Source organism: Actinacidiphila paucisporea (assembly GCF_900142575.1).
Taxonomy (GTDB): domain Bacteria; phylum Actinomycetota; class Actinomycetes; order Streptomycetales; family Streptomycetaceae; genus Actinacidiphila; species Actinacidiphila paucisporea.
On sequence record NZ_FRBI01000006.1, the window covers coordinates 56418 to 113210 of the forward strand.

Annotated in this window: 48 protein-coding genes and 2 pseudogenes (1 of these 50 cut by a window edge); 27 read left to right on the forward strand and 23 right to left on the reverse strand. The window is 74.1% G+C overall.

Annotation, left to right across the window (positions count from 1 at the left end; genetic code table 11):
• The 11 genes from cobN to cobC all read left to right on the forward strand — a co-directional run.
• Positions 1–3111 (forward strand): cobaltochelatase subunit CobN (gene cobN, locus BUE44_RS11735; protein WP_073497010.1); only part of this gene is annotated, 3111 nt, incomplete at its 5' end.
• A 133-nt stretch (positions 3112–3244) separates the two neighbouring features.
• On the forward strand, positions 3245–5302 hold the full coding sequence (locus BUE44_RS11740) for a putative cobaltochelatase (RefSeq protein WP_073497012.1): 2058 nt from the start codon (positions 3245–3247) through the stop codon (positions 5300–5302).
• Positions 5302–5898 carry a cob(I)yrinic acid a,c-diamide adenosyltransferase gene (gene cobO / locus BUE44_RS11745; protein WP_073497014.1) on the forward strand — a complete coding sequence of 199 codons (597 nt, stop codon included), beginning with the start codon at positions 5302–5304 and terminating at the stop codon, positions 5896–5898. Before BUE44_RS11740 ends, cobO begins: the two co-directional genes overlap by 1 nt.
• Positions 5892–7307, forward strand: a complete 1416-nt coding sequence (locus BUE44_RS11750; protein ID WP_073497016.1) for a cobyrinate a,c-diamide synthase — start codon at positions 5892–5894, stop codon at positions 7305–7307. Before cobO ends, BUE44_RS11750 begins: the two co-directional genes overlap by 7 nt.
• Positions 7292–8020, forward strand: coding sequence for a precorrin-2 C(20)-methyltransferase (gene cobI, locus BUE44_RS11755; RefSeq protein WP_073497018.1), 729 nt, complete (start codon positions 7292–7294; stop codon positions 8018–8020). Before BUE44_RS11750 ends, cobI begins: the two co-directional genes overlap by 16 nt.
• Positions 8017–8832, forward strand: coding sequence for a precorrin-4 C(11)-methyltransferase (cobM, locus tag BUE44_RS11760; protein WP_073497020.1), 816 nt, complete (start codon positions 8017–8019; stop codon positions 8830–8832). The genes cobI and cobM overlap by 4 nt, the downstream gene beginning before the upstream one ends.
• A 4-nt stretch (positions 8833–8836) precedes the next feature.
• Positions 8837–10075: a bifunctional cobalt-precorrin-7 (C(5))-methyltransferase/cobalt-precorrin-6B (C(15))-methyltransferase gene (locus tag BUE44_RS11765; protein ID WP_073497514.1), complete on the forward strand. Its 1239-nt coding sequence runs from the start codon at positions 8837–8839 to the stop codon at positions 10073–10075.
• A complete protein-coding gene (gene cobJ / locus BUE44_RS11770; RefSeq protein ID WP_073497022.1) occupies positions 10072–11769 on the forward strand; it encodes a precorrin-3B C(17)-methyltransferase in 1698 nt (565 codons plus the stop codon). Before BUE44_RS11765 ends, cobJ begins: the two co-directional genes overlap by 4 nt.
• Entirely contained in the window at positions 11766–12365 is a 600-nt protein-coding gene (locus BUE44_RS11775; RefSeq protein WP_073497024.1) for a precorrin-8X methylmutase, read from the forward strand. The genes cobJ and BUE44_RS11775 overlap by 4 nt, the downstream gene beginning before the upstream one ends.
• Positions 12362–13261 carry a sirohydrochlorin chelatase gene (locus BUE44_RS11780; protein WP_073497025.1) on the forward strand — a complete coding sequence of 300 codons (900 nt, stop codon included), beginning with the start codon at positions 12362–12364 and terminating at the stop codon, positions 13259–13261. The genes BUE44_RS11775 and BUE44_RS11780 overlap by 4 nt, the downstream gene beginning before the upstream one ends.
• Positions 13245–14330, forward strand: a complete 1086-nt coding sequence (gene cobC / locus BUE44_RS11785) for an Rv2231c family pyridoxal phosphate-dependent protein CobC (protein WP_073497027.1) — start codon at positions 13245–13247, stop codon at positions 14328–14330. The genes BUE44_RS11780 and cobC overlap by 17 nt, the downstream gene beginning before the upstream one ends.
• Here cobC and BUE44_RS11790 read toward each other — a convergent pair.
• From BUE44_RS11790 to BUE44_RS11805, 4 genes are all read right to left on the reverse strand, one after another.
• The gene (locus BUE44_RS11790; protein WP_073497029.1) at positions 14305–17457 is read right to left on the reverse strand and encodes an ABC transporter substrate-binding protein; all 3153 of its coding nucleotides are present in this window, start codon (positions 17455–17457) and stop codon (positions 14305–14307) included. The genes cobC and BUE44_RS11790 overlap by 26 nt on opposite strands.
• 257 nt (positions 17458–17714) lie before the next feature.
• On the reverse strand, positions 17715–18971 hold the full coding sequence (locus BUE44_RS11795) for an SCO1860 family LAETG-anchored protein (protein ID WP_235002065.1): 1257 nt from the start codon (positions 18969–18971) through the stop codon (positions 17715–17717).
• A gap of 369 nt (positions 18972–19340) precedes the next feature.
• The gene (locus BUE44_RS11800; RefSeq protein WP_073497031.1) at positions 19341–20420 is read right to left on the reverse strand and encodes an amidohydrolase family protein; all 1080 of its coding nucleotides are present in this window, start codon (positions 20418–20420) and stop codon (positions 19341–19343) included.
• A gap of 34 nt (positions 20421–20454) precedes the next feature.
• On the reverse strand, positions 20455–21426 hold the full coding sequence (locus BUE44_RS11805; protein ID WP_073497033.1) for a GlxA family transcriptional regulator: 972 nt from the start codon (positions 21424–21426) through the stop codon (positions 20455–20457).
• 71 nt (positions 21427–21497) lie between these two features.
• On the opposite strand from BUE44_RS11805, the gene BUE44_RS11810 reads away from it, so the two are divergent.
• Positions 21498–22874, forward strand: a complete 1377-nt coding sequence (locus tag BUE44_RS11810) for an MFS transporter (protein ID WP_073497518.1) — start codon at positions 21498–21500, stop codon at positions 22872–22874.
• A 30-nt stretch (positions 22875–22904) separates the two neighbouring features.
• Here the strand turns inward: BUE44_RS11810 and BUE44_RS11815 are convergent, their stop codons facing one another.
• Entirely contained in the window at positions 22905–24419 is a 1515-nt protein-coding gene (locus BUE44_RS11815) for an aldehyde dehydrogenase (NADP(+)) (protein ID WP_073497035.1), read from the reverse strand.
• Between the two features lie 128 nt (positions 24420–24547).
• Here BUE44_RS11815 and BUE44_RS11820 point away from each other — a divergent pair, with 128 nt between their 5' ends.
• The 4 genes and pseudogenes from BUE44_RS11820 (at position 24548) to BUE44_RS11835 (ending at position 27901) form a co-directional block, all read left to right on the forward strand.
• Positions 24548–25318 (forward strand): IclR family transcriptional regulator, encoded by a 771-nt coding sequence (locus BUE44_RS11820; RefSeq protein WP_073497037.1) that lies wholly within the window; start codon positions 24548–24550, stop codon positions 25316–25318.
• A 43-nt stretch (positions 25319–25361) separates the two neighbouring features.
• Positions 25362–26156 (forward strand): class I SAM-dependent methyltransferase, encoded by a 795-nt coding sequence (locus BUE44_RS11825; RefSeq protein ID WP_073497039.1) that lies wholly within the window; start codon positions 25362–25364, stop codon positions 26154–26156.
• Positions 26157–26303: 147 nt separating this feature from the next.
• Positions 26304–26807: pseudogene (locus tag BUE44_RS11830) on the forward strand (SigE family RNA polymerase sigma factor); the annotation flags it as partial.
• A gap of 203 nt (positions 26808–27010) precedes the next feature.
• Positions 27011–27901: a hypothetical protein gene (locus BUE44_RS11835; protein WP_073497041.1), complete on the forward strand. Its 891-nt coding sequence runs from the start codon at positions 27011–27013 to the stop codon at positions 27899–27901.
• Between the two features lie 203 nt (positions 27902–28104).
• Here BUE44_RS11835 and BUE44_RS11840 read toward each other — a convergent pair whose 3' ends face one another.
• Positions 28105–29298 carry a hypothetical protein gene (locus BUE44_RS11840; RefSeq protein WP_073497043.1) on the reverse strand — a complete coding sequence of 398 codons (1194 nt, stop codon included), beginning with the start codon at positions 29296–29298 and terminating at the stop codon, positions 28105–28107.
• Between the two features lies 1 nt (position 29299).
• Complete coding sequence (locus BUE44_RS11845; RefSeq protein WP_073497045.1) at positions 29300–30232, reverse strand: 5-dehydro-4-deoxyglucarate dehydratase; 933 nt, start codon at positions 30230–30232, stop codon at positions 29300–29302.
• 271 nt (positions 30233–30503) lie between these two features.
• Here BUE44_RS11845 and BUE44_RS11850 point away from each other — a divergent pair, with 271 nt between their 5' ends.
• From BUE44_RS11850 to BUE44_RS11865, 4 genes are all read left to right on the forward strand, one after another.
• The gene (locus tag BUE44_RS11850; RefSeq protein WP_073497048.1) at positions 30504–31313 is read left to right on the forward strand and encodes an NAD-dependent epimerase/dehydratase family protein; all 810 of its coding nucleotides are present in this window, start codon (positions 30504–30506) and stop codon (positions 31311–31313) included.
• A 38-nt stretch (positions 31314–31351) separates the two neighbouring features.
• Positions 31352–32041, forward strand: a complete 690-nt coding sequence (locus BUE44_RS11855; protein ID WP_235002067.1) for an alpha/beta fold hydrolase — start codon at positions 31352–31354, stop codon at positions 32039–32041.
• 35 nt (positions 32042–32076) lie between these two features.
• The gene (locus BUE44_RS11860) at positions 32077–33294 is read left to right on the forward strand and encodes a TerD family protein (RefSeq protein WP_073497050.1); all 1218 of its coding nucleotides are present in this window, start codon (positions 32077–32079) and stop codon (positions 33292–33294) included.
• A gap of 245 nt (positions 33295–33539) precedes the next feature.
• Positions 33540–34184 (forward strand): HNH endonuclease family protein, encoded by a 645-nt coding sequence (locus BUE44_RS11865; RefSeq protein ID WP_073497052.1) that lies wholly within the window; start codon positions 33540–33542, stop codon positions 34182–34184.
• A gap of 70 nt (positions 34185–34254) precedes the next feature.
• Here the strand turns inward: BUE44_RS11865 and BUE44_RS11870 are convergent, their stop codons facing one another.
• Both BUE44_RS11870 and BUE44_RS11875 read right to left on the reverse strand, forming a co-directional pair.
• Complete coding sequence (locus tag BUE44_RS11870) at positions 34255–35754, reverse strand: alkaline phosphatase PhoX (RefSeq protein ID WP_073497054.1); 1500 nt, start codon at positions 35752–35754, stop codon at positions 34255–34257.
• A gap of 189 nt (positions 35755–35943) precedes the next feature.
• Positions 35944–37419, reverse strand: a complete 1476-nt coding sequence (locus BUE44_RS11875) for a hypothetical protein (protein WP_073497056.1) — start codon at positions 37417–37419, stop codon at positions 35944–35946.
• Positions 37420–37581: 162 nt separating this feature from the next.
• On the opposite strand from BUE44_RS11875, the gene BUE44_RS11880 reads away from it, so the two are divergent.
• Entirely contained in the window at positions 37582–38880 is a 1299-nt protein-coding gene (locus BUE44_RS11880) for a hypothetical protein (protein WP_235002068.1), read from the forward strand.
• 103 nt (positions 38881–38983) lie between these two features.
• The gene (locus BUE44_RS11885) at positions 38984–39601 is read left to right on the forward strand and encodes a pyridoxamine 5'-phosphate oxidase family protein (protein WP_073497058.1); all 618 of its coding nucleotides are present in this window, start codon (positions 38984–38986) and stop codon (positions 39599–39601) included.
• A 23-nt stretch (positions 39602–39624) separates the two neighbouring features.
• On the opposite strand, the gene dapD is transcribed toward BUE44_RS11885, so the two are convergent.
• Together dapD and BUE44_RS39760 are read right to left on the reverse strand one after the other, a co-directional pair.
• Entirely contained in the window at positions 39625–40605 is a 981-nt protein-coding gene (gene dapD / locus BUE44_RS11890; RefSeq protein ID WP_073497060.1) for a 2,3,4,5-tetrahydropyridine-2,6-dicarboxylate N-succinyltransferase, read from the reverse strand.
• Positions 40606–40739: 134 nt separating this feature from the next.
• Positions 40740–41131: pseudogene (locus tag BUE44_RS39760) on the reverse strand (alpha/beta fold hydrolase); the annotation flags it as partial.
• 137 nt (positions 41132–41268) lie between these two features.
• Here BUE44_RS39760 and BUE44_RS11900 point away from each other — a divergent pair.
• Positions 41269–41664: a cupin domain-containing protein gene (locus BUE44_RS11900; RefSeq protein WP_073497062.1), complete on the forward strand. Its 396-nt coding sequence runs from the start codon at positions 41269–41271 to the stop codon at positions 41662–41664.
• Positions 41665–41669: 5 nt separating this feature from the next.
• On the opposite strand, the gene BUE44_RS11905 is transcribed toward BUE44_RS11900, so the two are convergent.
• The 9 genes from BUE44_RS11905 to BUE44_RS11945 form a co-directional block, all read right to left on the reverse strand.
• Positions 41670–43475, reverse strand: a complete 1806-nt coding sequence (locus BUE44_RS11905) for a DUF2264 domain-containing protein (RefSeq protein ID WP_073497064.1) — start codon at positions 43473–43475, stop codon at positions 41670–41672.
• 205 nt (positions 43476–43680) lie between these two features.
• Entirely contained in the window at positions 43681–44019 is a 339-nt protein-coding gene (locus tag BUE44_RS11910) for a metal-sulfur cluster assembly factor (RefSeq protein WP_073497066.1), read from the reverse strand.
• A complete protein-coding gene (sufU, locus tag BUE44_RS11915) occupies positions 44016–44480 on the reverse strand; it encodes a Fe-S cluster assembly sulfur transfer protein SufU (RefSeq protein ID WP_073497068.1) in 465 nt (154 codons plus the stop codon). The genes BUE44_RS11910 and sufU overlap by 4 nt, the downstream gene beginning before the upstream one ends.
• Positions 44481–44496: 16 nt before the next feature.
• Positions 44497–45747 (reverse strand): cysteine desulfurase, encoded by a 1251-nt coding sequence (locus BUE44_RS11920; protein ID WP_107415688.1) that lies wholly within the window; start codon positions 45745–45747, stop codon positions 44497–44499.
• Positions 45748–45761: 14 nt separating this feature from the next.
• Positions 45762–46526 (reverse strand): Fe-S cluster assembly ATPase SufC, encoded by a 765-nt coding sequence (gene sufC / locus BUE44_RS11925; protein WP_073497072.1) that lies wholly within the window; start codon positions 46524–46526, stop codon positions 45762–45764.
• 7 nt (positions 46527–46533) lie between these two features.
• Positions 46534–46863: a non-heme iron oxygenase ferredoxin subunit gene (locus BUE44_RS11930; protein ID WP_073497074.1), complete on the reverse strand. Its 330-nt coding sequence runs from the start codon at positions 46861–46863 to the stop codon at positions 46534–46536.
• Positions 46860–48029, reverse strand: a complete 1170-nt coding sequence (gene sufD / locus BUE44_RS11935; protein ID WP_073497076.1) for a Fe-S cluster assembly protein SufD — start codon at positions 48027–48029, stop codon at positions 46860–46862. Before sufD ends, BUE44_RS11930 begins: the two co-directional genes overlap by 4 nt.
• A gap of 70 nt (positions 48030–48099) precedes the next feature.
• A complete protein-coding gene (gene sufB, locus BUE44_RS11940) occupies positions 48100–49521 on the reverse strand; it encodes a Fe-S cluster assembly protein SufB (protein ID WP_073497078.1) in 1422 nt (473 codons plus the stop codon).
• The gene (locus tag BUE44_RS11945; RefSeq protein ID WP_235002071.1) at positions 49518–50318 is read right to left on the reverse strand and encodes a helix-turn-helix transcriptional regulator; all 801 of its coding nucleotides are present in this window, start codon (positions 50316–50318) and stop codon (positions 49518–49520) included. The genes sufB and BUE44_RS11945 overlap by 4 nt, the downstream gene beginning before the upstream one ends.
• Before the next feature lie 134 nt (positions 50319–50452).
• Here BUE44_RS11945 and BUE44_RS11950 point away from each other — a divergent pair, with 134 nt between their 5' ends.
• From BUE44_RS11950 to BUE44_RS11960, 3 genes are all read left to right on the forward strand, one after another.
• On the forward strand, positions 50453–51379 hold the full coding sequence (locus BUE44_RS11950) for an ABC transporter ATP-binding protein (RefSeq protein WP_073497083.1): 927 nt from the start codon (positions 50453–50455) through the stop codon (positions 51377–51379).
• Positions 51376–52179, forward strand: coding sequence for an ABC transporter permease (locus BUE44_RS11955; protein WP_073497085.1), 804 nt, complete (start codon positions 51376–51378; stop codon positions 52177–52179). Before BUE44_RS11950 ends, BUE44_RS11955 begins: the two co-directional genes overlap by 4 nt.
• Positions 52180–52256: 77 nt before the next feature.
• Positions 52257–53342, forward strand: a complete 1086-nt coding sequence (locus BUE44_RS11960) for a COX15/CtaA family protein (RefSeq protein ID WP_073497087.1) — start codon at positions 52257–52259, stop codon at positions 53340–53342.
• On the opposite strand, the gene BUE44_RS11965 is transcribed toward BUE44_RS11960, so the two are convergent.
• From BUE44_RS11965 to BUE44_RS11975, 3 genes are all read right to left on the reverse strand, one after another.
• Positions 53238–54302 carry an amidohydrolase gene (locus BUE44_RS11965; protein ID WP_073497089.1) on the reverse strand — a complete coding sequence of 355 codons (1065 nt, stop codon included), beginning with the start codon at positions 54300–54302 and terminating at the stop codon, positions 53238–53240. The two genes, BUE44_RS11960 and BUE44_RS11965, sit on opposite strands and share 105 nt — an antisense overlap.
• Positions 54303–54369: 67 nt before the next feature.
• Positions 54370–54687: a hypothetical protein gene (locus BUE44_RS11970; protein WP_073497525.1), complete on the reverse strand. Its 318-nt coding sequence runs from the start codon at positions 54685–54687 to the stop codon at positions 54370–54372.
• Positions 54688–55143: 456 nt separating this feature from the next.
• Positions 55144–56088, reverse strand: a complete 945-nt coding sequence (locus BUE44_RS11975; protein ID WP_073497527.1) for a heme o synthase — start codon at positions 56086–56088, stop codon at positions 55144–55146.
• A gap of 316 nt (positions 56089–56404) precedes the next feature.
• Between BUE44_RS11975 and tkt the strand changes: the two genes are divergently transcribed.
• Positions 56405–56793 carry the start of a transketolase gene (gene tkt / locus BUE44_RS11980; protein WP_073497091.1) on the forward strand. It continues 1699 nt past the right edge of the window, so 389 of the gene's 2088 nt are visible here — the first part of the coding sequence; it begins with the start codon at positions 56405–56407; the stop codon falls past the right edge of the window.

Sequence of the window (56793 nt, forward strand, 5' to 3'; positions counted from 1 at the left end):
CAGCGGAGTCGAGGCGAAGCGCGCACGACACAGGACGGCGCAGCCGATGAGGGCCTGTACGACCTGTTGGGACGCGCCGACGTGATCGTGGCGACGGTGCTGGCCTCCGGTGGCACCGTCGCGGCCGACGCGTCGGCGGGCGGTGCGGACGAGGCGTGGGATGTGGGCGCGCTCGCCGAACTCGACGTGCCCGTACTGCAGGGGCTGTGCCTGACGTCGTCGCGCAAGGCGTGGTCGGAGTCCGACGCGGCGCTGTCGCCGATGGACGCGGCGATGCAGGTGGCGATCCCCGAGTTCGACGGACGGCTGATCACCGTGCCGTTCTCGTTCAAGGAGACCGGTGAGGGTGATGTGCCGGTCTATGTCGCGGACCCGGAGCGGGCCGCCCGTATCGCGGGCATCGCGGTCCGGCACGCGGCCCTGCGCCACAAGCCGCCCGCCGATACGCGCCTGGCGCTGGTCTTCACCGCCTACCCGACCAAGCACTCGCGGGTCGGCAACGCGGTGGGCCTGGACACGCCCGCCTCGGCCGTACGGCTGCTGGAAGCGCTGCGGGACGCGGGCTACGAGACGGGTGAACACCCGGCCGGGGGCGACGAGTTGATCCACCGGCTGATCGCGGCGGGCGGCCACGACGTGGAGTGGCTGACCGAGGAGCAGCTCGCCGCGGCCCCGGCGCGGGTGCCGCTGGCCGACTACCAGGAGTGGTTCGCCTCCCTGGACGAGGACCTGCGGGCCGGGATGGTGCGGCACTGGGGCGAGCCGCCGGGCTCGCTGTACGTGGACGGCGACGACATCGTGCTGGCGTCGCTGCGGTTCGGCAACGTGGTCGTGCTCATCCAGCCGCCGCGCGGCTTCGGCGAGAATCCGATCGCCATCTACCACGACCCCGACATGCCGCCCTCCCACCACTACCTGGCCGCCTACCGCTGGCTGGAACACACCTTCGGCGCCGACGCGATCGTGCACATGGGCAAGCACGGCACGATGGAGTGGCTGCCGGGCAAGGGCCTCGGGCTGTCCGCGGGCTGCGCGCCCGACGCCGTGCTCGGCGAACTGCCCCTGGTCTACCCCTTCATCGTCAACGACCCCGGCGAGGGCACCCAGGCCAAGCGGCGCGGCCACGCCACCGTCGTGGACCACCTGGTGCCGCCGATGGCCCGCGCCGACTCCTACGGCGACCTCGCCAAACTCGAGCAACTCCTGGACGAGTACGCCCTGGTCAACGATCTCGACCCGGCGAAGGCCCCCGCGATCCGCAGCCGGATATGGGAACTGGTGCGGACCGCGGAGCTGCACCACGACCTGCACGTCGACGAGCAGCCGGACGACGGGGACTTCAACGACTTCGTGCTGCACGTGGACGGCTGGCTGTGCGAGATCAAGGACGTCCAGATCCGCGACGGCCTGCACATCCTGGGCGGCGGCCCGGTCGGCGAGGCGCGGGTCAACCTGGTGCTGGCGGTGCTGCGTTCCGCGCAGATCTGGGGCGGCGCCGGTGACGCGCTGCCCGGCCTGCGGGCGGCCCTGGCCGAGCATTTCGGCCTGGTCGAGAAGGAGTTGCTGGCAGTCCCCGGAGCGCCCGCCGCCGTGCCTGCCGCGCTGACCGCTCTGGCGGACGGCCCGGCACGCACCGCCTCCGACGCCGTCGACCTGCTGGAGCAACTGGCCAGGCGGCTCGCCGAGACCATGGAGCTGCGCGACTGGGCGCCGGACGCGGCCGCCGAGGCCGTACGGGACGTGCTCGGCGGCGCCGAAGTGGCCGAGGCCGTACGGGTGCTGGACTTCGCCGCGACCGAGGTCGTCCCCCGGCTGGCCCGCACCACCGACGAGATCGACAACATCCTGCACGCTCTGCGCGGCGGTTACGTCCCCGCCGGGCCCTCCGGGTCCCCCACCCGCGGCCTGGTCAACGTGCTCCCCACCGGCCGCAACTTCTACTCCGTCGACCCCAAGGCCATCCCGTCCCGGCTGTCCTGGGACGTCGGCACCGCGCTCGCCGACTCCCTGCTCGCCCGGCACCTCGCCGACAACGGCGGCTACCCGGCGTCGGTCGGCCTGACCGTGTGGGGCACCTCCTGCATGCGCACCCAGGGCGACGACATCGCCGAGATCCTCTGGCTGCTGGGCTGCCGCCCGACGTGGGACGACGCCTCCCGCCGGGTCACCGGCTTCGAGATCGTCCCCGCCGCCGAACTGGGCCGCCCCCGCATCGACGTCACGGTCCGCATCTCCGGCTTCTTCCGCGACGCCTTCCCGCACGTCGTCGCCCTCGTGGACGACGCGGTGCGGGCGGTCGCCGAACTCGACGAGCCCGCGGACGCCAACTACGTCCGCGCGCACGCCGACCAGGACACCGCCCTGCACGGCGACCGCCGCCGGGCCACCGCCCGTATCTTCGGCTCCAAGCCGGGCGCCTACGGTGCCGGCCTGCTGCCGCTGATCGACGCCCGCAACTGGCGCTCCGACGCCGACCTCGCCGAGGTCTACGCGGTGTGGGGCGGTTACGCGTACGGCCGCGGCCTCGACGGCCGCCCCGCGCGCGGCGACATGGAAGCCGCCTTCCGCCGCATCCAGGTGGCGGCCAAGAACGTCGACACCCGGGAGCACGATCTCGTCGACGCGGACGACTACTTCCAATACCACGGGGGCATGGTGGCGATGGTCCGCCATCTCACCGGCTCCTCCCCGTCCGCATATGTCGGCGACAGCGCCCTGACCGACCAGGTGCGGACCCGCACGCTGGGCGAGGAGACCCACCGGGTCTTCAGGGCGCGGGTCGTCAACCCGCGCTGGATGGCGGCGATGCGGCGGCACGGCTACAAGGGGGCCTTCGAGATGGCCGCCACCGTGGACTACCTCTTCGGTTACGACGCCACGGCCGGAGTCGTGGACGACTGGATGTACGAGCGGCTGGCCTCGGAGTACGTCTTCGACGCGGAGAACTCGGAATTCATGCGGAAGTCCAATCCCTGGGCTTTGCGGGGGATTTCCGAGCGGCTGCTCGAAGCGGCGGATCGGGGCCTGTGGGCGGCGCCCGATCCGGCGACGCTCGCTCGTCTGCGCGAGACCTATCTCGCCCTGGAGGGCGACCTGGAGGGCGAGTCATGACCCGACCCCTGCCGTCCTGGGGCTCCGCCCCGGACCCCGGTCCTCGATCGCCGGACGGGCTTGGACACGCACCCCTCGACGCCGGGCAGAACCAGCCCGTCCGGCGGTTGAGGACCGGGACAGAGGAGGACTCGTGAGCACGCCGTACCCGTTCAGTGCCCTGGTGGGGCAGGAGGACCTGCGGCTCGCGTTGGTGCTCAACGCCGTGTCCCCGGCCGTGGGGGGCGTTCTGGTGCGGGGTGAGAAGGGCACCGCCAAGTCGACCGCCGTGCGGGCGGTGGCCGCGCTGCTGCCCGGCGTGCGGGTGGTGCCCGGGTGCAGGTTCTCGTGCGAGCCCGGGGCCGCCGACCCGGAGTGCCCGGACGGCCCGCACTCGGAGGAAGGCGGCGCGGAGCGCCCCGCCAGGCTGGTGGAGCTGCCGGTCGGCGCCTCCGAAGACCGCCTGGTCGGAGCCCTCGACATCGAGCGCGCCCTCGCGGAGGGCATCAAGTCCTTCGAGCCGGGCCTGCTCGCGGCGGCGCACCGCGGCGTGCTGTACGTGGACGAGGTGAACCTCCTGCACGACCACCTGGTCGACCTGCTGCTGGACGCGGCGGCGATGGGAGCCAGTTACGTCGAGCGCGAAGGCGTCTCCGTACGGCACGCGGCCCGCTTCCTGCTGGTCGGCACGATGAACCCCGAAGAGGGCGAGCTGCGACCGCAGTTGCTCGACCGCTTCGGGCTGACCGTCGAGGTCGCGGCGTCCCGCGAGACGGACGAGCGCGTCGAGGTGGTGCGGCGGCGGCTGGCCTACGACGCCGACCCGGCCGGCTTCGCGGGCCGTTGGGCGCCGCAGGAGGAGCAGGTGCGGGCGCGTATCGCCGCCGCCCGCGCGCTGCTGCCCGAGGTGCGGCTCGGCGACGCCGCCCTGCGGCAGATCGCGGCGACCTGCGCGGCCTTCGAGGTCGACGGTATGCGGGCCGACATCGTGATGGCCCGCACCGCGACGGCGCTGGCCGCGTGGGCGGGCCGCACGGTGGTGCTGGCCGAGGACGTACGGCAGGCGGCGCTGCTGGCGCTGCCGCACCGGCGGCGCCGCAATCCCTTCGACGCGCCGGGACTCGACGAGGACAAGCTCGACGAGACGCTGGCGCGGGCCAAGGCGGAGGCCGGTGACGACGACCCGGACCCCGGGCCGGACGGCGGGCCCGGCGGAGGGCCGGACGGGGGCGGCGAGCAGCCGCCGCAGCCGCAGGACGGGGCGGGGGACGGCTCCGCGCCGCCCACGGCTCCGCAGGCTGAGCCGGAGGAAGGCCCGGCGGGGGCGGACGGCCCGGCACCTTCCGCCGCCGCGGACGCTCCCGCCGGCGGCCCGCCGCGGGAGCAGCCCGCGGCGCCCGCCGAAGAACCGTTCAGGGCGCGGACGTTGACCGTGCCGGGGCTCGGCGAAGGCGCGGCGGGGCGGCGTTCGCGGGCGCGGACCGCGCAGGGGCGTACGACCGGGGCCCGGCGGCCCGCCGGTGGCACCCTCGGGAAGCTGCATCTGGCGGCGACGGTGCGGGCGGCGGCGCCGTATCAGCGGGCAAGGGGCCGCAGCGGGCCGGGACTCGTGCTGCGCAGGGACGACCTGCGGTCGGCGGTGCGGGAGGGCCGCGAGGGCAACCTGGTCCTCTTCGTGGTCGACGCGTCCGGCTCGATGGCGGCCAGGCAGCGGATGTCGGCGGTGAAGGGCGCGGTGCTTTCGCTGCTGCTCGACGCCTACCAGCGGCGCGACAAGGTCGGCCTGGTCACTTTCCGCGGCACCGGCGCGGAGTTGGCGCTGCCGCCGACGTCGTCGGTGGACGCGGGCGCGGCGCGGCTGGAGACGCTGCCGACCGGGGGCCGTACGCCATTGGCCGCGGGCCTGCTCAAGGCGCACGAGGTGCTGCGGATCGAGCGGTTGCGCGACCCGTCGCGGCGCCCGCTGCTGGTGGTGGTGACCGACGGGCGGGCCACCGGCGGCCCGGAACCGGTGGCGCTGGGCGCCCGCGCGGCCCGGCTGCTGGCCGCCTCGGGCACGGCGGCGGTGGTCGTGGACTGCGAGTCGGGCCCGGTACGCCTGGGTCTGGCCGGCGCACTCGCCGCCGACCTCGCCGGGGTGGCCGTCACGCTCGGCGAACTGCGGGCCGACACGGTCTCCGCGCTGGTCAAGGACATCAGGAGGGCCGCGTAATGCCGCAGGGACAGCCGGAAGTGGTGCCGGACGACGGTCTGACGACCCGGCAGCGCCGCAACCGCCCGCTGACGATCGTGCACACCGGCATCGGCAAGGGGAAGTCGACGGCCGCCTTCGGCCTCGCGCTGCGCGCGTGGAATCAGGGCTGGCCGGTCGGGGTGTTCCAGTTCGTGAAGTCCGCCAAGTGGAAGGTCGGCGAGGAGCGGGCGCTGCGGGTGCTGGGCGCCTCCGGCGAGGGCGGCACGGTGGCCTGGCACAAGATGGGCGAGGGCTGGTCGTGGGTGCAGCGCTCGCCGGAGAGCAGCGAGGAGGCCGCCGTCGAGGGCTGGCAGCAGGTCAAGCGCGACCTGGCCGCGGAGACCTACCGGCTGTACGTGCTCGACGAGTTCGCCTACCCGATGCACTGGGGGTGGGTCGACACCGAGGAGGTCGTGTCGGTGCTGCGGGACCGCCCCGGCACCCAGCACGTCGTGATCACCGGCCGCAACGCGCCGCCGGCGCTGGTCGGTGCCGCCGACCTGGTCACCGAGATGTCGAAGGTCAAGCACCCCATGGACAGCGGCCAGAAGGGGCAGAGGGGCATCGAGTGGTAGACCGGACGGCAGCCCGCCTCGTCATCGCCGCGCCCGCCTCCGGCAGCGGCAAGACCACCGTCGCGACCGGCCTGATGGCCGCCTTCACCGGCGCCGGCCTCGCGGTGTCCCCGCACAAGGTCGGCCCCGACTACATCGACCCCGGCTACCACGCGCTCGCCACCGGACGCCCCGGCCGCAACCTCGACCCGTACCTGTGCGGCCCGCAGCGGGTCGCCCCGCTCTTCCTGCACGGTGCCGCGGGCTGCGACCTCGCCGTCGTGGAAGGCGTGATGGGCCTCTTCGACGGCGCCACCGGCCACGGTGAACTCGCCTCCACCGCCCAGGTCGCCACGATCCTGCGGGCGCCGGTGGTGCTGGTGGTCGACGCGTCCGCCCAGGCACGGTCGGTGGCCGCGCTCGTCCACGGCTTCGCGTCCTTCGACCCGCGGCTGCGGCTGGGGGCGGTCGTCCTGAACAAGGTCGCTTCCGCGCGGCACGAACGCATCCTGCGCGACGCGCTCGAAGAGGTGGGCGTCCCCTGCCTGGGCGCGCTCGGGCGCGAGGACGACCTGGTGGTGCCGTCGCGGCACCTCGGCCTGGTGCCCGCCGCCGAACGCGACGCCGCCGCACGCCTGTTCGTCCGTTCCGCCGCCGCCCGCGTCCGCGAGTCCTGCGACCTCCCGGCCCTGCTGGCCCTGGCCCGCACGGCCCCGCCCCTCCCGGGGGACGCCTGGGACCCGGACGCGGAGGTGGACGCGGCGGCCGAGCAGGTCCGGCCCGTCCGGCGTTCGAGGACGGGGGTCCGGGGCGGAGCCCCGGCTTCGCGCCCCGTCGTGGCCGTCGCCACCGGCCCGGCCTTCACCTTCCGCTACGCCGAGCAGGCGGAACTGCTCACCGCCGCGGGAGCGGTGGTCGCCGCCTTCGACCCGCTCACCGACGAAGCCCTCCCCCCGGGCACTCGGGGGGCCGTTCTGGGCGGCGGCTTCCCCGAGCTCCATGCGGAGCAGCTCTCCGCCAACAATTCCCTCCGCCAGGAGATCGCCGCCCTCCGGGCTCCGGTGGCAGCCGAATGCGCGGGCCTGCTCTACCTCTCCCGCACCCTCGACGGCCACCCGATGTGCGGCCGGCTGCCGGTCGAGGCGAGGATGACCGGCCGCCTCACCCTGGGCTACCGCGAGGCCGTCGCGCTGGCGGACAGCCCGCTGGCGGCGCAGGGCACCCGCATGCGCGGGCACGAATTCCACCGTACGGCGGTCGACCCCCCGCAGGGCGCCGCCGCCGCGTGGGGCTTCACGCAGCCGGAACGTAAGACCGAGGGCTTCGTGGACGCGAACGTGCACGCCTCGTATCTGCATCTGCACTGGGCCGCCGAGCCGTCGCTGGCGACCCGTTTCGTCGAGAGGTGTGCCGCATGGACCTGCGACTGACCGGGGTCGGGGTCGGCCCCGGCGATCCCGAGCTGGTGACGGTGAAGGGCGTCAACGCCCTGCGTGCGGCGGGCGCCGTGGTGGTCCCGGTGATGGACACCGGGGAGACCGGGCGGGCCGAGGCGACGGTGCGGCACTACGTGGCCGCGGACCGCGTCGTCCGGGTGGTCTTCGCGCTGAACGAGCGCTCCGACCGCGCCCGCCGTGAGGCCGCGTGGGACGAGGCGGGTGCCCGGGTAGCCGAACTGCTGCGCACGCAGGGGTCGGTGGCCTTCGCGACGATCGGTGACCCGAACGTCTACTCGACGTTCACGTATCTCGCGCACACCGTCGGTGAGTTGCTGCCCGGGGTGGCGGTCGCGACGGTGCCGGGCATCACCGCGATGCAGGATCTGGCGTCCCGCAGCGGGGCCGTACTGGCCGAGGGCACCGAGCCGTTGACCCTGGTGCCGGTGACCGCGGGGGCCGCGGTGCTCAAGGCGGCGCTCGAAGGGCCGGGCACGGTGGTGGCGTACAAATTCGGCCGGCTCGCGGCCGAGGTCGCGGCGGCGCTGGCGGCGACCGGCAGGACCGAGGGCGCGGTGTGGGGCAGCGCGCTGGGCCTGCCCGAGGAGTCGATCCGTCCGGCGGCGCAGCTGCTCGACGGCCCGCTGCCGTATCTGTCGACGCTGATCGCGCCCGCGCGGCGGGACGGCAGAGGAGGAAAACTGTGAACGACCCCGGCAGGACCGCCAAGGTCACCATCGTGGGAGCGGGGCCCGGCGCGGCCGATCTGCTCACCTTCCGGGCGGCGAAGGCCATCGCCGAGGCGGACATCGTCATCTGGGCGGCGAGCCTGGTGCAGGCGGCGGTGCTGGAGCACGCCAGGCCCGACGCGGAGATCCTCGACTCGGCGGCGATGTCGCTGGAGGACGTCGTCGCGGTCTACGAGCGGGCGCGGCGCGACGGCCTGCGGTGCGCGCGGATCCACTCCGGCGACCCGGCGTTGTGGGGCGGTACGCAGGAGCAGGTCGACCGGTGCGCCGAGTTGGGCGTCGAGGTGGAGATCGTGCCGGGGGTGTCGTCGTTCTCGGCGGTCGCGGCGGCGGCCGGGCGGGAGCTGACGATTCCCGAGGTCGCCCAGTCGGTGGTGCTGACCCGGCTGGGCGGCGGGAAGACGCCGATGCCGCCGGGTGAGGAGGTGCGGGAGTTCGCCCGGCACGGGACGACGATGGCGGTCTTCCTGTCCGCCGCCAGGTCCGGGCAGCTCGCCGCCGAGCTGCTGGAGGGCGGCTATCCGACGGACACGCCGGTGATCGTCGCCCACCAGGTGAGCTGGCCCGAGGAGTTGCTGCTGCGCTGCACGATCGCGACGCTGGAGGAGACGGTCAAGGCGCACCGCCTGTGGAAGCACACGCTCTTCCTGGTCGGGCCCGCGCTGTCAGCGTCGGGGACGCGGTCGCACCTCTACCATCCCGGGCACTTCCACGGTTTCCGGCGGGCCGACCCCGTCGCGCGGCGCGCCCTGCGCGAGTCCCGTGGGTGACGCGGTGATCACGGTCCTCGGTACGGGAACGGGCGGGCCGCCGCCGGTGGTCGGCGCCGCCGACCTGGTGGTCGGTGCGGCCCGGCATCTCGCCGCGGCCGAACTGCCCTCCGGGGTACGGCGGTTGGTTCTCGGCCCACTGGCGCCCGCGCTCGACGAGATCGGTGCGTGCGCGGCCGCGGGCGGCCGGGTGGTGGTGCTGGCGTCCGGCGACCCGGGCTTCTTCGGGATCGTCCGTGCGCTGGGCGCGCGGTTCGGCGCGGCGGCGCTCGACATACGCCCGTCGGCGCCGTCCGTCGCGGTCGCCTTCGCCCGTGCCGGGCTGAGCTGGGACGACGCGGTCGTGGTGAGCGCGCACGGGCGGGACCTGCGGGCCGCGGTGAACGTGTGCCGCGCCTTCCCGAAGGCGGCCGTCCTGACCGGCCCCGGCGCCGGTCCCGCGGAATTGGGTGCGGCCCTGGCGCGTACGGGACTGCCCCGCACGCTGGTCGTCGCCGCGGGGCTCGGCTCCCCCGGGGAGACGGTGGTCTCCGTCTCCCCTGAAGAGGCAGCCGGGCGGGACTGGGGGGAGGCGGTCGGCGTCGTGCTGTGCCTGCGGCCGGGCGCCTCGGTGCCCGCCGCCGCCGGTACGGTCGCCGGTCCGCGTCCGGCGCCCGCGGGGTGGGCGCTGCCGGAGGCGGACTTCGCGCACCGGGACTCCATGGTCACGAAGTTCGAGGTGCGGGCCCTGGCGCTGGCGCGGCTCGGCCCGCGTACGGGCGAGCTGGTCTGGGACATCGGGTCCGGGTCCGGGTCGGTGGCCGTGGAGTGCGCGCGGTTCGGGGCGGCCGTCGTCGCCGTGGACAAGTCCGCCGAGGCGGTGGCACGGGTGCGGGCCAACGCGGCGGCCCACGGGGTGGACGTCGAGGCCGTGGTCGGCCGGGCGCCCGAGGTGCTGGGGCAACTGCCCGACCCAGACGCCGTCTTCGTCGGCGGCGGCGGTTCCGACGTGGCGGACGTCGTGGCGGCGTGCGCGCGGCGGGCGCGGCGGGCCGTCGTCGTGACGCTCGCCGCGGTCGACCGGGTCGCCGCCGTCCGCGCCGCCCTCGGGGCGTCCGGGTTCACGGCGGACGGCGTCCTCCTGCAGTCCTCCCGGCTCGCCCCGCTGCCCGGCGGGGTCACCCGGCTCGCCGCGGCCAACCCCGTCTTCGTCCTGTGGGCCGAGCGGCCCGCCACCCCCCGTACCGAAGGAGCACCCGCGTGATCGGCCTCATCTCCACCACGGCTGCGGGCAGGACCGGCTGCGACCGGCTCGCCGCCGCGTGGCCGGACCGCACCCGGGCTTACGACGGCGCCCCCGTCGGCGACCTGCTGCGCGCCGCCTTCGCCGAGTGCGACCAGCTGGTCGTCTTCCTCGCCACCGGCGCCGCCGTCCGCCTGCTCGCCCCGCTGCTGGTGAGCAAGTCCGCCGACCCGGCCGTGGTGACGGTGGACGAGGCCCACCGCCACGCGATCGCCCTCCTCGGCGGCCACGCCGCGGGGGCCAACGCGCTCGCGCAGGAGGTCTCGGCGGTCCTGACGACCACGCCGGTCATCACCACGGCGACCGACGCGACCTCCACCCCCGCCCTGGACACCCTCCCCTACCCCGCCGAGGGCGCCCTTCCCGCCGTCACCCGGGCGCTCCTCGACGGCGCCCCGGTCCACCTGCGGTCCGACACGACCTGGCCCCTCCCCCCGCTCCCCCTCACCACCGCCGAACCGGCGGGACACGAGGCCTACCGCGTGTGGGTGACGGATCGGGTGGTGGAGGGCGGCGAGCGGACCGTGCTGGTGCGGCCGCCGGGGCTGGTCGTGGGGGTCGGGGGGAGCCGCGGGGTGGCCGTGGCGGAAGTGGTGACGCTGGTCAGGGCGGCCCTGGCGGCGGGCGGGGTCGCCGAGGGGAGCGTGTGGCGGATGGCCACCGTGGACGCCAAGGCGCAGGAGGCGGGGATCGTGGCGGCGGCGGAACACCTGGGGGTGCCGCTCGTGACGTTCGGGGCGGCCGCGCTCGCGGAGGTGAGCGTGCCCAATCCGTCGGCGGCGCCGCTGCGCGCGGTCGGTACGCCGTCGGTCGCCGAGGCGGCGGCGCTGCTGGCGGCCGGTCCGGGGGGCGAACTCGTCGTCCAGAAGCAGAAGTCGGCGATGGCCACCGCCGCGGTCGCGCGGCGCAGGCCGCGCGGGCGGCTGGCGGTGGTGGGACTCGGGCCGGGCGCCCGGGACCTGGTGACGCCGCGCGCGGCCGCGGAGTTGCGGCGCGCGTCGGTGGTCGTCGGGCTCGACCAGTACGTGGCGCAGATCCGGGATCTGCTGCCGCCCGGGAGCCGGGTGCTGGAGTCGGGGCTGGGCGCCGAGGAGGAGCGGGCGCGTACCGCGGTGGCCGAGGCCCGCGCGGGGCACGCGGTCGCGCTGATCGGCAGCGGCGACGCCGGGGTGTACGCGATGGCCTCGCCGGCCCTCGCGGAGGCCGCGGACGACATCGACGTGGTCGGCGTCCCGGGCGTGACCGCGGCCCTGGCGGCGGCGGCGCTGCTGGGCGCACCGCTCGGGCACGACCACGTGTCGATCAGCCTGTCGGACCTGCACACCCCGTGGGAGGTGATCGAGCGCCGGGTGCGGGCGGCCGCCGAGGCGGACCTGGTGGTCACCTTCTACAACCCGCGCAGCCGCGGCAGGCACTGGCAACTGCCCAAGGCCCTGGCCCTGCTGGCCGAGCACCGCGGCCCGGGCACACCGGTCGGTGTCGTACGGGCCGCGTCCCGGCCGGACGAGGAGGTCACCGTCACCACGCTCGCCGGCGTGGACCCGTCCACCGTCGACATGGTGTCGGTGGTCACCGTCGGCAACACCGCGTCCCGTGTCGTCGCGGGCCGGATGGTCACCCCGCGCGGCTACCGGTGGCAAGGGGGCGGCGCATGAGCCGCACGGTCCACCCCATCGAGCAGGAGTCCTTTCGCATCCTGCGCTCCCGCCTGGACACCTCGGGACTCCCCCGCCTGCACCGCGCGGTGCTTGAGCGGGTGATCCACTCCAGCGCGGATCTGGCCTACGCCGACGACCTGGTCGCCGACGAGGCCGAACTGATCGCCGCGCACGCCGCGTTGCACGCGGGCGCCCCGGTCGTCGCCGACGTCCGGATGGTCGCGGCGGGCATCACCGGCCGCCGCGCGGTCTGCCGGCTGCACGACGCCGTCGCGGGACCGGGCCTGACCCGCAGCGCGCACGCGGTGCGGCTGGCGTACGAGCAGGTGGGTCCCGGCGCACTGTGGGTGATCGGCTGCGCGCCGACCGCGCTGGAGGAACTGCTCGCGCTGGACGCGGCGCCCGCGCTGGTGATCGGCCTGCCGGTCGGCTTCGTGGGCGCCGCGGAGAGCAAGGCGCGGCTGCGCGCCTCGGGGCTGCCCGCCGTCAGCAACATCTCGGAGAAGGGCGGCTCCGCGGTGGCCGCCGCCGCGCTCAACGCGCTGCTCTACACCCCCGCCGCCGCGCAAGATCCCAAGGAGAACGACCTGTGACGCCTCCCGCACTCCTCCTCGTCGGCCACGGCACCCGCGATACGGCCGGCGCGACCGCCTTCCGTGACTTCGTGGCGCAGCTCGGCGCCGCGCGGCCCGAGTTGACGGTCGGCGGCGGCTTCATCGAGCTGTCGCCGCCGCCGCTGGCGGACGCGGTCGCGGCGATGGCCGGCGCGGGCGTACGGCACTTCGCCGCGGTGCCGCTGGTGCTGGTCTCGGCGGGGCACGCGAAGGGCGACATACCGGCGGCGCTGGCCCGTGAGGAGCGGCGCCACCCGGGTACGTCGTTCGCGTACGGGCGCCCGCTGGGGCCGCATCCGGGGCTGCTCGCGGTGCTGGAGCGGCGGGTGGACGAGGCGCTCGCGGGGGCGGACCGGGCGGCCGCTACGGTGCTGCTGGTAGGGCGCGGTTCGACCGACCCGGACGCCAACGCCGAGGTCTTCAAGGCGGCCAGGCTGCTGTGGGAGGGCCGCGGCTACGCGGGAGTGGAGACGGCCTTCGTGTCGCTGGCCGAGCCGTCGGTCACCGCGGGTCTGGAGCGCTGCCGGCGGCTGGGCGCGCGGACGGTCGTGGTCCTGCCGTACTTCCTCTTCAGCGGGGTCCTGCCGGACCGGGTGCGGGAGCAGGCCGCGGGGTGGGCGGTCGGGCAGGACGGCGTCGAGGTGCGGTGCGCGGAGGTGATCGGCGCGGCGCCGGAGCTGGCGGAGCTGGTCATGGAGCGCTACCGCGAGGCCGTCGGCGGCGATCTGCGGATGAACTGCGACAGCTGCGTCTACCGGGTGCCGATGCCCGGCTTCGAGGACCGGGTCGGCCTGCCCCAGCAGCCGCACCACCACCCGGACGACCCGTCCCACCCGCACGGCGGCCACGGGCACACCCATGCTCACACCGGCTGAAAGCGGCACACCGGCCACCGCGGACGGCTACGACCTGGCGCACCACGGCGACGCGGAGGTCGGCGGCGGACTTGTCGACCTGGCGGTCAACGTGCGCCAGGGCACGCCGCCTTCGTGGCTGGCCGAGCGGATCGCGGCCTCGATGGGCGGGCTCGCCGCCTACCCGGACGGGCGGGCCGCCCGGCGGGCGGTGGCGCTGCGGCACGGCAGGGCCGACGAGCGGGAGGTGCTGCTGACGGCGGGCACGGCGGAGGCCTTCGTCCTGCTGGCCAGGGCGCTGCGGCCGCGGCACGCGGTGGTGGTGCACCCGCAGTTCACCGAGCCGGAGGCGGCGCTGCGGGCCGCGGGCCACGACGTGGACCGGGTGCTGCTGGCGGCGGCGAACGGCTTCCGGCTCGACCCGGCGGCGGTGCCGCGGGACGCCGACCTGGTGGTGTTGGGCAATCCGACCAACCCGACGTCGGTGCTGCATCCTGCTGCGCTGGTACGGGAGTTGGCGCGGCCCGGGCGGACGCTGGTGGTGGACGAGGCCTTCATGGACGCGGTGCCGGGCGAGCCGGAGTCGCTGGCGGCGGCCCGGGACGTCCCGGGGCTGCTGGTGCTGCGCAGCCTCACCAAGACCTGGGGGCTCGCCGGGCTGCGCATCGGCTACGTCCTGGGCGGGCGGGATCGGGTCGCGGCTCTGGAGCGCGCGCAGCCGCTGTGGGCGGTCTCGACACCCGCGCTGGCGGCGGCCCGCGCGTGCGTGGGCGCGGACGCGCTCGCGGAGGCGGCCGCGGCGGCGGTGGAGGTGGCGGCCGACCGGGAGTATCTGCTCTCCCGGCTGCGGGACTTCCCCGCGGTGCGGGTCGCGGGCGACGCGCCCGCCGCGCCCTTCGTGCTGCTGCGGATGCCGGACGCGGCTGACGTCAGGCAGCGGCTGCGGGAGGCGGGTTACGCGGTGCGCAGGGCCGACACCTTCCCCGGTCTCGGCCCCGACTGGCTGCGGGTGGCGGTGCGCGACCGCCGTACGGTCGACGGCTTCGTCGACGCGCTGGCCGGCGCTATGGCCGGACTCCCAGCGCGGTGAGGTCGATCCCGCCCAGCACCTGCTGCTGGTACGCGTTGGTGAGCCGGCTGCCGCGGTAGACCAGGTGGCGGGTGTAGACCAGCGGCACCATCACCGAGTCGCGCATCAAGGTGGCGTCCGCGTCCTTCCACTGGTCGGCGGCCGCGGCCGGGTCGGTGAGGGTGTCGGCCTTGGCGGCGATGGCGTTGAGGTCGGAGTCGTCCAGGCCCGCGTAGTTGCTGGGGCTGCCGGGCTGGATCAGGGTGCGCAGGAACCCGCCGCCGGTGGGCCAGTCGGCCGCCCACACGGTCAGGGCCATGCCCCAGCCGGCCTGCTTGAGCTTGGCGGGCGAGTCCAGGGTGGCGTAGTAGGTGGCCGTGTCCACCTGCACGATCTTGACCTTGATGCCGACGGCGGCCAGCGTGTGCTGGATGACCGTCATGGCCTCCGTCAGGCGGGGGGAGTTGGAGGGTCCCGCGAGGGTGACGTCGAAGCCGCCCGGTTTGCCGCAGTCGGTCAACTGCAGCTTGGCCTGCGTCGGGTAGGCGGCGCCGTCGGTGTAGCCGTAGGGGTGGGCGTTCGGGTCGTAGCCGTCCACGACGGGCGGCAGCATCGTGGTGGCGACGTCGCCGCCCTCGTACTGCCCGCCGAGCACGGCTCGTATCTGCGAGCGGTCGACGGCGTACTGGATGGCCCTACGGCAGGCGTTGTTGGTGAACGGCGCGATGTCCGTCTGCAGGCTCAGGTAGCGGGTGGCACCGGTGTAGGCGAGGTCCGCGTGGTCCTTCAGCGACGCGTCGTTGAGCACCCTGGCCTCGGCGGAGTCGGACAGCGTCTGCCCGTTGAGGTCCAGGTCGACGTCGCCGGACAGCAGCGCGTTCTCGACGCTGTCCTGGCTGGCGTAGATCCGCAGGTCGATCGCGTCGGGAAGGGCGGAGTGGACGAGGTCGGTCGACTGCTTCCAGTCGGGGTTGCGGACCATGTGCAGCGAGCTGTTGGCGACGTAACTGGCGATCTTGTACGGGCCGCTGCTGAGCGGGTGGTTCTGGAAGTCCTTGCCGTCGTTCTTGTCCGCGGTGGGCGGAACGGGTGCGGCCATGGACATCGCCAGCACGTAGCGGAAGTCGGCGAAGGGCTTGGCGAGGGTGAAGACGACGGTGGACGCGTCGGGGGTGGTGATCGAGCGCAGGCCCAGCTTGTGCGGGTCGGAGTCCTTGTACGGGCCCGGGTAGTTCTGGCCCTGGTCGAGCAGGTCCACGAAGTAGCTGGGCCCGGCGGCGAAGACCGACCGGTCGAAGGTCCGCTCGATGCCGTACTTGATGTCCTGTGACGTGATGCGGGCGCCGTTCTCGTAGGTGAGGCCCGGCTTGAGGGTGAAGGTCCAGGTGCGGCCGTCGGAGCTGACGCGGCCGGTGTCGGTGGCGAGGTCGGGCAGCAGCTTGCGCCCGGCGGCCCCGGGCACGGGCGCGTAGTCCACCAGCTTGCGTAGATAGAGGCGTTGCAGATTCCACGACGGCTGGGCGTAGGTGCGCGCCGGGTCGAGCATGCCGTCCTCGGCGGAGGACGCGGCCAGTTGCAACGTGCCGCCCCTGGTGGCCGACGGCTTCACCACCCCGTCGAGGCCGCCGCTGTAGCCGGTGCCCTCCTTGCCGCCGTGCAGCTTCAGCGCGGCTTCCTGGACGGAGGTGCCGGTCGGCCGGTTGCTGCCCGTCGGCGGGGTCGGCGTCGGGTCGCCGCCGCCCCCGCCGATGGGGGCGAAGACGAACGTCACGGTCGCCGCGACGGCGACCACCGCGAGACCGGACACCCCCGCGATCCAACGCCGCCTGGCACGCCGGGCCGGGTCGAACTCCCCCGTGCCGCCGGTGCTGTTGAGCGGCGGCGGGGTGCCGGGGTGGTACGGCGGCGGCAGCGGCACCTGCGGTTTGAGCGCGTACGCCGGGTGCTCGGCCGGCGCGGACGGCGGCGGCGTGGGCTCCGGGGCGGTGCCGAACGGGTTGGCGGTGCGCGGCGGCGGCGACGGGGCGGCAGCCGCGGAAGGGGTCGACGGGGCGGCAGCCGCGGAAGGCGTCGACGGGGCGGGGGGCGTGGACGGCGGCGACGGGGCGGGGGGCGTGGACGGCGGCGTGGCGGGGGCGGGCGGGATCCGCGACCCGGCACCGGACGGGGTCCGGCCGCCGGACGCGGCCGGGAAGGACGGGAGTCCGGCGCCCGCGCCGAAGGTGGCCCTCGGGTCGGCGCCGCCGCCCAGCGGGCGGGTCGCGCTGTCCTCGCCGGGCGGCACCGCGGGCCCGGCCAGCAGCGCCGCGTGCCCGGAGACGGTCAGCCAGGACCGCAGCCGGTCGCGGAAGACCGCGGCGTCGAAATGCCGGTCCGCCGGGTCCTTGGCGAGCGCGGTGAGCACCAGCGCGTCCAGTTCCCGCGGCACCCGCACATTGCGGGCCGACGGGGCCGGCGGCGGGGTGTGGACGTGCCAGTACATCAGGTTGAGCGGGTTGCCGTCGGTGAACGGCGGCCTGCCGGTGAGCAGTTCGGTCAGGACGCAGCCGACCGCGTAGACGTCGCTGCGGGCGTCGACCTCGGCGCCGTTGACCTGCTCGGGCGACATGTAGCTGGGGGTGCCGATCGCGGACCCGGTGGTGGTCAGCCGGGAGTCGGTGTCCAGGACGCGGGCGATGCCGAAGTCGGCGACCTTGATGACGCCTTCCGTGGTGACCATCACGTTCGCGGGCTTCACGTCGCGGTGGACGGTGCCGCGGCTGTGCGCGTGGGCGAGCGCGTCGAGGATGTCGCAGGCGATGCGCGCCGCCCGCTCGGGCGCGAAGTAGACCGCCTGCCGGACGAGTTGGGACAGCGTGCCGCCGCGCACGTACTCCATGACGAGGTAGGGCACCACCTCGTCGCCGTCGCGGACCTCGTCCTGGTCGTGGACGGTGACGATGCCGGGGTGGTTGAGCGCGCCGGCCGCCTGGGCCTCGCGGGCGAAGCGGCGCCGGGCGTCCGGGTCGCCGGCCAGGTCCGGCAGCAGCGTCTTGACCGCGACGGTACGGCCCATCCGGATGTCCCGGGCGCGGTGGACGCGGGCCATGCCTCCGTGGCCGAGCAACTCGGCCAGTTCGTAGCGTCCCGCGAAAAGCCCGTCCGTCATGCCCCGCCCCGCCCGCCTGTGCGCTCAGCGCCCACCATGTCCGTAGCCCCCAGCGCCGGGCTGAGACGGACCTGTGCCAACCCGCCCTGACCGCGGACGGGTTGCCGGTCCTGGGCAAAGCCTAGAGGGCGGCGTCCGTGGTACGACGCCGCCCTGGAGGCTTTCGTTCCCCCCTTGTGACCTTCCCTGTGGCCTTGCCGGCGATCTTCCCCGCGGCCTTGCCTGCGACCTTGCCGCGGAACGGTCGCCGTTTCCCGTCAGTCCAGCGGGTCCGCGGGGGCCGCGGTCCTGCGGCGCCGGGCGGTCAGCAGATACGCCGCCGCTCCGGCGGTCACCAGGCCCGCGGCGCCGATCGCCAGGTAGGGCGTGGCGGAACCGGCCCCGGTCTCCGCGAGGTCGCCGGTGCCGGGGTTGGTCTGGGTGAGCGAGTCGGAGCCGCCGGAGGTGCCGGACGAGGCGCCCGTCGAGCCGCCGGAGACGGTGGCGCCGGTCGAACCGCCGGGTCCGCTGCCGCCCGAGGAGCCGGCGGCGCCGCCGGACGTACCGCCGGTGCCCGAACCGCCGCTCGCGGCACCGCCGTCGGTGGTCCCCTTGGTACTCCCGCCGGCCGTGGAACCGGCCGTGGAACCCGTCGTGGAACCCGTCGTGGAGCCCGTCGTGGAGCCGCCGGTCGAGCCCGACGTCGCACCGCTCGTGCCGCCGCCCGTGGTCGGCCCCGTGCTCGTACCGCCCGACGTGGAGCCGCCCTTGTGCGGGGTCCGGCAGGCGGCCTGCGCCAGCGTCACCGAGCCGCTCACCTCGGCCACGCCCAGGCTCAGCGGGTTGAGGTGCAGGGAGAGCCGCAGCGCGGTCGCGGCCGCGGTGTCCGTGGTGGTCGAGGTCGTGGTGAGGTCCAGGCTCACCCGGCCGACCCCGGGCACCGACAGGTCCGTCGTACCGACCGCGCCGAGCGCGACGCGCCGGCCGAGCACGGTCAGGCCGAGCAACTCGGAGTGCGCGGTGGGCCGGTGGCCGGCCTCGCAGCTGGCCGTGGAGGTGATCGTGTCGACCTTGACCAGGGCCAGCAGCGGCAGCCCCGGCACATGGACCTGGGCGTGCACGACGTTGGCGTAACCCTCGGCCTCGTGCGCGTCGGCGGTGGCCTTCGCGGTGGCCGCGTCGGCCCGCAGCAGGGTGACGCCGTGGCCGTTCTCCACGCCGCCGCCGACCTGCACGGTGAGCGCGGTCCGCCGGGCGTCGGCGGGCGCGTGCACGTCGTCGAGCGAGGCGTCGACCGGGACGTCGACGGCCTTGCCGAGCAGCGAGACGTCCAGGCCGGCGCGCAGCACCGCCGCGCTCGACGTGCCGCCGCCCGCGGCGCCGGCGGGCACCGCCTGCGCTGCGGGGGCAAGGACCGCGGCTCCCGCGGCGAGCGCGGCGGCGGCGCCCACGGCGGCGGAGCGGCGGGCGGAACGGCGGGCGGAACGGCGGGCGGAACGGCGGGCGGAGGGACGGAAGTCGATGGCGCGGTACACGGTGTGGGACCCCCACGGGTGACATCGGAGAAGACGGACCGCCCGGCGGCAGGGTGGTGCCGGGGACAGCCGCCGGGGCGCTAGGGCAGCCATGTTTACGCACGGAGAGTGAATCCGCGGCTACGCGCAGCCAGTTCACCCATAAGAGTGGTTTCCGTGAGCACCTTCGAATTCGGTGGCACGGCCGTTCCCGCGCGTCACCCTCCCGGCAGGAGCACGGCTGCACCCTTGGTGACGTGCGGTCGCGCCGGGCAAGCCCAACGCTCCGCGGGCCCGGGGCGTCACGGGACGGTCAACAGCGCGCCCGCGCACGGCGGCAGCGGCGTACCGTGCCAACTGCCCCGGCAGCCGCGCTCGTCGTGCGGCGGGTCAGCCCACGACCGTGCCGCGCAGCACGATCCGGCGCGGCGCGGCGAGCACCCGTACGTCCTCGCGCGGGTCGGCGTCGTAGACGACCAGGTCGGCCGGCGCGCCCTCGGTCAGGCCCGGGCGGCCGAGCCACCTGCGGGCGCCCCAGGTCGCCGCGGACAGCGCCGCCAGGACCGGCAGGCCCGCGGTGACCAGCTCCTCGACCTCGGCGGCGATCAGCCCGTGCGGCAGGCTGCCGCCCGCGTCCGTCCCGGTGTAGACGGCGATGCCGGCGTCGTAGGCGTTGCGCACGGTCTCGTGGCGGCGGGCGTGCAGCCGGCGCAAGTGGTCGGACCAGCGCGGGAACTTGGCCTCGCCGGAGTCCGCGAGCCGCGGGAAGGTGGCGATGTTGACCAGGGTCGGCACGATGGCGACGCCGTGCGCGGCGAAGAGCGGGATCGTCTCGTCGGTGAGCCCGGTGGCGTGCTCGACGCAGTCGATGCCGGCGGTCACCAGGTCCGCGAGCGAGTCCTCGGCGAAGCAGTGCGCGGTGACCCGGGCGCCCTCCTGGTGGGCGGCGGCGATCGCCTCGGCCAGCGCGTCCTTGGGCCAGCACGGCGCCAGGTCGCCCTTGTCCCGGTCGATCCAGTCGCCGACCAGCTTGACCCAGCCGTCGCCGCGCCTGGCCTCCCGGGTCACGTACGCCGCCAGGTCGCCGGGCTCCACCTCGTGGGCGTAGTTGCGGATGTAGCGGCGGGTGCGGGCGATGTGGCGGCCCGCCCTGATGATCCGCGGCAGGTCCTCGCGCTCGTCGGTCCAGCGGGTGTCGCTGGGCGATCCGGCGTCGCGCAGCAGCAGGGCGCCGGCCTCCCGGTCGGCGAGCGCCTGCTTCTCCGCGGTGTCCCGGTCGACGGCGCCGTGCCGGTCGAGGCCGACGTGGCAGTGCGCGTCGACCAGGCCGGGCAGCGCCCAGCCGCGTACGGTCACCGCTTCCGCGGCGGGCCGCCGGTAACTGATCCGGCCGCCGACCACCCACAACTCGTCGCGTACCTCGTCCGGTCCGGCCAGGATCCGGCCCCTGATGTGCAGCACGTCGCCCATGACCGCACTGTACGAGGTCGGGCCGCCGGGCAGCTCACACGGCGGTCAGCCGGCTGAAGGCGCCGCGGTAGTCGCTGGGGGTCAGGCCGACCCGGCGCAGCAGGTGCTGGCGCAGCGAGTCCGCCGTGCCCAGGCCACTGGCCCTGGCCACCTGGTCGATGGGCAGCGTGGTGGTCTCCAGCAGCTCGCGGGCCCGGTCCACGCGCTGGTGCAGCAGCCACTGCAGCGGGCTGAGCCCGGTCTCGGCGTGGAAGCGCCGGGTGAGGGTGCGCACGCTGACCGCCGCGTGCCGGGCCAGGTCGGTGAGGGTGAGCGGCTGGTCGAGCCGGGTCATCGCCCACGCGCGGGTGTCGGCGAAGGACGTACCCGTCTCCGCGGGCAGCGGCGTCTCGGTGAACTGCGCCTGCCCGCCCGGCCGTACGGGCGCCACCAGGGCATGCCTGGCCACGCCGTTGGCGACGGCGGCGCCGAAGTCGGTGCGGATGATGTGCAGGCACAGGTCGATGCCCGCGGCGTATCCCGACGACGTCACCAGCTGGCCGTCCTGCACGAACAGGACGTCGGGCTGGACGTCGACGGCCGGGTAGCGGTCGGTGAACTCGCTGGTGTAGGTCCAGTACGTGGTCGCCCGGCGGCCGTCGAGCAGGCCCGCCTCGGCCAGCAGGAAGGCCCCGGTGCAGATCGACGCGACGCGCTTGCCGGCCGCCGCGGCGGCCCGCAGCGCCGCGAGCACCCGCGGGTCGGGCTCCTCCTTGGAGCCGGTGCCCGCCACGATCACCGTGTCGGCCCGGTCCACGGCGTCGAGCCCGCTGCGGATCACCACGTCCGCGCCGCCGCTGGTGCGGACCACGCCGGGCTCGGGGGTGCACAACTCCACCTCGTAGCCGGGCTGTCCGTCCACCTCGACCTTGGCGAAGAGCATGTCGGGCACGGCGAGGTTGAACATCGACACCGGCTGGTGCCCGATGACCACGACGCGGTGCGGGCGGCGGGCTGCGACGGCCATGGCCAGAACCTCCGGGTGTTTGGCATTCCGGCCACTACTGTATGCCCCGGGGCGCCGCCAGGCTGGTGGACATGTCACAGGACCTCACCGCACGCACCGGGCAACTCCCCTCCCCCACCCGGGATGCGGCGCCCGCCGGCCGCACCCTGGCCGCCGCGCTGCTCGGCTTCTTCCTCATCACCCTCGACGCCTCCGTGGTCAACGTGGCGCTGCCCGCGATCGGCGGCGACCTGCACGGCGGCCTGTCCGCGCTCCAGTGGGTGGTGGACGGCTACACGCTGGCCTTCGCGGCGCTGATGCTGTCCACCGGCGCGCTGTCCGACCGGATCGGCGCGGGGCGGGCCTTCACCGGCGGCGTCGCGGTCTTCGCCGCCGCCTCGCTGGCCTGCGGTGCGGCGCCCGGGCTCGGCGTGCTGATCAGCGCCAGGGTCGTGCAGGGGGTGGCCGCCGCGGTGGTGCTGCCGTCCTCGCTCGCCCTGGTCAGGCAGGCCTACCCCGACGCCGCCCGGCGGGCCAGGGCGATCTCGCTGTGGGCGGTGGGCGGTTCGTCCGCCGTCGCGCTCGGCCCGGTCGCCGGCGGCGCGCTGACCACGGCGTGGAACTGGCGGGGCATCTTCCTGGTCAACCTCCCCTTCGCGGTGGTCGCCCTGCTGCTCACCTCCCGCACCGGGCCCGCGGAGCGCCGCCGGGCGCCGCTGGACGTCCCGGGCCAGCTCACCGCGGTGCTGGCGCTGGCCGCGCTGACCTTCGCGGTGGTCGAGGGCGGCGGCGCGGGGTGGGCGGCGGCGGGGGTGGCGGTCGTGGCGAGCGCGGCCTTCTTCGCCATCGAGTCCCGGCACCCGCACCCGGTGGTGCCGCTCGGCCTGTTCCGCAACCCCGTCGTCACCGTCTCGATCGCGGCGGGCTCGGCGCTCAGCGTCGGCTTCTTCGGGATGTTCTTCGTCCTGGGCTTGTTCTTCCAGGAGGTGCGCGGGCAGTCCGCGCTCACCGCGGGGCTGATGTTCCTGCCGATGACGGTGCTGATCTCCACGGTCAACGTGATCTCCGGGCGCCTGAGCAACCGCTACGGCCCGCGGCTGCCGATGATCGCCGGCCAGCTCCTGATGGCCGCGGGCCTGCTCCTGCTGCTACCGGTCGGCGCCGGCACGCCGGCCGCGCTGCTGGCCTGCGCGATGATCCCGCTGGGCCTGGGCGGCGCGCTGGCGGTCCCGCCGCTGACCGCCGCGGCGATGGGCGCCGTTCCCGCGGACCGCGCGGGCCTGGCGGCCGGCGTGCTCAACGCGGGCCGCCAGGTCGCGGGCGCCCTGAGCGTGGCCCTCTTCGGCTCGCTGGTCGCCGACAAGGCGCACTTCATGACCGGGATGCGCCTGAGCCTGCTGATCGCGGCCGCCCTCGTCTGCCTGACGGCCCTCGCGACGGCCGTGGCCCTGCGCCCGCAGCGCGCCTGAGGGACGGTGCCCCTCAGGCGGAGAAGCCGTCTAGGACAGCGTGCCGTCGACGCGGCGGGGGACGCCGAGGGGGTTGGCGTCGCGGAGTTCGAGGGGCAGCAGGGCCGGCGGGGTGTCCTGGTAGGCGACCGGGCGCAGCCAGCGTTCGATGGCGGTGGCGCCCACCGAGGTGGAGGTCGAGGTAGTCGCCGGGTAGGGGCCGCCGTGGTGCTGGGCGGGGGCGACCGCGACGCCGGTGGGCCAGCCGTCGACCAGGACGCGGCCGGCCAGCGCGGTGAGGCGGGCCAGCAGTGCCGCCGCGGACCCGCCCTCCTGCGCGGCCTCGGCGGAGCCGAGGTGGGCGGTCGCGGTGAGGTTGCCGGGGAGCCGGTCGAGGACGGCGGCCAGCTCGGCCGCGGACCCGTAGCGTACGACCACGGTCAGCGGCCCGAAGCACTCCTCGAGCAGCGACTCGTCGAGGTCGGGTGCCGCGACGGTGACGAAGCCGGGGCGCACCCCGGTCTCCCCCTCGCCCGCGGGGACGACCGGCGCGGACACGCCGGGCAGCGCGACGCGACTGGCGGCGCCCTTGAGGAAGTTGTCCCGCATGCGGGCGTCGAGCAGCACGCCGGGCGCCGCCTCGCCCGCGGCGGCGGTGAGCGCGGCCACCAGCCGGTCGCCGTCCTGCCCGGCCGGGGCGAGCACCAGGCCGGGCTTGGTGCAGAACTGCCCGACGCCGAGGGTGAAGGACCCGGCGAGCCCGGCGCCGATCTGCTCGGCCCGCTCTGCGGCGGCGTCCGGCGTGACGACGACGGGGTTCAGGCTGCCCAGCTCGCCGTAGAAGGGGATGGGCTGCGGGCGGGCGGCCGCCGCGTCGTAGAGGGCGCGGCCGCCGGGGACGGAGCCGGTGAAGCCCGCGGCGGCGACCAGCGGGTGGCGTACCAGCTCGACGCCGGCCTGGAAGCCGTGCAGGGTCACCACGGTGTCGGCGGGCAGGCCGACGGACACGGCGGCGGCGCGCAGCAGTTCGGTGCACAGCGCGGAGGTGGCCGGGTGGTCGGGGTGCGCCTTGACCACGACCGGGCAGCCGGCGGCCAGCGCGCTGGCGGTGTCGCCGCCGGGGACGGAGAAGGCGAGCGGGAAGTTGCTGGCCGCGTAGACGGCGACGACGCCGAGCGGGATCTTCATCCGGCGCAGGTCGGGCCGCGGGATCGGCTGCGCGGCCGGGTCGGCGTGGTCGATGATCACGTCGAGGAAGGCGCCCTCGTCCACGACCTCGGCGAAAGCCCGCAGCTGGTAGGCGGTACGGGCCAGCTCGCCGGTGAGCCGGGGCACGCCGAGCGCGGTCTCCGCGTCGGCGGCGGCGATGACGGCGGCGGCCGATTCCTCCAGCGCCCCGGCAGCGGCGCGCAGCAGCCGGGAGCGTACGCTGCGGTCGGCGAGGGCGGGGATCGCCCTGGCGGCGGCGCGGACGGCGGCGTCGACCTCGGCCGCCGTGGCCTCGACGGCGACCTGCTCGCGCTGCTTCCCGGTACGGGGGTCGACGCTCCAGACTGGGACTGCCACCGGAATAACCTCCACATTTCCGTACTGCACACCGTCGTCGTTCTCTATACTGAACAACGTCTTCAGATGTGAATCTCCAAGGGAGCCTACGTCCGGGCCTCCCGGCCGAACAAGAGGGGTCGAGCGCAATGGGTGCTGCCGAGGGAGCCGGTTCCCAGGTCAAGTCCGCCGTCCGCACGGTGGAACTGCTGGAGTTCTTCGCCGGCCGGCCCGGTATGCACAGCCTGGCGTCCGTGCAGGAATCCGTCGGCTACCCCAAGTCCAGCCTCTACATGCTGCTGCGCACCCTGGTCGACCTCGGCTGGATCGAGACCGACGCGACCGGCACGCGGTACGGCATCGGCGTGCGCGCGCTGCTCGTCGGCACCTCCTACATCGACGGTGACGAGGTGGTGGCCGCGGCCCGGCCGACGCTGGACCGGATGTCGGACGACACCAGCGAGACCATCCACCTCGCGCGCCTCGACGGGACGAGCGTGGTCTACCTGGCGACCCGGCAGTCGCAGCACTACCTGCGCCCCTTCACCCGGGTCGGCCGGCGGCTGCCCGCCCACTCCACGTCACTGGGCAAGGCACTGCTCGCCACGTATACGGACGAGCAGGTGCGCAAGCTGCTGCCGGAGACGCTGGAGCCGCTCACCGAACACACCCACACCGACCGGGAGAAGCTGATCGCGGAGCTGGCGGTCATCCGCGAGCAGGGCTTCGCGGTGGACCGCGAGGAGAACACCCTGGGGCTGCGCTGCTTCGGCATCGCGGTCCCCTACCGGACGCCCGCGCGCGACGCGGTGAGCTGCTCGGTCCCGGTCGCCCGGCTCACCGGTGCGCACGAGCAGATGATCAAGGACGCGCTCTTCGACGCCCGCGACCGCCTGCTGCTCGCCACCAGGCGCCTGTGACCCCTGCCCCGGCGCCGCCGGGGGCCGCCGTAGGGTCGGCGGCATGAGCACTCACGGGACCGGGTACGACCCGGAGCTGTACGCGAGGCGGGCCGCCTCCTTCGGCGCGGTCGCCGCCGAATACGCCGCCCACCGGCCGGACTACCCGGCCGAGGCCGTCGCCTGGGCGCTGGCCCCCGCCGCCCGGGAGCGGGGCGCGGCCCTGCACGTGCTGGACCTGGCGGCCGGCACCGGCAAGCTGAGCGGCGGCCTGGTCGCGCTCGGGCACCGGGTGACGGCGGTGGAACCGGACCCGGCGATGCTCGACGAGCTGCGCCGCCAGGTGCCCGCGGCCACCGCCCTCGGCGGCTCCGCCGAGAGCATCCCGCTGCCGGACGCGTCGGTGGACGCGGTGCTGGTCGGGCAGGCGATCCACTGGTTCGACCAGGACAGGGCGCTGCCGGAGATCGCCCGGGTGCTGCGGCCGGGCGGCCCGCTGGCGACGCTGTCCAACGCCGAGGACGACCGGGTGGAGTGGGTCGCCGGGCTCGCCGCGGTCTCGCCGACCCAGGTGTCGTACCTGGGCTGGGAGACCAATCCGAGCCGCAGGATCGCGCCGCACCCGGCCTTCTCCGCCGCGGTGGACGAGGACTTCCCGCACAGCATGCCGCGCACGATCGAGTCGCTGACCGCCACGGTGGCGACGCACTCGCACATCCTGGTGATGGCGCCCGACGAGCGGGCGGCGGTGCTGGCGGGCATCGGGGACTACCTGCGCTCGCGCCCCGAGACGTCCGCGGGCGCGTTCGGCCTGCCGCTGGTGACCCGGGTGCAGCGCTGCGTGCGTGCCGGCGGCTGATGCCACCGGCATCCCCGCGGTCACAGGCCGTCGACCAGCGGTTACCACGGGAAAGAAAGATGATTCCCGACCTCTGCCCATAGCCTTTCCCCGCTGCTACGCTCTCGCCGCGCCGTGGCAGGGAGGTCCGGGCAGGAAGAGGTGATCGTGGGCACTGCCGTCGACGACGATGCCGCCGCGTTCCACGCGTTCTTCGAACGGCATTACGCCGAACTCGCCCGCCTCGCCCACCTGTTGACCGGCGAGGCGGACGCCGCCGACGACCTCGCGGCGGACGCCCTGGTGGCCCTGTGGCGGCGCTGGGACCGGGTGCGGACAGCCGACCACCCGGTGGCGTACGCCCGCGGCGTGGTGGCCAACCTGGCGCGTTCACGGATACGCAGCGCGATGCGCGAGCGGCGCCGGGTCGCCCTGTTCTGGTCGCAGCGCCCGGAACGCACCGACGGGCCCGACCTGCCGGCGGTGCTCGACCTGCGCGAGGCGCTGCAGCGGCTGCCGTTCCGCAAACGGGCCTGCGTGGTGCTGCGGCACGCGTTCGACCTGTCGGAGCGCGACACGGCGGCGGCGCTGGGCATCTCGGTCGGCACGGTCAAGAGCCAGACCTCCCGCGGCATCGCGGAGTTGGAGAGGCTGCTCGAACCGTGGACCGCGGAAGCCGGTACGGTGCAGGAGGCCGGATCGGCGGCTGTACGCAGTCCCGCCGGTCCCGAACGCCTGCCGCGCGCCGCCCGACCGGCCGGCGCGGCCGGCGCGGCAAACGGCGCTGCGGGTGAAATCGGCCCGGGCGCACAGCGATTGCTGGGTGCGGCGGGTCCTGCGACTCGTGCTCGTACTCGTACGGGACGGGGAATGTGATGACCGATCTGCCGGAGCGGCTGCGGAACGCGGCCGACGCCCACCGGCCCGACAGGGAACGGATGCTGGCCAGGGTCGAGCACGCGATGGCCGCCGACGACACCGGGCCGGGAGTGCACGACTCCCGCGCCAGGGGCTACGACCGGCCGCCCGCCGCGCCCTGGATGCGGGTGACCGCGGTGACGGCGGCGGTGGCGGGGGCGATCGGCATCGGCGGCCTCGCGGTGGGCGCCGTGACCGGCGACAGCCAGCCGACCGGCACGGTCGTCACGTCGGGCGGCACGGACGCCGCCACCTCGCAGGCCCCCGCGACCGGCGCCTCGGGCAGCGCGGGAACACGGGCGCCGGTGCCGCGGCACACCACAGCGGCCCCCGGGCACCGCAGGACCGTCGCCACCCCGCACGGCACGCCCGGCCGCAAGTCCCCGGTGGCGCCGAGCCCGCAGCCGCCGCCGGCCAGCTCGCCCGGGCCGTCCGGCGGCAACGACACCGGCGGCCGGGCGCCGACCGCCGACGGCCCCCTGTCCTCCAACGGCGTCATCGCCCCCGCCAGCAACGACTACTGGACGCAGAGCGACGTCGACCTGACGACGACCCAGCCGCTGACCTCGCTGACCGTGGAGCTGCGGATCGCCAGGAACAGCCACGAGACCAGCACCGGCTCGTGGACGTCGGTCCCGGACCGGACCGCCGCCCAGGTCACCGTGGAGGGCCAGTACCTGGTCTACCGCTGGACGCTGAACGCCGGGCAGACCCTCGCACCCGGCTCGTACACCTTCTCCGGCCAGTTCAACCACGACCAGGGGCAGGGCGGCACCGACGGCGACAGCTACACGGTCACCGCCGGGTACGGCTCGGGCGGCACGGCGAAGGTCGGCGGCATCTTCTGAACCGCCGGAAGCGCCCATGCGCGGGCCCTCCCGCGGTGCGTGGGGCACCGGGGGGTGGCGCCGGGAAATGTCCCGGAAATAAATTCGAGAACACGGCAACCTCCCGTGCACCGGTGGCGACTTGGGTATGCACCATCCTCCTGGCTCACCCGACCGGTGATGCTCCGGGGCGCGGCGGTACCCCCATGATCGCCGCGCTCCGGTCACCCGGCGGGCAGTGCCGCGCGGACCGCCGCCAGGTCGGCGTCCGAGGCGAGTCCCGCGTGGTAGAGCCGCAGCTGGTTGGCGCCGGCCTCGGCGGCGTGCGCGACGTCGGCGGCGAGGGTGCCGGGGCTGCCGCCCATGCCGGAGACCACCGTGAAGTTGGCGGCGACCACGGTGTGCGGCCCCGCGTGCGCGGCGACCGGGGCGAGCACCGCCTCGCGGCCCGCGGCGCCCGCGGGGCCCCCCGGGCAGGGCAGCACGAGGCCGTCGGCGTGGGCGAGGATCCCCGCGGGCCGCACACCGGCGTTGGCGCCGCAGCGGTAGGCGGCCGGGTCGGCGTGCATGAGCACCTGGAAGCCGGGTTCGGCGGCCGCGCGCACCGCCGCGACGGCCTGTTCCTGGAGTGAAGCGGCCGTCCCGGTACGCCAGGACAGGGTCAGTTCGGTCCACCGGGCGCCGAGCAGTCGCTCGATGCCCGGCAGTCCCGCCGCGTCGCTGCCGCCGTCCGACCACACCGGCGCCAGCGCGGTACGGACGGCCGAGGCCAGCTCCCCGGGGTCGGCGCCGAGATCGGCGTAGCCGTCCCGGCACCACGGGCAGAAGCACAGCGACATCAGGTAGTGGGCCGCGTCCCCGAGCGGCACCCCGCCGATCTTGTCGTGCGCGTGCAGGTGCGCGAGCCCGTACCAGCCCAGCGACTCCAGCTCCGTGCCGGCCGCGCCGGGGCGGGCGGCGGCCTCGGCGGCGAGGTCCAGCAGATAGGCGCGGACGGGCTCCTGGGCGATGCAGGGCGCCCACGGGTAGCGGTCGCCGTAGGCGTTGACGACGCTGGTGTCCGGGTGTTCCGCGCCCAGCCGGGAGTTGTGGGCGAGCACCACCCAGCTGTGCACGTCGAGCCCGGCGGCCCGCAGTTCGGCCGCCGCGGTGGCCCAGGCATCGTCGGCCGCGGCCCACGTACCTGCCGCGTACGGCCGCAACTCCCTTCCCTGCCAGCGCTTCGGGTCCGGCGGGTAGAGCGCGGCGGAGTGTTCCGCGGTGACCACCCGGTGGCGCGGGTGGCGCGGGGTGAGTGCCCGGGTGGAGTGGTAGGCGGCGGCGAGGGTGACCTGCTGCACGCCCAGCGCGGCGATCCGGCCGGCGGCGGCCGGGTCGCCGACGACGTCCCAGGGGTAGACGAAGGCGGACGTCCGCATGTCAGCGCTCCCCCAGCAACGTGAGCCCGTGCTCGATCAGTTCGGCCAGTTCCTTGACGTGCGCGGGCGCCGGCTCCGACAGCGGCGGCCGGACCTCGCCGACGTCCAGGCCGCGCAGCCGCACCGCGGCCTTGACCAGCGACACGGCATAACCGCGGCCCTGGTTGCGGAGGTTGACCAGCGGGCGGTAAAAGCCGTCGATCAGCCGGTCGACGGTGGCGTCGTCGCCGGTGGTCAGCGCCCGGTGGAAGGCCAGGGCGATCTCCGGCGAGAAGGCGTAGACGGCCGAGGAGTAGAGGGTGACCCCGAGGCCGCGATAGGCGAGCCCGGTCAGTTCCGCGGTGGGCAGGCCGTTGAAGTAGAGGAAGCCGTCGCCGGGCAGTTCGGTGCGGACCGCGCTGATGATCCGCTGCATCAGGTCGAGGTCGCCGTGACCGTCCTTGAGGCCGATGATGTTGGGGACCCTGGCGAGTTCGACGACGGTGGCGGGCGCGAAGACGGCGTTGTCGCGCTGGTAGACGATGACGTCGAGCGCGGTGCCGGCCGCGAGCGCGCGGTAGTGGCGCAGCAGGCCCTCCTGGTCGGGGACGACCAGATACGGCGGCATCGCCAGCAGCCCGTCGGCGCCGGCCCGCTCCGCGATGCCGGCGTATTCGAGGGCCAGCGCGGTGCCGTAGCCCGCACCCGCGACCACCGGCACCCGGCCCGCGGTCTCCTCGACCGCGGCGGCCACGCACGCGCCGAACTCCGCGGGCGACAGGGCGTGGAATTCGCCGGTGCCGCAGCAGGCGAAGACGGCCGCCGCACCGGCGTCCACCCCGGCGCGCACGTGCGCGCGGAAGGCGTCGAGGTCCAGACCGCCGTCCGGGCCGAAGGCCGTCACGGGGAAGAACAGCAGGCCGTCGAGACGCTCGGCGAGTGAGGGTGAGGTCATCGGGTTCCCCCTGAAGGTCCGGTCTGTGCGCTCATATGATTCACGTCTATATTCATGAACGCTGCCACGCTAGGCGAGCACCCACAGGCGGGTCAAGCCGCCGAGCACCGCTCACATGCACCCGCAACGGACCCTTCTTGTCCATATACCTGAATAGCGGCCACGGATATACTCACCGGGGTGCCACCGGCCCACCGCGCCGGCCGCACCCGCCGGCGCGTCCGTCATGTCAGTGGCCCCCCGGGGCCGGTGAGACCGAGGAGACCTCCCCATGCCCGCTCCCCGCACCATTCTGCTCACCGGCGCCGCCGGAGGTCTCGGCACCCTCATGCGCGGCCTCCTGCCGTCCTACGGCTACCGGCTGCGGCTGCTCGACATGCTGCCGATCGACGGCGAGCCCGACGCGATCACCGCGGACCTCGCCGACCGCGACGCCCTGCGCGCCGCCGTACGCGGGGTCGACGCCGTCGTCCACCTGGCCGGCATCTCGCTGGAGTCGACCTTCGAGAAGGTCCTGCGGGCCAACATCGAGGGCACCTTCAACCTCTACGAGGCGGCGCGCGAGGAAGGGGTGCGGCGGATCGTCTTCGCGTCCAGCAACCACGCGGTCGGCTTCACCCCGCGCCCGCAGGGCGACGACCCGCTCATCCCGGTCGACACCCCGCGCCGTCCCGACACCTTCTACGGCCTGTCCAAGTGCTTCGGCGAGGACCTGGCGCAGCTCTACGCCGACCGGCACGGGGTCGACACGGTGTCGATCCGGATCGGCTCCTGCTTCCCCGAACCCACCACGGTCCGCATGCTGTCGGTCTGGATGAGCCCCGCGGACGGCGCCCGCCTCTTCCACGCGGCCCTCACCGCCGACGTCACCGGTCACACCGTCGTCCACGGCAGCTCGGCCAACACCCGGCTGTGGTGGGACCTCGGCCCGAGCCGCGCGCTGGGCTACGAGCCCCAGGACGACTCCGAGCCCTTCGCCGCCGCCCTCCTCGCCGCCCAGGGCGACCTCGACCCGGCCGACCCGGCCCACGCCAACCTGGGCGGCGCCTTCTGCACCGACCCGCCGATCTGGCCGTACTGACCGGGGAGCCGTGGGATCGTACGGGGGTGGACCCCCGGATGGTGATGCGCGTGGCGGCGCCCGGCGCCGAGGGCGCCGTGCTGCTGCTGCACGGCGGCGCGGAGAACGGCTTGCGGCGCCCCTCATGGCTCAATCCGGCGTCGTGGCGGATGCGGCCGTTCGCGACGGCCGTCGGCAGGGGCGGCGGCCTGACGGTCGCCGAGGCCCGGTATCGGCACCGCGGGTGGAACGGCGAGCGGGCCGACGCCGCACGGGACGCCGCCGAGGCGCTGGCCGCGCTGCGGGAGCGCACCGGGGGGCTTCCCACCGTGCTGGTGGGCCATTCGATGGGGGCCAGGGCCGCGCTGCGGATCGCGGCGGAGCCGGGGGTCGCGGGGGTGGTCGCGCTGGCCGCGTGGTGCCCGCCCGAGGACCCGGTCGAGCAACTGGCCGGGGCACGGCTGGTGTTCGTGCACGCGGCGGCCGACCGGATCACCTCCCCGCGCGAGTCGCTGCTGACGGCCGTACGGGCACGGGCGGCGGGCGCCCAGGTGTGCCGATTCGTGGTGCCCGGCGGGGACCACGCGATGCTGCGGCAGGCCGGGCTGTGGCACGCGCTGACCGCCGCGGCGGTCCACGGCCTGCTCGGGCTGCGCCCGCTGCCGCCCGAGACGGTGTCCGCCTTCGCGCTGCCCGCACGCTCCACCGACGGCCTCGGCGTACGGGCCGTCCCCCGGGCGGCCGGGTAATGGAACCGCAAAGCGGAGTCGGTCGTTAGCCGGACATGACCGCAATGACGCCTGGCTCGAATGTGCCGCTGTCCGTCCCCCGCGTGGCCGTCGATGTGGCCGCCCCGGCGCGGCTCGACGTCTCGGGCCTGCTCCTCACCGCCGACGGCAAGGTGCGCTCCGACGACGACTTCGTCTTCTACAACCAGCCGCAGGGCGGCCCGGGGGTGACGCACCGCCCGGGTGGCGGATCCGCCCCGGACGCCATCACGGTGGACACCGAGGCGGTGCCCGCCGGTATCGAGAAGATCGTGGTGACGGCGAGCCTGGACGGCGGTGCCGCCTTCGCGGGGACGGTGCCGACGGCCACCGTGCGCAATGCCGACGACGGTTCGGTGATCGCCACCTTCGCCCCGGCCGGGCTCGGCCCGGAGACCGCCCTGGTGGTGGTCGAGGTCTACCGCAGGGGCGGCGCCTGGAAGGTCCGCGCGGTCGGGCAGGGGTACGCCGACGGCCTGGCGGGCATCGCCACCGACTTCGGCGTGAGCGTCGACGAGCCGGCCGCACCCGCGCAGCCCGCCGCGCCGGCGCCGCAGACCGCGCAGGCCCCGCCGACCGGTCCCGCGGCCACCCACCTGCCGCCTCCGCCGCCCGCCGCGCCGCCGGCCCAGCCCCCGGCCCCGGCTGCCGCGCCCGGACGGATCAACCTGGACAAGGGCCGGGTCAATCTGCGGAAGAACGAGACGGTGTCGCTGGTCAAGGGCGGCAAGCCGCTGCTGTCCTCGGTCCGTATGGGCCTGGGCTGGGAGCCGGCCTTCGGCGGCCGGGACATCGACCTCGACGCGTCGGTGATCGTCTACGGTCCGCAGCGCAACCATCTGGACACCTGCTACTTCGGCCGGCTCACCGTGCTGAACGGCGCGATCCAGCACTCCGGGGACAACCTCACCGGCGACGGCTCGGGCGACGACGAGTCGATCACCGTCCACCTCGGCGGGCTGCCGCCGGAGGCCACCGGCCTGCTCTTCACCGTCAACTCGTATTCGGGGCAGAAGTTCAACAAGGTCGCGAAGGCGTACTGCCGGCTGCTGGACGCCGCTTCCGGCGAGGAGCTGGTGCGCTTCGACCTCACCAGCGGGGAGGCCAGAACGGGCGTGCTGATGGCCAAGCTGGTCAAGCAGTTCTCCGGCGAGTGGGAGATGACCGCGATCGGTACGTTCGTGGACGCGCGCACCGCGAAGTCCCTGGTCAAGCCGGGGGCCGCGGCCCTCTGAGCCGATCCGGGCGCGGCGGACGGCCCGGCTCCCGCGGCCCCGTGAGTGGACCGCGAACGGCCCGGACTCCCTTGCGGAGCCGGGCCGTTCGCATGCGCGCGCGCCGGATCACCCGCGCGCGTGTTTTTGTCATGGTCACTTAGATTTTACCGCCGACCGTCTACCCGCATAGACCCGTGGCCGGGACCCTGGTTGAGCACGGCGTGCGACCACACGCCCACCCCTAGCAACGGGAGCGCTCAGCCATGCCCGCTAACCGTCTCGCACTCCGAATAGGCTCGACCGCGGGCGCCGCCGCGCTCGCCGCCACCGCCCTGCTGGCGAGCAGCGGCACCGCGCAAGCCGCGCTGCCCACCCCCATCGCCGCCTCCACCGCCCGCAGTTACCTCTCCGGGATGACGGCGACCCCCGAGACGCACGCCTCCACCTACGACCGCAACCTGTTCCCGACCTGGATCACCATCTCCGGGACCTGCGACACCCGCGAGTACGTGCTCAAGCGCGACGGCAGCGGTGTGGTGACCGACAGCTCCTGCAAGTCCACGTCGGGCAGTTGGACCAGCGCCTACGACGGGGTGACCACCACCAACCCGTCGACGTTCGACATCGACCACCTCGTCCCGCTGGCCGAGGCGTGGGACTCCGGCGCGTGGGCGTGGACCACCGCCCAGCGGCAGGGCCTGGCAAACGACGTGACCCGCCCGCAGCTCATAGCCGTCTCGGCGTCGTCCAACCGCTCCAAGGGCGACGACGACCCGGCCGAGTGGCTGCCGCGCGCGTCGTACCAGTGCACCTATGCCCGTGCCTGGGTGCAGGTCAAGCACTACTACGGGCTGACCGTGGACAGCGCGGAGAAGTCGGCGCTCTCCTCGATCCTCAACGGCTGCTGAGCCGCGCGGAATCGGTACGGCCGACCCGGAGCCGTCGCTCCGGGGCGGCCGTCGCTCCCCGCGGGCGGGCTCAGCGGCCGGCGGCCTGGCGGCGCCAGGGGCCGGTGACGGCGAGCATGATGCCCGGCGTCTGGATGTTGGCGAAGAGCGTGTCGCCGTCGGGCGAGAAGGTCACGCCGGTGAACTCGCTGTACTCCGGCTCCGCTTCGCTGCCGATGTTCAGCTCGTTGCGGGCCAGCGGGTAGGTGCGGCCGTCGTCCAGCGCGCCGAACAGGTGCTGCACGCCGGCGCCGTCCTCGGCGATGATCAGGCCGCCGTACGGCGACACCGTGATGTTGTCGGGGCCGTCGAAGGAACCGTCCTGCTCCGGCGCGGTGTTGACGCCGAGCAGCACCTTGAGGGTCAGGGTGCGGCGGGCCGGGTCGTAGAACCACACGGCGCCGTCGTGCTGGACCGGGCTCTCCCCGCGGGCGAAGGACGAGACGACGTAGGTGCCGCCGTCCGCCCACCACATGCCCTCCAGCTTGCGCGCCCTGGTGACCTCGCCGTCCGTGAACTGCTTGCGGACCGAGGCGGTCCGCGCGTCGCGGTCGGGCACGTCGACCCAGTCCACGCCGTAGCGGGTGCCGATCTTCGTCGCGCGCGACAGGTCGTCCACGAAGCGGCCGACGGAGTCGAAGCAGCGGAAGGCCTGCAGCACGCCGTCGGTGTCGCCCAGCGCGGCGAGCCGGCCGCGGCCGTGTTGGAAGCCGTGCGGCGGGGTCCAGCGGTAGAGCAGGCCGTTGGGGCCCGACGCGTCCTCGGTGAGGTAGAGGTGGCCGCGCCGGGGGTCGACGACGACGGCCTCGTGCGCGTAGCGGCCCAGCGCCTTGATCGGCTCGGGGTCGCGATTGGCGTGCCGGTCGTGCGGGTCGACCTCGAAGACGTAGCCGTGGTCCTTGGTCATACCGTTGGAACCGGCCCGGTCCTCGGTCTCCTCGCAGGTCAGCCAGGTGCCCCAGGGAGTCGCACCACCGGCGCAGTTGGTGGCGGTGCCGGCGATGCCGACCCACTCGGTGACCGGCTCGGCGTGGCCCCCGCCACGGCCGTCCTCGTCGCCGCGCCAGTGCCTCGGCACCTCGACGACCGTGCAGCCGCCGGCGGCGGCGGGGTCGTAGACCAGGCCGGGGACGTGCGGTACGGGGTGCGCCGCGGCGGTCAGCGGGCCGCCGATCTCGTGGTTGTTGACCAGCAGCGTGGCGCCGCGCTCGCCCGCGAAGGCGGCGGTGCCGTCGTGGTTCGACGGGGTCGTCCCGCCGGACTCCAGCGTGGTCGTGCCCGTCCGGGTGACGACCCGGTAGGTGAAGCCGGCCGGCAGCGCGAGCAGGCCCGCGGGGTCGGCGATCAGCGGCCCGTAGCCCAGTTCGGGGCAGTGTCCGTGCGGGTGGCCGTGGTCGTCACCGCGGCCCGCGGGCGCCCCCGCGGCGAGCGCGCCGGGTGCGGTGGCCAGGACGTCGACGGCACCGGCGAGGGCGATGCCGGCGCCGGTGAGCGCGGAACGGTGGACGAAGTCTCTGCGGCTGAGCGGCACGGTGGCTCCCTTATGTCGCGATGGCGCGTGCATGCGGCGGCCACGCTCCCGGCCGGCGGCCAACTGCCGGTGAACGGAGCGGATACGGAAAAGGGCGGCTCCATAGTGAGGCCAAGAATTCGTAAAGGGAGATTCAAAACGCGTGGCAGGAGGGACGGCCGGGGCCGCCCCTCCGCGTCCCCTCCGCCCTCAGGCCCCGTCGCGGGAGCGGGCCTTGAAGGCGGCCTTGCGGGCGTCCTTGGCGGCCTTGCGGTCCGGGTGCAGCCGGCCCATCGCCTCCAGCACGTCGGCGGTGGCCGGGTGCTCCACCCGCCAGGCCGCGTCGAAGAAGCCGTCGTGCCGCTCGACCAGGTCGCGGACCAGGTCCGACAGCAGCTCCGGGTCGTCGTCCGCGGCGAGCTGGGCGGCCAGGGTGTCGATGGTCAGCCAGAAGATCATGTCCGCGTCGGGCGTCGGCACGTCGGACGCGCCGCTCTCGGTGAGCCACACCCGGGCCAGACCGCCGAGCTGCCGGTCGTCGAGCACCTCGCGCAAGGCGGGTTCGGCCTCGGCGCCCACCAGGGTCAGCGTCTGCTGGCACATCAGCCGACGGGCGGGAGCGCCCTCGTCGTCACCGCGGCCGGCCGCCAGCAACTCCCGCGCCGCGTCCACCGGCTTGCGGTCCAGGAGCCACAACTCCGCCTCCGCGCGGGCCGCGTGGTCCGGATATCCGGCCAGCGCGTCCAGCAGCCCGGTGCCGGTCGCCCCCGCGAGGTCGCCCACCACCGGCGCCACCGCGCCCGCCTCCATGAGCAGTTCCCGCAGGCCGTGCACGCCCAGCGGGGTGAGCCGCACCATTCCGTAGCGGGAGATCTCCTCCGGGTCCAGCTCGCCGTCCCGCGCCTGCGGCCCCGGCTCCTCGTCCTCCTCGATCAGCGCCTCGTCCACCGGCCGGTAGTCCAGCAGCCCCGCAGGTGCCAGCAGCCGGAAGTGGTCGTCCAGCCGCATCATGACCTCGGTGACCTCTTCGAGGACGGCGTCACTGGGCTGCTCCATGTCGTCCGGCACCACCAGCGACGCCGCAAGCACCGGCAGCGGCACCGCGCCCTGGGTGGCCTCCGAGCCGTCGTCCAGCGCCGTCAGGGTGTAGAGGTTGGCCAGCGCGGTGTCGAGGAACTCGGCCTCCTCATCCGGGTCCCAGTCCTGCTCCTCCAGGTCGCCCAGGTCGTCAGGCAGCTGCTCCAGGTCCGGCGACGCGGCCTCCGCGAGCGCGGCCTCCGCCGCGGCGAGCCACACGTCGAGCACGTCCCGCGGGTCCCCCGCGGCGATCCGCTCGGCCGCCTCACCCGGCACCGCCCGCCCGGCCGCCTCACCCGGCGGGGTGGACTCCTCGGCCTCCTCCTCGATCTCCAGGTCGACCAGCCCGGTGTCCACGGCGACGGCCCACGCCTGCGCCGCGTCCACGAGCCGGTCCTCGTCCTCGCCCTGGTCGCCGCCCAACTCCTCGGCGGCGGCCACCAGATCGGCGTCCAGCAGCTCCCCCACGGCGTCCACCGCCCGCTCCGGCGCCGCCCAGCGGGCCAGCCGCAACGCGCGGTCGAGCAGCGGCACGTCCAGCGCCAGTTGCGCCAGTTCGTCCGGGGACAGCAGCCGTACGGGCGGCAGGACGAGAGGACTTGCGGACATCGGGACAGCTCCCATTCGACACGTCGGGCTCGGCGACGAAGGCGGACCGCGCCGCCTTGCGCACTCAGCGTAGGCCCTCCGGGCCGCCGGTTCCCCTCACGCGGGGACGCGCACCGGGAGCGCCGATTGCGTGCGGGGACGCCGGGGCGGCAAGGTGGGCGGGTGAGTGGGGTCAGTGAAGCGCGGCGGCACGCCGCGACCGTGGCGCAGGGGGCGGCGACGGGGACGCGGCAGCACTTCGCCGTCCTGGTGCCGGTGGGGCTGGACGCGGATCCGCCGTGGGCGGCGGGGCCGCTGCCTTTCCAGGTGGGAGGACGGGTCGCGGACGCGGACGGCAGACGCGGGGTGTTCACGACCGCGGCGGCCCGCGCCCTGTACGACCGCCGGTGGCACACGTGGGAGTCCCGGTCGGAGGGGGCCCTGCGGCTCGACGGGATGGAGCTGCTGCGTACTCCCACCGCGAGGGCCGCCCGGCAGGCGCTCGCGGTCCTGCACTTCACCGTCGCCGGCAGCACGCCGATACTGCCGCTGCTGCGGGCCATGAGCCACCGGCGGCTGGTCGGGGAGTCCGACCCGCTCGAGGGCGCGCTGGCGCCGGCGGCGCTGCTGGGCGCGGTGGCCGACACCGCCGCGGCCGCGGCGCCGTTCGCGCTGTCGCGGCCGTACACCGTGACCTTCGTGGCTCCCGGCCCGGCGTTCGGCGCGCTGGCGCTGCGTGACGCGGCGACCGGGGAGGTCCCGCCGGAGGCGGACGAGTACCTGCGCTCGCTCGCGTCCCGCTCGGCCCCGGACGACCTGCCGGCCCCGCCGGAGTACGTACCGGACCACCAGGCCGAGGTCCGGCGGATATCGGCGGACTGGAGCGCGCTCGTCCTGCGCCAGGGCGCCGCCTTCCTCGGCCACCGGGCCGACACCGGCGCCGGCGACTTCTACGACTGGGCCGCGCACAACGCGCGTACGGTCTACCTCGACGCACTGCTGCTCGCCACCGTCCAGCGCAACCACATCGACGAGCTGACCGACGACCTGTCCGCCGTCTTCGAGGGCCCGGGCCTGGCCCGCCGGGTCGCCGCGCTCGAAGAGCGCATCGCGCACTTCCGCAGTACGTACTGGCGCCAGCACCTCAGCGCCCACGGCCCCGCCAACACCCTGCTGCTGGCCTTCCAGCGCAAGCACCGGCTGCCGGAGCGCTTCGAGCTGATCCTCGCCGAGGCCGCGGACTACGCGCGGCTCGTGCAGACCCAGGAGAGCCAGCAGATCGCCGGGGCGCTCGGCGTGCTGACCGTCCTCGGGCTGCCGCTGGGCACCGCGCTGTCCATCCTGCAGGTGCTCGGCGACTCCGACCCGTGGCACCTGGCACTCGCCCTGACCGCGTCACTGGGCGCGACGGCCGCCGCGCTCACCACGCGCTACGGCCGCCTGGTCGTCTCCTCGCTGCGCGGCGGGCCGCGGCGACGCTGAGCGCGTCACGCGTACGGGCCGGCTCTGCCCCGTCTCGCGGAGCGAGGCCGCGGGTAGGGTCACAGGAGGGGCCGCAGGAGGGTCGACGCAGGGGGGTGGCGGGGTGCGGGAGATCGGCAGCGAAGCCGAGCTGCGGGAGCTGGTCGGGGAGCCGACCGCGCGGAACGCGGCGAAGGTGCGCGGGGAGCTGGACGCGCTGGACCGGGCGTGGCTGGCGGCCGCGCCGTTCCTGCTGATGGCCACCGCGGGGGCGGACGGGTCGTGCGACGTGTCGCCGAAGGGCGACCCCGCCGGGTTCACCCTCGTGCTGGACGAGCGGACCATCGCGGTGCCGGAGCGGCCGGGCAACCGCAGGGCGGACGGCTTGCTGAACATCCTGGCCAATCCGCGGGTCGGGCTGATCTTCCTGGTCCCCGGCCGCGGCGACACGCTGCGGATCAACGGGCGGGCCCGGCTCGTGCGGGACGCGGACTTCTTCGACCGGATGACGGTCAAGGGGCACCGCCCGTCGCTGGCGGTGCTGGTGGACATCGACGAGGTCTTCTACCACTGCTCGAAGGCGTTCCTGCGCAGCGCGCTGTGGAAGCCGGAGGCCTGGCGGCCGGACGAGGCGCCGTCCCGGGCGGCGATCGCGCACGCGCAGGACCGCAAGGGCGAGGATCTCGCGGAGCTGGAGGCGTACTACGGCCCCGGCTACGGTCTGGACTCCATGTACAGCTGACCGCAACCGGGGGCCCGAACCCGTCAGTTGTGGCTGTGCAGCACCGCGTTGAGGCCGCCCCACGAGCCGGTGCGCTGGAGCACCTCGACCTTGCCGGTGGTGGAGTTGCGGCGGAAGAGCAGGTTGTCGCCGCCGGACACTTCGACGGCCTTGACGATCTCGCCGTCGGGCAGCGTCACCCGGGTCCCGGCGGTGACGTAGAGGCCGGCCTCGATCACGCAGTCGTCGCCGAGGGCGATGCCCAGGCCCGACTCGGCGCCGAGCAGGCAGCGTTCGCCGACCGAGACGATCTGCGTACCGCCGCCGGACAGCGTGCCCATGATGGACGCGCCGCCGCCGATGTCGGAGCCGTCACCGATGACCACGCCCTGCGAGATGCGGCCCTCGACCATGGAGGTGCCCAGGGTTCCGGCGTTGAAGTTGCAGAAGCCCTCGTGCATCACGGTGGTGCCCTCGGCGAGGTGCGCGCCGAGCCGGACGCGGTCCGCGTCGGCGATACGGACGCCGGCCGGTGCCACGTAGTCCGTCATCCGGGGGAATTTGTCGACGCCGTAGACGGACAGGTGCAGGCCCGCGGCGCGGGCGGCCAGGCGGGCGGCGGCCAGGTTCGGCACCGGGACCGGGCCGATCGAGGTCCAGGCGACGTTCGCCAGGACGCCGAACAGCCCTTCCAGGTTCAGCTCGTTGGGGCGGACCAGGCGGTGGCTGAGCAGGTGCAGCCGCAGGTACGCGTCGTGCGCGTCCAGCGGCTTGTCGTCGGTGGAGGCGATGGCGGTCCTGACGGCGACCACCTCGACGCCGCGGCGCGGGTCGGGACCCAGCGCGGCGGGGGCCGCACTCCCCAGGGCCTGCGCGGCCTCCTCGGCGGTCAGCCGCGCGGTGCCCGCGGGCCCCGGCTCCGCGGTGAGCTGCGGGGCGGGGTACCAGGTGTCGAGCACGGTGCCGTCGTCGGCGACGGTGGCAAGTCCGACGCCGAGGGCGCCGGAGGCACGGGAGTCATTCATACGTATGACGCTAACGCGTCCCCCGACCATCCGTGCACCCGGCCCGCCGCGGCCGCCCCGGCACGGCGAGCGCCGCGGCGGCGGCCCGGGCGAAGCCCTCGGGATTGTCCCGCATGATGCTGTGCCCGCAGTCGGGGACGGCGACGACGCGGACCCCGGTCGGCCAGGACCAGCCGCGCGACCAGGCGGGGGTGTCTGACCGCGAGGACGATCGCGACGGAGCCGCCCATGCTGTGGCCGATCACGTCGGCGCCGGTGACGCCCGCGGCGGCCAGGGCCGTCGCGAGGGCGTCGGCGTGCGACTCCAGGCGGTAGTCGAAGCCGGCGGGCCGGTCGCTGAGGCCGTGGCCGAGCAGGTCGATCAGCAGCGAGCGGCGGCCGGCCAGCAGGGGGTGGGCGGCCGCCTCGGTGAAGGCGGCCGGCGACGTGCCGCCGAGGCCGTGGACGTAGATGCGCGGCGGCTGCCCGCCCGGAGTTCGACCCAGCGGATCTCGTCGCCCTCGGGCGTGACCACGGCGCTGCGCACGGCCGGCTCCTTCGGGTGGTGGTGCGGACTCCGGCCGCGCGGAGGGTGAGGTCGTGGGGTCCGCAGCGCGGTGTGGGGATCGGTGCCGGCGGGCGGGATCGCTTTCGCCGGAGCGGCGTGGCGGGTGAGGATGGGGCATGAGCACTGAACCGACAGCCCTGGCCGCGGCTTTGGCGTCCTTCGACGACCTGTGGAGCCCTCGTATCGTCACCCGCGTCAACGACTACGACGTGCGCGTCGCGAAGGTCGCGGGCGAGCACGTGTGGCACGTCCACGACAACACCGACGAGTTCTTCCTGGTCCTGGAGGGCGAGTTGGAGATCGCGCTGCGCGAGCCGGCCGGTGAGCGCACGGTGCTGCTCCCCCGCGGCTCGGTCTTCACCGTGCCGCGCGGCACCGAGCACCGGCCGTCGTCGCCGTCGGGCGCGTCGATCCTGCTCCTCGAGCCGACCGGCACGCTGACGGTCGGGGACCGCCATGACGAGGTCCCCGACCACGTGGACGCCACGACCGGGCACGCGCTGGAGCCTTGAGCCGGTCAGTGGCGCGGGGCCGGCGGGGCGTCCTGCCAGGCGGCGGCGCCCGCCGGGCCCGCGCCCAGCACGGCGCAGCGCAACCAGTGCTCGCCCGGGGGGAGCCGGCCGACCAGCGTGGGCAGGACGGTGCGGCGGGCCAGGACGTTGGTGCCGGGCAGCGGCTCGACCACCCGGCCTTCGCGCGCGGGGGCGCCGTCGTCGGAGGGCAGGTCGGCGAGCCCGCTGAGGTCGCCGCCGGCGCTGACGGCCATCGCCCGCCCCGCGCCCTCCTCCCGGGCGGCCGTGCCGCCGTCGCGGTCGACGGCGAAGCCGCCCTCCGCGGTGTGCAGGGCGCGCCCGGTGCGGATGCGGTGGGTGCGCAGGTGCCAGGGCGCGGCGGCGGTCAGCCAGGTGGTGATCTCCACATCGGCCCACGGCCGCCAGGTGCTGCGGACGGTGCCGTCGTCCTCGACGCCGTCGCCCGTGGCGGCCGGGTCCTCGCAGGTCTCCCGTACCCGGAAGTGCACCGGCTCGTCGCCCTCGTCGTCGCTGAGGGCGAGCACCGAGTCGTAGGCCCCGTGCACCAGGCCCTGGTCGCCGGCGGGCAGGCTGAAGCCGAAGCGGGTGGAGTAGGCGAACTTCGCGTATTTGGCCGGGCCGCCGCGCGCCCAGGTGTTGTGCTGGCGCCCGCTGAGCAGGGTCACGTCGCCGCCGGAGCGCAGCAGGACGGCCCCTGCGGACGGTTGCACGAGGGTGTCGGGCAGGTCGGGGGGCGGCTGCTCGTCGGCGGTCCAGAAGCGGTGGGCGGCGGGCAGTGCGAGCGGCAGGAAGGCCTTCATCGCCCAGTACGGCGACGCCGGTCCGTTGTACTGCTCGGCGACGGCGGGCTGCGGGTAGCCGTAGCCGATGCTCAGCAGGCCGCCGGGCGAGGTCGCCGCGGAGCGCTCGCGCCACCAGCGCAGGTGCCGCATCAGCAGGCCCCTGACCTCGCCGGCGGGCAGCGCGTCGACGTCGGCGTAGCCGAGCGCGCCCCAGAAGGAGCCCTGGGCGAAGCGGTAGGTGAGGCTGCGCCCGTACGGCACAGCGGAGCCGTCGTCGGCGAACCAGTGCCGGTAGCCGAGGGCGAACTCGCCGGCCCGCCCGCGGAAGCGGGCGGCGCGCGCGGGGTCCTCGTCGCCGGCCAGGGCCGCGTAGATCAGGCCGTAGAAGTGCATGGCCCAGGGGATGTAGTAGTCGCGCTGCTCGGTGGGACCGTCGCCGTACCAGCCGTCGGCCAGCGCGTAGGTCTCCAGGCGGTCCAGGCGGGCGTGCCGGGCGTCGCGGTCGTGGGCGTAACCGACCCGGTCCAGGCCGAGGGAGACCATGACGGGGAAGAAGTTCCAGTTGTTGTCCGGCGTGCGGGCGGTCAGAAAGCGGGCCAGCCAGGCGCCCGCCCGGTCCTTCTGCGCGCCGCTGAGCGGGTCCCACAGCCGCTCGGGGGCCAGCGCCAGGGCGAAGCCGAGGGCGGCGGACTCCACGGTGCGCTGGTCGATCCCCTCGGGGGCGCCCCAGTATTCGGGGTGCCCGGGGTCGGTGCCCGCGGCCAGGCCGCGCGCCCAGAGGTCCCAGTGGGCGAAGTCGCCGCCGCCGGCGGCCAGCGGGGCCAGGCCCCACAGGGGCCGGGCGTAGCCCTCCAGGTCGGCGGCGGTGTCGTCGTGGTGCGCGATGTTGACGCCGAGCCGGATACGGGCGCCGCCGTCGCTGGCGTACGGCGGCAGCGCGTCGGCCAGTCCGGTCGCGTACGCCCGCATCTCGGCGCGTGCCGACCCGCCGTCCTTGCCGCCGCCCATGGTAACCGCCCCTGCCGATGTCGATGGTGCGACCACTCTCGCAACCCGGTCGGCCCACGTCAACGCCTTGCAGCACTCGATGTAACCGGTTTCTCACCCCACCCGCCCACGGGCCCCCAGGGGCGAGCCGCGGTGTACCGGGACGCACAGCGGCCGGCCGGGGCGCGATCGCCCCGGCCGGCCGGTGGTGCACTGCGAACGGGTCTCAGACGTTGAAACCCAGGGCGCGAAGCTGCTCGCGCCCGTCGTCGGTGATCTTGTCCGGGCCCCACGGCGGCATCCAGACCCAGTTGATCTTCAGGGCGCTGACGATGCCCTCCGTCGCCGTCTGGGCCTGCTCCTCGATCACGTCGGTGAGCGGGCAGGCGGCGGAGGTGAGGGTCATGTCGAGGGTGGCGACGTTGGTGTCGTCGACGTGGATGCCGTAGATCAGGCCCAGGTTGACGACGTCGATCCCCAGCTCGGGGTCGACCACGTCGTAGAGGGCCTCGCGGATCTCTTCCTCGGAGGCCGGCTTGAGAGCGACCTCGGTGCTGTCAGTCATGCGGTCTCCTCGGGTGTCGTGCCGGACAGGGCCTTCGCCGTGGCGTCCTTCCAGGCCATCCAGCTCAGCAGCGCGCATTTGACCCGCGCCGGGTACTTCGAGACGCCGGCGAACGCGACCGCGTCCTCCAGCACCTCCTCCATCGCCTCGTCGGGCTCGATCCGCCCGCGGGACTGCATCAGCTCCAGGAAGGTCTCCTGGATCTTCTGCGCCTCCGCGACGTCCTTGCCGACCAGGAGGTCGTTCAGCACCGAGGCGCTGGCCTGGCTGATCGAACAGCCCTGGCTCTCGTACGACACGTCGCCGATGACGCTGCCGTCCAGTCGCACCCGCAGGGTGATCTCGTCACCGCAGGTGGGGTTGACGTGGTGCACCTCGGCCTGGCCGTCACGCAGGCCCCGCCCGTGCGGGTGCTTGTAGTGGTCCAGGATCACGTCCTGGTACATCGAGTCCAGCTTCACAGCAGCACCGCCATCGTCACCCGAAGAAGTTCCTGACCTGTTCGAGACCCTCGGCCAGGGCGTCGACCTCGGCCGGGGTGGAGTACAGATAGAACGACGCCCTGGTGGTCGCGGGAATTCCGTACCGCAGGCAGACCGGCCGGGCGCAGTGGTGGCCGACCCGGACCGCGATGCCCTGCTCGTCGAGCACCTGGCCGACGTCGTGCGGGTGGATGTCGCCCAGCACGAAGGAGATCGCGGCGGCCCGGTCCTGCGCGGTCGTCGGGCCGATGATCCGCAGGTCGGGGACCTCGTGCAGCCGCTCAAGAGCGTATTCGGTCAGCGCGTGCTCGTGCGCGGCGATCTTGTCCATGCCGATCGCGGTCAGGTAGTCCACGGCCGCGCCGAGCCCGATGGCCTGGGCGATCGGCGGGGTGCCGGCCTCGAACTTGTGCGGCGCCGGGGCGTAGGTGGAGGAGTGCATCGAGACGGTCTCGATCATCTCGCCGCCGCCGAGGAAGGGCGGCAGGTCCTCCAGCAGCTCCTGGCGGCCCCACAGCACCCCGATGCCGGTCGGGCCGAGCATCTTGTGGCCGGTGAAGGCCACGAAGTCGGCGCCGAGCGCCTGCACGTCGAGCGCCATGTGCGGGGCGGCCTGCGAGGCGTCGATCAGCACCAGCGCGCCGACGTCCTGGGCGCGGCGCACGATGGCCTCGACCGGGTTGACGGTGCCCAGGATGTTGGAGACCAGCACGAAGGAGACGATCTTCGTCTTCTCGGTGATGACCTGCTCGATGTCGGACAGGTCCAGCCGGCCGTCGTCGGTCAGCCCGAACCACTTCAGCGTCGCGCCGGTGCGCTGGGAGAGCAGCTGCCACGGCACGATGTTGGAGTGGTGCTCCATCTCCGTGATGACGATCTCGGTCTCGCGGTCCACCCGGTAGGGCTCGTCGGCCCAGCCGAGCATGTTCGCCACCAGGTTCAGCGACTCCGAGGCGTTCTTGGTGAAGATCACCTCGTCACGGCTGGGCGCGTTGATGAAGGCGGCGACCTTGTCGCGGGCGCCCTCGTACAGCGCGGTGGCCTCCTCGGCGAGCACGTGCACACCGCGGTGCACGTTGGCGTTGGACCGCTCGTAGTAGGAGTTGAGCGTGTCGAGCACCTGGCGCGGCTTCTGCGAGGTCGCCGCGTTGTCGAGGTACACCAGCTTCCGGCCGTCGTGGACCAGCCGGTCCAGTGCGGGGAAGTCCTTGCGGATCGCCTCGGTGTCGAGGAGGCCGGGGAGCACCCGGCCGTCAGTGGTCACTCGGAAGCGCCGCCTTTCGTGTAGGACTCGTAGCCCTCTTCCTCCAGCTTGTCGGCCAGCTCCGCACCGCCGGACTCGGCGATGCGGCCGGCCGCGAAGACGTGGACGAAGTCGGGCTTGATGTACCGCAGGATGCGCGTGTAGTGGGTGATCAGCAGGGTGCCGACCTCGCCGCCCTCGCGGACCCGGTTGACGCCCTCGGAGACCACCCGCAGCGCGTCCACGTCCAGGCCGGAGTCGGTCTCGTCGAGGATCGCGATATGCGGCTTGAGCAGTTCGAGCTGCAGGATCTCGTGGCGCTTCTTCTCACCGCCGGAGAAGCCCTCGTTGACGTTGCGCTCGGCGAAGGCGGGGTCCATGTTGAGCCGCTCCATGGCCTCCCTGACCTCCTTCACCCAGGTGCGCAGCTTGGGGGCCTCGCCGCGGATGGCGGTGGCGGAGGTGCGCAGGAAGTTGGAGACGGAGACGCCGGGCACCTCGACCGGGTACTGCATGGCGAGGAAGAGGCCGGCCCTGGCCCGCTCGTCCACCGTCATCGCCAGCACGTCCTCACCGTCGAGGGTGACGGTGCCGCCGGTGACGGTGTACTTCGGGTGTCCGGCCAGCGAGTACGCGAGCGTGGACTTGCCCGAGCCGTTGGGGCCCATGATGGCGTGGGTCTCGCCCTGCTTCACGGTCAGGTCGACGCCTTTGAGGATCTCCTTGGTGGAGTTGTCGGCTTCGACGGTGACGTGCAGGTCGTTGATTTCAAGCGTTGCCATGGGTGACTCAGGACTCCTGGGTGACGGAGACGAGCACGTCGTCCCCAACGATCTTGACGGGGTATACGGGGACGGGCCGCGTGGCGGGCAGCCCGGACGGCTTGCCGGTGCGCAGGTCGAAGCTCGACCCGTGCAGCCAGCACTCGATCTGGCAGTCCTCGACCTCGCCCTCGGAGAGCGAGACGTTGGCGTGCGAGCAGATGTCGTTGATCGCGAAGACGTCGCCCGCGGTACGGACCACGGAGACCGGCACACCGTCGATCTCGACCCGCTGCGGGGTGTCCTCCGCGAGGTCGCCGAGCGCGCAGACGCGTACGTACGAGTCGGTGGCGGTCATCCGACGGACGCCTCCAGCTCGGCGTCGATCTTGGCCATCAGCCGCTCTTCGAGGTCGGCCAGGCCGATCTGCTGCACCAGCTCGCCGAAGAAGCCGCGGACCACCAGGCGGCGGGCGTCGTCACCGCGGATGCCGCGGGACTGCAGGTAGAACAGCTGCTCGTCGTCGAAGCGGCCGGTCGCCGAGGCATGTCCCGCGCCGACGATCTCGCCGGTCTCGATCTCCAGGTTCGGCACCGAGTCGACCCGGGCGCCGTCGGTGAGGACGAGGTTCCGGTTCAGCTCGTAGGTGTCGGTGCCCTCGGCCGCGGCCCTGATCAGCACGTCGCCGATCCACACCGCGTGAGCGTCCTGGCCCTGGAGCGCGCCCTTGTAGGCCACGTTGGACCGGCAGTGCGGGGTGTCGTGGTCGATGAAGAGCCGGTGCTCCTGGTGCTGGCCCTCGTCGGTGAAGTACAGCCCGTACAGCTCGGCCTCGCCGCCGGGGGCGCCGTAGACGACCCGCGGGTGCAGCCTGACCAGGTCGCCGCCGAAGGTGACGACCACCGACTTGAAGGTGGCGTCCCGGCCGACCAGCGCGGTGTGCTGGGCGACGTGCACGGCGGTGTCGTCCCAGTCCTGCACGCAGACCACGGTGAGCTTGGCGCCGTCGCCGATCAGGTACTCGACGTTGCCCGCCATGACGGTGTCACCGGTGTGGTCGATGACCACGACGGCCTCGGCGAAGGCTCCGACCTCGACGATCTGGTGGCCGTAGACGGTGCCGCCCTCGCCGTGCACGGCGATCCTGACCGGCTCGGTCAGGATCGACTCCTTGGGGATGCTGACGACCGAGGCCTTCTCGAACGAGCTGTACGCCTGGGCTGCGACCCGGTCGACCGGCTTGCCGGCCCTGCCGACCCGCGGATCGTCGCGGTCCACGGTCTGCACCGTGACGCCGTCGGGGGCGGTCACCTCGACGCGCAGGGCGCCGGTGGCCTCGGCGGTGCCGTCGTGCAGCCCGCGCAGCCGTTCCAGCGGAGTGAAGCGCCACTCCTCCTCACGGCCGTGCGGCACCGGGAAGTCGGCCACGTCGTAGGACGGGGCCGAGCTGACCCGGGCGTCGACGGGCTGTCCCACCGTGATGGCACCGTCCGTGGTGCTGCCCGCAGGAGTGTTGTCAGCCATGGCTTGTCGTACAGCTCTCTCTCGGAAGAACGTCGTCGGGGGTGTGAAGGGGCGTGCGGGGGGCCGTCGGCTAGCCGACGGCGCCTTCCATCTGCAGCTCGATCAGCCGGTTCAGCTCCAGGGCGTACTCCATCGGCAGCTCCTTGGCGATCGGCTCGACGAAGCCGCGCACGATCATCGCCATGGCCTCGAACTCGGTCATGCCGCGGCTCATCAGGTAGAAGAGCTGGTCGTCGGAGACCTTGGAGACGGTCGCCTCGTGGCCCATGGACACGTCGTCCTCGCGGACGTCCACGTAGGGGTAGGTGTCGGAGCGGGAGACGGTGTCGATCAGCAGCGCGTCGCACAGCACGTTCGACTTCGATCCGGCAGAGCCCTCGCCGATCTCGATCAGGCCGCGGTAGGAGGTGCGGCCGCCGCCGCGGGCCACCGACTTGGAGACGATGTTGGACGAGGTGTTCGGCGCCATGTGCACCATCTTGGCGCCGGCGTCCTGGTGCTGGCCCTCGCCGGCGAAGGCGATGGACAGCGTCTCGCCCTTGGCGTGCTCGCCCATCAGGTAGACCGCCGGGTACTTCATGGTGACCTTGGAGCCGATGTTGCCGTCGACCCACTCCATGGTGGCGCCCTCGTAGGCGACGGCGCGCTTGGTCACCAGGTTGTAGACGTTGTTCGACCAGTTCTGGATCGTCGTGTAGCGGCAGCGGCCGCCCTTCTTCACGATGATCTCGACGACCGCGGAGTGCAGGGAGTCGGACTTGTAGATCGGCGCGGTGCAGCCCTCGACGTAGTGGACGTACGCGTCCTCGTCGACGATGATCAGCGTCCGCTCGAACTGGCCCATGTTCTCGGTGTTGATACGGAAGTAGGCCTGCAGCGGGATGTCGACGTGCACGCCCTTCGGCACGTAGATGAACGACCCGCCGGACCACACCGCCGTGTTCAGCGACGCGAACTTGTTGTCGCCGGCCGGGATGACCGTGCCGTAGTACTCCTGGAACAGCTCGGGGTGCTCGCGCAGCGCGGTGTCGGTGTCCATGAAGATGACGCCCTGCTCCTCCAGGTCCTCGCGGATCTGGTGGTAGACGACCTCGGACTCGTACTGCGCGGCGACACCGGCGACCAGGCGCTGCTTCTCCGCCTCGGGGATGCCGAGCCGGTCGTAGGTGTTCTTGATGTCCTCGGGCAGGTCCTCCCAGGACTCCGCCTGCTTCTCGGTGGACCGCACGAAGTACTTGATGTTGTCGAAGTCGATGCCGGACAGGTCCGAGCCCCAGGTCGGCATGGGCTTCTTGCCGAACAGCCGCAGACCCTTGAGCCGGAGCTTGAGCATCCACTCGGGCTCGGACTTCTTCGCGGAGATGTCACGGACGACGGCCTCGGACAGGCCGCGCTGTGCGGCCGCGCCCGCGACGTCGGAGTCGGCCCAGCCGTACTCGTACGTGCCGATGCCTTCGAGCTCCGGGTGAGTGGTCTCCGTGGGAGCAGTCATGCGGGGTTCCTCCCGGACTTGCTGGCTGATGCCTGGTCGGTGGTCTGGGTCTGATCGGGGTGCGCCGGCCGGGCGTCGCCGTCCTGGCCGGTGGGGTGCGGGGCCTGCGGGACGAAGGTGGTGCACACGCCGTCGCCGTGCGCGATGGTGGCCAGCCGCTGCACGTGCGTTCCGAGCAGGCGGGAGAAGACCTCGGCCTCCGCCTCGCACAACTCGGGGAACTGCTCGGCCGTATGGGCGACCGGGCAGTGGTGCTGGCACAACTGCTCTCCCGCGGGCCCCGGGGCGCTGCGGGTCGTAGCAGCGTACCCGTCGGCGGACAGCGCACGGGCGAGTGCCCGGGTGCGGTCCTCGGGGGCCGCCGCGTCCACGATCGCACGGTAGCGCTCGGCCTGCGCAGCGACGCGGGCGCGGGCGAAGGCCGAGACGGCGGCCTGGCCGTCCTGGCCGCCGCCGGCGGACTCGGCGATCCAGCGCAGCGCGTCGGCGGCGAGTACGTCGTAGGCCTGGTCGAAGGCGTCCCGGCCGCAGTCGGTCAGCGCGAAGACCTTGGCGGGCCTGCCGCGGCCGCGCTGGCCGTAGACCCGCTGGTCGCGGGGCTCGACGACATTGTCCGCGACGAGCGCGTCCAGATGGCGGCGGACGGCGGCCTGGGTCAGGCCGAGCCGCTGCGCGAGGTCGGCGGCGGTGGAGGGTCCGTGGTCCAGGATGGACCGGGCGACCCGGTTGCGGGTGCGCCGCTCCCCGGTCGTCTGCTCCTCCGCCGCCCCCTGAGCGGCACCACCGACGTTTTTCACAACCCCATTGTTGCGTAATTCATCAGGCCCGGGCAAGCGGCTCCACTGCCGGGCACGGTGTGCTGCATCACTTAGGGTCACCTAATTCCGCCCTGCCGCCAAAACCGCCGCCGCGGCTCCCTAGACTCGTGCGCATGCGAAACGAGCCCGCGGTCGAGGTGACCGCTCTGGTCAAGCGGTACGGGACCAGGGCCGCGGTCGACGGCCTCGACCTCGCGGTGCCGCACGGCAGCGTCACCGCCGTGCTCGGCCCCAACGGCGCGGGCAAGACCACCACCGTCGAGGTCTGCGAGGGCTACCGGCGCCCCGATTCCGGCACCGTCCGGGTACTCGGGCTCGACCCGGTCACCCAGGGAGCGCGGCTGCGGCCCAGGATCGGCGTGATGCTCCAGGCCGGCGGGGTCTACCCGGGCGCGCACGCCGAGGAGATGCTGCGGCACACCGCCGCGCTGCACGCCCACCCCATCGACCCGGCGCTGCTGATCGAACGCCTGGGCCTGGAGTCCTGCGGCCGTACGGCCTACCGGCGGCTGTCCGGCGGCCAGCAGCAGCGGCTCGCGCTGGCGATGGCCGTGGTCGGCCGGCCCGAGCTGGTCTTCCTCGACGAGCCCACCGCCGGCCTCGACCCGCAGGCCAGGCACGCCACCTGGGACCTGGTCCGCGAGCTGCGGGCGGACGGCGCCACCGTGGTGCTGACCACCCACTTCATGGACGAGGCCGAGCAGCTCGCCGACCAGGTCGTGATCATCGACGGCGGCCGGTCCATAGCCCGCGGCACCCCCGAGGAGCTGTGCCGCGGCGGCGCCGAGGGCACCCTGCGCTTCTCCGGGCGGCCGGGCCTGGACCTGGCGTCGCTGCTCAAGGCGCTGCCCGCGGACAGCCTGGCCGCCGAGCTGAGCCCGGGCAGCTACCGCATCGAGGGCAAGGTCGATCCGCAGCTGCTGGCCACCGTCGCCTCCTGGTGCGCCCAGCACGGCGTCATGCCCGACCGGCTCGCGGTGGAGCGCCGCACCCTGGAGGACGTCTTCTTGGAACTGACCGGCAGGGAGCTGCGCCGATGACCGCCACCACGGGCACCACCACGGGGGCGGCCTACGCGGCCGGGTACTTCACCCCCTCGCCCGGCGCCGCCCGCACCTCCGCGATGATCCGCGCCCAGGCCGTCCTGGAGACGAGGATGCTGCTGCGCAACGGCGAGCAGCTGCTGCTGACGGTGATCATCCCCGCGCTGCTGCTGGTGGTCTTCAGCGGCGTCGACATCGTGGACACCGGCGCCGGCAGGTCGGTGGACTTCCTGGCCCCCGGCATCCTGGCGCTCGCGGTGCTGTCGACCGCCTTCACCGGGCAGGCCATCGCCACCGGCTTCGAGCGGCGCTACGGCGTGCTGAAGCGGCTGGGCGCCACGCCGCTGCCGCGCTGGGCGCTGCTGACCGCGAAGACCTGCTCGGTGCTGGTCACCGAGCTGCTCCAGGTGGCGCTGCTGACGGTGATCGCCTTCGCGCTCGGCTGGTCGCCGCACGGCAACCCGCTGGCGGTGCTGGTGCTGCTGCTGCTGGGCACCGCGGCCTTCTCCGGGCTCGGGCTGCTGATGGCGGGCACCCTGAAGGCCGAGGCGACGCTGGCGGCGGCGAATCTGGTCTTCCTGCTGCTGCTGGTCGGCGGCGGGGTGATCGTGCCGATGGACAAATTCCCCGGCCCCGTGCGGTCGGCGCTGGAACTGCTGCCGGTCTCCGCCCTGTCCGACGGCCTGCGGGACGTTCTCCAGCACGGCGCCGCGATGCCGTGGGGCGACCTGGGCATCCTCGCGGTGTGGGCGGCGGTCGGGCTGGCGGCGGCGGGCCGCTTCTTCCGCTGGGAGTAGCGCCCGGGAGGCCGGGTGGCCACGGAGGGCGGCCCCCTCGTGAAAACGCGCACAAGAGCGGCGCCTACCATGTTCCCGTGCCCAAGCTCCCCGAAATCGCGCGAAACCCGTTCGCCTGGATCGCCGCCCGGTACACCCCGGACCCGGTCACGGTCCGCCGGGCGACGCTCGCCGCCCTGGTGATGTCGGTGCTCATCGTGGTCACCGGCGGCGCGGTCCGGCTGACCGCCTCCGGTCTGGGCTGCCCCACCTGGCCGACGTGCAGCGGCGACAGCCTGCTCGGCACCCGCGAGATGGGCATCCACCATGTGATCGAGATCAGCAACCGCATGCTGACCTACGTCCTGTGCGCCGCGGTCGGCTGGGCGATCGTGGCGATCCGCGCGATGCGGCCCCGCCGCACCGGTCCCTACCGGCTGGCCTGGGCGCAGTTCTGGGTCGTGGTGGGCAACGCGGTGTGGGGCGGCCTGACCGTGCTCACCAAGCTCAACCCCTACGTGGTGTCGCTGCACTTCCTGCTCTCCGCGGCGCTCATCACCGTGGCGGTGCTGACCTGGCAGCGGGTCGCGGAGGGCGACGCCCCGCCGCGGCCCCTGGTGGGCAAGCCGGTGCGGCAGCTGGGGCAGCTGCTGGCGGCGGCCGCCGCGGTGCTGATCGTGGTGGGCACCCTGGTCACCGGGGCGGGCCCGCACCCGGGCGACTCCAGCGCCGCGCACAAAGTGCAGCGCATCGACGTCGACTGGCGGACGATCGCCCAGTTGCACGCCGACTTCGCCTGGGTGGTGGTCGGGCTGACCGCCGCGCTGTGGTTCGTGCTGCGCGCGGTCGACGCGCCGCCCGGTCCGCAGCGCAGGTCCGCCGAGCTGTTCGCGGTCCTGATGGGCCAGGGCGTCATCGGCTACGTCCAGTACTTCACCCACCTGCCAGCGGCCCTGGTGGACCTGCACATGTTCGGTGCCTGCCTGGTGTGGATCGCGACCCTGCGGGTGCTGCTGTCCTTCCGGGAGCGGCCGCAGGAGGAGCCGGGGGCCGCGTCGGCGGCTGAGCCTGGGGCGCTCTCAGCGGCCGCCGCCGGGGCGGTCGGCGTCGTCAGGCAGCCGGTAGACCCGGCGCGCGTTCCCCTCGCCGACCAGGGCGGCGACCCGCTGTCCGTCCGCCGCTGACCACTCCCCCGCCGCGACCCGCTCGCCGACCAGCCGGTCCAGCGCGGCCAGGAAGCCGCGCGACCCGGTGACGTACAGCTCGGGCAGCCCGACCGCGCCGCCGGCGTAGAGCACCTTGCCGAAGGGGGCGCGGGCCAGTACCGCGGCCGGGTCGGAGCCGATCCCCAGGTAGACGTGCGGCAGGTCAGCGGCCAGCCGGGCTGCGGCGCCCTCGTGCGCCGGCCCGGGCAGCAGCACCACGTCGGTGCCGAGGCCCTCGGTGGCCCGCAGGAAAGGCGCCACCGCGTCCGGCCCGGGGCCGTCCTGGCGGTGCCGCAGCACCAGCGGCAGGCCGGCCGCCACCGCGTGCCACAGCAGGTGGCGCAGCAGCACCGGGTCCGTGGGGCGCTCGCCGACCCGCCGGGTCGCCAGCCAGTACGCGGCCGCGTGCCGGACCTCGGCCGGCGCCGGCGCCCGGCCGCCGCCCAGCGGCTCGGCGGCGCAGGAGAAGCCGACGGCGCTGAAGGCGGCGCCGTGCACGGACTCCGCGAGATTGGCCAGAAACCCGTCCACCGTGCCCGACGTGTCGGCCACCTGCTGCACCAGCGGTTCGAGCCGCACGATCTCGTACGCCGCCGCGCGGCCCGCCGCGCCCAGCTCCTTGGGCGGGGTCAGGTCGCCCGGTTCGCCGGTGTCGACCAGGTACGCACCGATGCCGGTGCCGCGCAGCAGCAGCCGGGCCGCCTCATAGGCGCCCAGCTCCCTGCGGCGGGCCAGATAGCGGGCCGGGGTGCAGTGCGCCTCCAGGCCGAGCAGCGGCGGGCACCAGCGGCGTACCGCGAAGCCGACGGGGCTGTCGAACAGCGTGGTGCGGGGCGCCACCGCGCCGGGCAGCCGCGCCTCGAAGGCGCCGATCCCCAGGTCGCCGGGGAGCACCCCGTGGCAGTACGCGTCCACCAGGTGTCCCCGCGCCCCGGCCATCCGCCGCACCTCCCGCCGCCCTGCGTCCGTCACGACCCTGCCATGGTCCTAACGGTGCCCGGCGGCGTCAGGTGTTGGGCCTGCCGCCGATCTGGATTCCGGCCATGCGCCGCCACTCGTACGGCCCCGTGCGCACCCGGGCGGCCATCTCGCCCGCGAAGTCGTCCTGGAGCGTCACGTCCGCGCCGCGCGCCGCCTCCTGGGCCACGGCGTACGTCGGCGCGACGAGGTCGCCCCAGGACCCGTCCTGCCCGACCATCACGATGCGCGCTCCGCGCCGGCCCAGGTACTCGACGCCGGCGTCGGCCCCGCCGTGCTTGCTCGCGAACGCGTCGATACGCCGGACCAGCCGCCCGACCGCCCGTGCCTCACTCTTCTCACTCATGACCAGCACATTACCCGCCGGTAGGCTCTTCAGCCCGACCGCCCACTACGCAGGGCGCTGCTTTTAGCGGACGCGGGGCCGGGTCCGATCTGCGGCCGGCGCCGCGTGGGCGCGCCCAGCGCCCCGGGTCCTCGCCGCGCAGGGCGGTCCCCCCAGGGGCGCGGGGAACTGCGCGACCAGCCCACCACCGGGGCGCGGGCCGCCACCGTCCGAATGGGGCTGTTCGGTCCTCCCCCAGAGCTTCGCCTGGGGGTGCCCCCATCTCGCTTCGCTCGGGACCACCGGCCGGTGGCCGGTTGCGCGCGCAGTTCCCCCGCGCCCCTGAGGGAGCACCGCCCTGCGTTGGAGGGAGCCCGCCCCCTGAGGGGGCACACGCCCTGCGTGGAGGGAGCGCAGCCACGGGGAGGCACCGCCCTGCGCAGCGGGCACCCTCCCCCGGAAAGCCGCCCGCAGGGGCTAGTGGAGGAAGGGGTCGATCGCCACGGCGACGAAGAGCAGCGTGGCGTAGGTGATCGACCAGTGGAAGAGCCGCATCTCCTTGAGCTTGGCGCCGGTCACACCGGCCTTGGCCCGGGAGTGCAGCCCGTGCGCCTCCTTGAGCCAGAAGGCGCCGAGGACCGCGGCCACCAGGGGGTAGAACCAGGACGTCTCACCCAGCGGCCACCACAGCGTGAGCGACGTCAGCACCATCACCCAGCTGTAGATGACGATCTGGCGGGCCACGACCTGGTTGCCCGCGACCACCGGGAGCATCGGGACGCCGACCCGCTCGTAGTCGTCCTTGACCTTCATCGACAGCGGCCAGTAGTGCGGCGGCGTCCAGAAGAAGAGGACGAGGAAGAGGACGAAGGGCGCCCAGGCCAGCTCGTCGCGGACCGCGGACCAGCCGATGAAGACCTGGAGGCAGCCGGCGACACCGCCCCAGACGATGTTCTGGGCGGTGCGGCGCTTGAGGCCGAGGGTGTAGACGAAGACGTAGTAGAGGATCGCGGTCAGGGACAGGCCCGCGGACAGCGGGTTGACCAGCAGCGCGAACCACACGGTGGAGACCACCGACAGGGTGATGCCGAAGACCAGGCCCTCGCGCGGCGAGACCAGCCCGGTGACCAGCGGCCGCTGTTCGGTGCGGTGCATCAGCGCGTCGATGTCGCGGTCGATGTACATGTTGAGCGCGTTGGCGCCCCCGGCGGACAGGTAGCCGCCGACCACGGTCGCCAGCACCAGCCACAGGTCGGGCACCCCGCCGGCCGCCAGGAACATCACCGGAACCGTCGTGATGAGCAGCAGCTCGATGATCCGCGGTTTGGTCAGTGCCACGAACCCCATGACACGGGCCGGCAGCGGCCGATGACCTGAGCCCGTCCCGATGACCCCTGCGGGTCGGGATTCGACGGCCGTCACGAACACCCCAAGAGAGATGAGTCAAGCAGGTTGCCGAGCACCTGGCCGCCGGCTTCACCGAGCGGGCAAGGCCACGGTGCGGCCTGCGCGTACCACGCCACTCTAGACGCAGGGAATACCTCGGCTGCTTCCGGGGGTGGATCGTGTTGCCCGGCGCTCGTTCACCAGGCGTTAACGAGCGTCGGGAGGCGAAGTGGGACGTACGGGGGCAGGATCGAAACGGTGCGCGCACACGACGGTAGGCTCAGGCATGTCGGGTAGGCACCACGTCACCGGCGCGTTTCGACGTATTTGTTGAGAGGAGCCCTGACCCAGGGTGAGCAAGCAGCCGACCACCGCAGACCTTGACTGGACAGATCTGGACCGGCGGGCCGTTGACACCGCCCGAGTCCTGGCCATGGACGCCGTGCAGAGGGTCGGCAACGGCCACCCCGGCACGGCGATGAGCCTGGCCCCTGCCGCGTACCTGCTGTTCCAGAAGGTCATGCGGCACGACCCCGCGGACGCCGACTGGACCGGCCGCGACCGTTTCGTGCTGTCCGCGGGCCACAGCAGCCTGACTCTCTACTGCCAGCTGTTCCTGGCCGGGTACGGCCTGGAACTGGACGACCTGAAGGCCTTCCGCACCTGGGGCTCGCGCACCCCCGGCCACCCGGAGTACGGCCACACCACCGGTGTCGAGACGACCACGGGCCCGCTGGGCCA

What these genes read in the sequence shown, in the direction of transcription:
- cobO (WP_073497014.1), top strand. Translation starts at nt 5,302, where the DNA reads ATGCCGCAGGGACAGCCGGAAGTGGTGCCGGACGACGGTCTGACGACC.
- cobI (WP_073497018.1), top strand. Translation starts at nt 7,292, where the DNA reads ATGGACCTGCGACTGACCGGGGTCGGGGTCGGCCCCGGCGATCCCGAG.
- BUE44_RS11775 (WP_073497024.1), top strand. Translation starts at nt 11,766, where the DNA reads ATGAGCCGCACGGTCCACCCCATCGAGCAGGAGTCCTTTCGCATCCTG.
- cobC (WP_073497027.1), top strand. Translation starts at nt 13,245, where the DNA reads ATGCTCACACCGGCTGAAAGCGGCACACCGGCCACCGCGGACGGCTAC.
- BUE44_RS11790 (WP_073497029.1), bottom strand. Translation starts at nt 17,457, where the DNA reads ATGACGGACGGGCTTTTCGCGGGACGCTACGAACTGGCCGAGTTGCTC.
- BUE44_RS11800 (WP_073497031.1), bottom strand. Translation starts at nt 20,420, where the DNA reads ATGGGCGACGTGCTGCACATCAGGGGCCGGATCCTGGCCGGACCGGAC.
- BUE44_RS11805 (WP_073497033.1), bottom strand. Translation starts at nt 21,426, where the DNA reads ATGGCCGTCGCAGCCCGCCGCCCGCACCGCGTCGTGGTCATCGGGCAC.
- BUE44_RS11810 (WP_073497518.1), top strand. Translation starts at nt 21,498, where the DNA reads ATGTCACAGGACCTCACCGCACGCACCGGGCAACTCCCCTCCCCCACC.
- BUE44_RS11820 (WP_073497037.1), top strand. Translation starts at nt 24,548, where the DNA reads ATGGGTGCTGCCGAGGGAGCCGGTTCCCAGGTCAAGTCCGCCGTCCGC.
- BUE44_RS11825 (WP_073497039.1), top strand. Translation starts at nt 25,362, where the DNA reads ATGAGCACTCACGGGACCGGGTACGACCCGGAGCTGTACGCGAGGCGG.
- BUE44_RS11835 (WP_073497041.1), top strand. Translation starts at nt 27,011, where the DNA reads ATGACCGATCTGCCGGAGCGGCTGCGGAACGCGGCCGACGCCCACCGG.
- BUE44_RS11840 (WP_073497043.1), bottom strand. Translation starts at nt 29,298, where the DNA reads ATGCGGACGTCCGCCTTCGTCTACCCCTGGGACGTCGTCGGCGACCCG.
- BUE44_RS11845 (WP_073497045.1), bottom strand. Translation starts at nt 30,232, where the DNA reads ATGACCTCACCCTCACTCGCCGAGCGTCTCGACGGCCTGCTGTTCTTC.
- BUE44_RS11850 (WP_073497048.1), top strand. Translation starts at nt 30,504, where the DNA reads ATGCCCGCTCCCCGCACCATTCTGCTCACCGGCGCCGCCGGAGGTCTC.
- BUE44_RS11855 (WP_235002067.1), top strand. Translation starts at nt 31,352, where the DNA reads ATGGTGATGCGCGTGGCGGCGCCCGGCGCCGAGGGCGCCGTGCTGCTG.
- BUE44_RS11860 (WP_073497050.1), top strand. Translation starts at nt 32,077, where the DNA reads ATGACCGCAATGACGCCTGGCTCGAATGTGCCGCTGTCCGTCCCCCGC.
- BUE44_RS11865 (WP_073497052.1), top strand. Translation starts at nt 33,540, where the DNA reads ATGCCCGCTAACCGTCTCGCACTCCGAATAGGCTCGACCGCGGGCGCC.
- BUE44_RS11875 (WP_073497056.1), bottom strand. Translation starts at nt 37,419, where the DNA reads ATGTCCGCAAGTCCTCTCGTCCTGCCGCCCGTACGGCTGCTGTCCCCG.
- dapD (WP_073497060.1), bottom strand. Translation starts at nt 40,605, where the DNA reads ATGAATGACTCCCGTGCCTCCGGCGCCCTCGGCGTCGGACTTGCCACC.
- BUE44_RS11900 (WP_073497062.1), top strand. Translation starts at nt 41,269, where the DNA reads ATGAGCACTGAACCGACAGCCCTGGCCGCGGCTTTGGCGTCCTTCGAC.
- BUE44_RS11905 (WP_073497064.1), bottom strand. Translation starts at nt 43,475, where the DNA reads ATGGGCGGCGGCAAGGACGGCGGGTCGGCACGCGCCGAGATGCGGGCG.
- BUE44_RS11910 (WP_073497066.1), bottom strand. Translation starts at nt 44,019, where the DNA reads ATGACTGACAGCACCGAGGTCGCTCTCAAGCCGGCCTCCGAGGAAGAG.
- sufC (WP_073497072.1), bottom strand. Translation starts at nt 46,526, where the DNA reads ATGGCAACGCTTGAAATCAACGACCTGCACGTCACCGTCGAAGCCGAC.
- BUE44_RS11930 (WP_073497074.1), bottom strand. Translation starts at nt 46,863, where the DNA reads ATGACCGCCACCGACTCGTACGTACGCGTCTGCGCGCTCGGCGACCTC.
- sufD (WP_073497076.1), bottom strand. Translation starts at nt 48,029, where the DNA reads ATGGCTGACAACACTCCTGCGGGCAGCACCACGGACGGTGCCATCACG.
- sufB (WP_073497078.1), bottom strand. Translation starts at nt 49,521, where the DNA reads ATGACTGCTCCCACGGAGACCACTCACCCGGAGCTCGAAGGCATCGGC.
- BUE44_RS11950 (WP_073497083.1), top strand. Translation starts at nt 50,453, where the DNA reads ATGCGAAACGAGCCCGCGGTCGAGGTGACCGCTCTGGTCAAGCGGTAC.
- BUE44_RS11955 (WP_073497085.1), top strand. Translation starts at nt 51,376, where the DNA reads ATGACCGCCACCACGGGCACCACCACGGGGGCGGCCTACGCGGCCGGG.
- BUE44_RS11965 (WP_073497089.1), bottom strand. Translation starts at nt 54,302, where the DNA reads ATGGCCGGGGCGCGGGGACACCTGGTGGACGCGTACTGCCACGGGGTG.
- BUE44_RS11970 (WP_073497525.1), bottom strand. Translation starts at nt 54,687, where the DNA reads ATGAGTGAGAAGAGTGAGGCACGGGCGGTCGGGCGGCTGGTCCGGCGT.